This window comes from Citrobacter sp. LJND-P06, assembly GCF_058188415.1.
In genome coordinates this window covers 4,373,209-4,430,879 of sequence record NZ_CP187317.1, presented here as the reverse complement: position 1 = coordinate 4,430,879, position 57,671 = coordinate 4,373,209, and the positions used below count along the sequence as shown (strand labels likewise).

The following is a 57,671-nucleotide window of genomic DNA, read 5'->3' as shown; positions in this document are numbered from 1 at the left end:
CACGCACGATATGATTCGTTTGTTCAAAGTCGGCAAAAAGATTGTAGTAAAGCCCGTAAACCAACGCCGCCGCGCAAAAAGCACCGGCAAATTGAGAAACGATGAAAGGGACGACTTTGCGCTTGTCAAAACACGCGAACAGCCACAGTGCGATGGTCACCGCTGGATTCAGATGTGCGCCAGAAACACCTGCGGTCAGGTAGATAGCCATCGCTACACCCAGACCCCAGATAACGCTGATTTCCCACTGACCAAAAGTAGCCCCGGCCACTTTGAGTGCAGCGACACACCCCACACCGAAGAAAATCAACAACCCGGTACCGAGGAATTCAGCAATGCACTGGCCTTTTAAGGTTGATGTTTGACTCATAATCGGATCCTGAAGAGAGATTAATGTTTATTGTATGCGAGGAGGTCACTGACATCCGCGATGCCCTGTAGGCACGCTGTTAATTTAGCGTTAACGCGCAAAAGCGAGAAATATCGAAATTAAAATGTGTGTACTGCGTCAACAAAATGAGCGTTATCGCGCCATGAAGCGCATTTTGAGACAAAGCAAGAGTGTGAGCTGAATCATTTCATTAACCAATATGTTAACACTTTAACGATATTGAATTGATGTCACCAGGACAAAGATGAAAAGTGTTGCAAACCGCGATCTGCGCGGTATGCCGCTGGACAGCGGCGACGGGGCTTCATACAATCGGCACTATATGTTGTGCGCGTTTACATTAAAGCGTCGCCTTGCAATTCAGGAGAGGTATGACCATGTCATTAGAAGTGTTTGAGAAACTGGAAGCAAAAGTACAGCAGGCGATTGATACCATCACGCTGCTGCAGATGGAAATTGAAGAGCTGAAAGAAAAGAACAACAGCCTGGTACAGGATGTTCAGTCTGCACAGCACCAGCGTGAAGAACTGGAGCGCGAGAACCACAGTCTGAAAGACCAGCAGAGCGGCTGGCAGGATCGTCTGCAGGCGCTTCTCGGCCGTATGGAAGAAGTCTAATCCTCGTCATATTTCACGTTATGGCGGCGTTGGCTGCGCGTATTCACCCCAGTCACATAGTTATCTATGCTTCTGGGGATTCATTCGCTTGCCGCCTTGCCCTAACGCGAAATCTTTAGAGGATTGCGGTCAAGTTATGTAGGCCGGATAAGGCGCAAGCCGTCATCCGGCAATATCATAGCGTTACCGCGATACAACGTGAGTTTCAGGCATTCAAACCCCCATCCACGTCCAGACCCGTGCCGGAAATCTGCCCAGCCGCTGGGCTTGCCAGAAACGTCACCGCCGCTGCAACATCCTCCGGTGTACCGTAATGCCCTGTCGCAATAAGCTGTCGTTGGGAGTCCGCCTGTTCGCCATCTGCTGGGTTCATATCACTGTCCGTTGGGCCGGGATGGACAAGGTTGACGGTAATTCCCCGTGGGCCGAGATCACGAGCCAGGCCACGGGTTAGCGAGTTGAGCGCTGATTTAGTCATCGCGTAGACAGCAATCCCCGGCTGGGCGACACGGTTGGCAAGGCAACTGCCAATATTGATAATTCGCCCACCTTCAGGGAGATGTGGCAACGCGGCCTGTATGGCTACCACCACGCCACGGATATTCACGTTAATCAACGCGTCGATGTCTTCCAGTGACAGCGACTCCAGCGGGCCTCCGCGTGCGATCCCTGCGTTGTTGACCAGAATATCTAATCCTCCTAGTGACTGTATCGTGTGATTTACGGCGTTCTGAATAGCCTGAGCGTTTGCACTGTTTGCCTGAATAGCCTCGCCATGGCGGCCGAGTGCTGTAATTTCATTGGCAACGGCCTGGGCTTTCTCCGCAGATTTTTCATAGGTTATAACAACATCAGCACCGGCTTTCGCCAGCGACAGTGCAATCGCGCGCCCTAATCCACGACTGGCTCCGGTGACCAGCGCTTTTTTACCTGTCAGATCGATATGCATGATGACCCCGTGACGAGAGTGATGAGATTCATCATTAGGTATAGAGAGAGTTTTTTCTTCGTCAATGCGCTGAATGGGGGAATCGAAAGGGTGACGCGGCAAAAAAGAGGGGCTGGAGATTTCCAGAATCGAAGTAAATTGCCAGTCAGTTGTTTAACCGACTGGCATCACACCGAATTGCGGTATTTTCTTTACTCGATATCGAGGGGGTCTTCGGAGAGGATTATCCCGGTATTGTCGGCATACAGATGGTCGCCGGAAAAGAACGTCACGCCGCCAAAATTGACGCGCACATCGCTTTCCCCAATGCCTTCACCTGCGGCACCCACCGGAATGGCGGCAATCGCCTGAATACCGATGTCCAGCTCTTCCAGATCGTCTACCTGACGCACTGCGCCGTAGATGACCAGACCTTCCCATTCATTCTGTACGGCCAGACGCGCCAGTTCGGCGTCGACCAGCGCACGACGGACAGAACCACCGCCATCGACCAGCAGGATGCGTCCACGGCCGTTTTGTTCGAGCAGATCATACAGCAACCCGTTGTCCTCGAAACATTTTACCGTAATGATTTGTCCGCCAAACGACGACCGTCCTCCAAAGTTAGAGAACAGCGGTTCCACGACGTTGACATCTTCCTGGTAGATGTCACAAAGCTCGGAAGTATCGTATTTCATAGGATCAACGTTCAGTTGCTGCGAGAATTTTTAGTATATCGCGCTATGTGTACTGTTGGCAAAATCATCAATTGTTAATTGATATTTGTCAGTTAAACAGGCCACTGACTTAAGAAAATGCCAACCACAAACAGTAGGTTAGTTAATAGCGCGGCTTTGACCGTTCGTTCCAGCATTGGGCGCATCGCCGCCGGTTCCATTTCGCGCATCACATACCGTGCCTGTTTGATGAGAAGCGGCGCCGCCAGAATAAACAACCATCCCCACAGGCTGTGCAAAGAGAGCAGGTTAAACAACGCCAGGCAGACCAGAGTCCCCATCAGCAGGCAGGCGTGATAGCGACGGGCGTTGACCGCGCCTAAACGCACAACCAGCGTGTTTTTACCGTTTTCCTTGTCACTGTTGATGTCACGCAGGTTATTGATATTGAGCACCGCTGTTGCCAACAGACCACAGGCGGTTGCCGGTAGAATGAGTTCAGGAATCAGCGAGTGTGCCTGCAAATACCAGCTACCCATGACGCTCAGCCAGCCAAAGAACACCAGTACGGAAATATCACCCAGACCGATGTAACCATATGGGCGGTTACCCACGGTGTAGGTAATGGCCGCGATAATCGACAGGCCGCCCAGCACCAGGAAACCGACAAAATCGGTCAGTGTGTCACATGCTACGAAGACCAGCGCCAGGCCAGACAGGCAAATGAGCGCGACGGTGACGATCAGCGCCCGCTTCATCTCTTGCTGAGTGATAACCCCTTTTTGCATACCACGCAGTGGGCCAATGCGGTCAGGTTTGTCGCTGCCTTTGACGGCATCGCCATAGTCGTTAGCGAGGTTTGACAGGATCTGCAGCAGCCCTGCAGTAATCAATGCCAACACGGCAACCAGCGGATCGAAGAATCCTTTCCACCATGCCAGGGCCGTACCGACGATGATCGCCGCGAAGGCGAGCGGTAGGGTCTTGGGTCGTAAACTTTCCAGCCAGGCTTGTGAGCGGCTAATTTGTTGTTGTTCAGTCATATTTAGCGCCAATAAAAATGGGGCCTTTCAGCCCCATCAACAATGATGAAAATGCATTGAACGCGATTATAGGATAAAACGGCTCAGATCTTCATCTGCGACCAGCGCATCCAGATGTTTGCTCACATAATCCGCATCAATTGTTATGCTTTGACCGTTCAGATCGCTTGCATCATACGAAATATCTTCCATCAGACGCTCCAGCACGGTGTGCAAACGACGGGCACCGATGTTTTCGGTGGTTTCGTTCACCTGCCATGCGGCCTGAGCGATACGTTTGATGCCGTCTTCGGTGAACTCAATGTTCACACCTTCGGTCGCCATCAACGCTTTGTACTGGACGGTGATAGAGGCGTTAGGTTCAGTCAAAATACGCTCAAAGTCGCTGGTGGTCAGCGCCTGCAGTTCAACGCGGATCGGCAGACGACCCTGTAATTCAGGGATCAGGTCAGACGGTTTTGCCACCTGGAATGCGCCGGAAGCGATAAACAGAATGTGGTCAGTCTTGACCATACCGTGTTTGGTGGAGACGGTGCAGCCTTCAACCAGCGGCAGCAGGTCGCGCTGTACGCCTTCACGAGAGACATCCGGGCCGGAGGATTCGCCGCGCTTACAGATTTTGTCGATTTCGTCGATAAACACGATGCCGTGCTGCTCGACCGCGTCGATCGCGTCCTGTTTCAGCTCTTCCGGGTTGACCAGTTTCGCCGCTTCTTCTTCAATCAACAGCTTCATTGCATCTTTGATTTTCAGTTTGCGCGGTTTTTGTTTCTGGCCGCCCAGGTTCTGGAACATGGACTGCAACTGGCTGGTCATCTCTTCCATTCCCGGAGGCGCCATAATTTCAACGCCCATCGGTGCGGCGGCGAGATCGATCTCGATTTCTTTATCATCGAGCTGACCTTCACGCAGTTTTTTGCGGAATGCCTGGCGTGCAGCAGACGGTTCAGACGGTTGTTCAGCCTGGCCCCAGTTATTTTTCGCCGGTGGGATCAGCACATCCAGAATACGCTCTTCCGCCATCTCTTCCGCACGGAAACGGTTTTTCTCGATAGACTGGACGCGAACCATTTTGATGGCTGAATCTGTCAGATCGCGGATGATGGAGTCAACTTCTTTACCGACATAGCCCACTTCGGTGAACTTGGTCGCTTCAACTTTGATGAACGGCGCGTTGGCCAGTTTTGCCAGACGACGAGCGATTTCGGTTTTACCGACACCGGTCGGGCCGATCATCAGAATATTTTTCGGGGTCACTTCATGGCGCAGCTCTTCGTTGAGCTGCATGCGGCGCCAGCGGTTACGTAAGGCGATAGCAACGGAGCGTTTCGCAGCGTCCTGGCCAATAATGTGCTTGTTCAGTTCGCTGACGATTTCGCGTGGGGTCATTTCAGACATGGGAGATCCTTACGCTTTAGACGGTAATTCTTCGATGGTATGGAAGTGGTTGGTATAGATGCAGATATCACCTGCAATATCCAACGCCTTTTCAGCGATTTCACGCGCGCCGAGCTCGGTGTTTTCCAGCAGAGCGCGTGCTGCCGCCTGGGCGTACGGGCCGCCTGAGCCGATGGCAATCAGATCGTTTTCGGGCTGCACGACGTCACCGTTACCGGTGATGATGAGAGAGGCGGTTTCATCCGCGACCGCCAGCAGCGCTTCGAGTTTGCGCAACATGCGGTCGGTACGCCAGTCTTTCGCCAGCTCCACGGCGGCTTTGACCAGGTGACCCTGATGCATTTCTAATTTGCGCTCAAACAATTCAAACAGGGTAAAGGCATCCGCAGTGCCGCCGGCAAAGCCCGCAATGACTTTGTCGTTGTACAGGCGGCGAACTTTTTTCACGTTGCCTTTCATTACGGTATTACCCAGTGTGGCCTGACCATCACCGGCGATAACGACATGGCCGTTACGGCGTACGCTTACTATTGTTGTCACGAGCAGACCCCTTGGTTACAAATGCAGAATACAGGCCCCGCACAGTTTACGGGGCGTAATGCAAGTATAGATGGGGGGGATTTTGGGGGTTTCAACCCCCAGTTGCGAGTCGAATGCAGTTTGTGTGACCCGCCATCTTCAGGCGGTTGATGGTGCCGTCGGCATTTTCTTTGCCTTTCACCGGGCCGATCACCACGCGATTCCAGCCGTTATTGGTGGTAATGCGGGAATCAAAACCTTCAAAGGCCAGTTGCGCACGTACGGTTTCTGCCTGCTCTGCGCCTTTAAACGAGCCACACTGCACCATCCAGCGGCGCTCATCTTTCTTCTCTGTTGTTGGCTTCGGCGCGTCCGCTGCACGCGCAATTGGCGCGGCCTGTTGCGTTTTTGGCTGTGAAGCGGCGGTGTGCGCCGGTGTTTGCAACAGATCCTGATAAGGCTGCGCAGCCGCAGTCTGTTTGGGTTGCTGCGTCTGACGAGGCTGCTGTACAGGGGCGCTTTGCGCTGTGCGTGTTTGTTGCTGCGACGGCTGAGTAGGCTGCTCAGTCACGCGAGGTTGCGTACGCGGCTGTTGAACCGGCTGAGTATTGGCCCACTGCTGTTGTTGCACTTGTTGCTGGGCCAGACGCTGACGCTGTAATGTTTGCTGGCGCTGTTGAGGCGTCTGCTCGTTCCACGGCACTTCGTTTAACTGTGTCGGCTGCTGGCGCATATCCGCCTGCATTTGCGCCAGCAACTGGCGTTGTTCATTGGTGAGCTGGTCTGCGTTCATGACTTCGCCGCCCGCAGAGGGTTCAGTAGGCGCACGTACGCCAGGCTGGCGGCTTTCCAGCTCTTTGATGTAGCGCCAGCGCTCTTCCGGTTTTGGCGGCAATCCATTACCGGTGACCTTCTGGCCCTGCAGTGTTTCGGACTCTTCTTTTTTGTGATGAGTAATGAAGTACAGTCCACCGATAAAGGCCACAAGGACGGCGGCAGCAATTGCGACCATTGCTGGTGAGACCGCAGGTATGTTGCGTTGCTTGTTCCGTGAGGTGCTCTTTTTGCGCCGCGAAGGTGCCGGTTGGCCGCGACGTACATAATCTCGTTGTGCCACTATCGTTTCGCTGTATTTATTCGTTCGTCAGCCCGCCATGTTACTTAAGCGGCGGGCCTTTGACCAGACAGGGGAGTCTTAAAGCGTTTACTTTAAGTTAAAGCGCGCGTTGAACCCCGAATTATAAGCTCGCAGTCCAGTAAACGTGAACCACTGCTGACATTCTGTCCTTGCAGTTGATCGAGCAATAACAGCATAGCTTCTCGTCCAATTTCAAAGCGTGGTTGCGCAACGGTAGTCAGGGGTGGATCACAAAATTCCGCCAGCGCGATGTTATCGAAACCAATAATGGACAGATCGTCGGGAATTCTCAGACCGCGGCGTTTGGCCCAGGACAGCGCCCCGAGCGCCATAACATCGCTATGACAGAACACGGCCGTAGGCGGTTGTGGCAGTTCGAGCAGTTGTTGAAGCGCGTTCGCACCTGCTTCATAGGTGAAATCACCGCGAGCGATATAATGCGGATCAACCGTAATACCACTGCGACGCAGTGCCTGAACATAGCCTTGTAATCGGTAGTGGCAAAGCGGCATCTCTTCGGGGCCGGCGATACAGCCAATACGCTGATGCCCTTGTTCATGCAGGTAATTCACGGCATCAAAGGCGGCAGTCAGGTTATCGATGTGAACGGTTGGCAACTCCAGTTCGGGGGCAAATTCGTTCGCCATCACCATGGGCGGTAAATTGCGCTGTTCTTCAATACTGGCGTCAAAGGGGAGACGTGAACCGAGCAGCAGCATGCCGTCAATCTGTTTGGTGATGATCAGATTGATAAACGTTTTTTCTTGCTGATTCTGGTGGGCGCAATCGCCGATCAACACCAGATAGCCTTGCTTAGCCGCGGTCACTTCGATGCCACGGATAATTTCACTGAAAAACGGATCGCAAATATCCGGGACAATCACCAGGATTGTGCGTGATTCATTGCGTTTAACGTTTCGTCCCATTGATTGCGGTAAATAGCCCACCTCCATAGCTGCCTGTTCCACCCGGCTACGGGTCGACTGGGAGACTTTATCTGGGTTCATTAACGCGCGGGACACGGTTGCTGTTGAGACTTTCGCCTTTAGAGCAACATCTTTCATTGTAGCGGCAGCAACCTGATTCTTCGGTTTCACTCTCTCTCCTCGCCTGGGGCATGCAGGCGCAGAACTATCCCTGGAAAACTAATATCAGAATCATTTTTATCAGATAGTTAATGGAAGCGGTTACAGAATTTTCATAAAAAGTGTGATGAGTCCTGAATATTTCGATCCACCTCGCATCATGAGGGGGTTATCCCTCAATCGGATCGACATCCAGCACCCATTTGACCTTGCGTGAATCGGGCAGCGTATTGATCAGCGCCATCGTGCCGCTGACGATATGTTGCAGGCGAATCCGGGACGGATGCTGGAGTAAAATTTGCCAGCGATAGCGACCGCCGCGTTTGGGCGCCAGGGCGGGAACCGGCCCCAAAACCCAGAGTTTGTCATCCGCCAGCGGGCTGGCCTGAATCAGATTGCGCAGTTGCTGCAGAAATAGCGGCGCCTGCTGATTGTTATGATCTTCCGCCCGAACAATAACGTGACTGGTCCAGGGCGGGAGCTGGAGCGTTTGCCGTTCTGCCAGCGCCTGCTCTGCAAAGGCGTCATAACCTTTGTGCAGCAGAGTTTGCAGCAGCGGATGCTCCGGATGATGTGTCTGCAACACGACTTCACCCTGCTTCCCGGCGCGCCCGGCACGCCCGGAAACCTGGGTATAGAGCTGGGCAAAGCGTTCTGCTGAGCGAAAGTCTGCTGAGAATAGCGCGCCGTCAACGTCCAGCAGCGCCACCAGGGTGACATCCGGGAAATGGTGGCCTTTGGCCAGCATTTGCGTGCCGATCAAAATCCGTGCGCCGCCACGATGCACTTCCGCCAGATGCTGTTCCAGCGCGCCTTTGCGGCTGGTTGTGTCGCGATCGATGCGGGAAATCGGTACGCCCGGGAAGAAGGGGGCCAGCGCGTGTTCAAGTTGCTCCGTGCCTAATCCGACCGGCACCATGTGCGTAGAGCCGCAGGAAGGACACTGGCGCGGCACCGGGCGCTGGCTGTCGCAGTGGTGACAGCGTAAATGGTGTTGTGCCTGATGCAGCGTGTAATAGTGGTCGCAGCGCGGACATTCTGCTGTCCAGCCGCAGTCATGGCACAACAGTGCAGGGGCAAATCCCCGGCGGTTAAGGAACAGAATAACCTGATTATCAGCCTGCAAATGCTGACGCATACGCGTGATTAACGCGGGAGCCAGTCCGGCTTGCACCTTCTGGCCTTTCAGGTCGAGCACATGCTGCATGGCAGGACGGGCATTGCCAGCGCGACGCGTCAGGCGCAGCATGCGGTACTTTTTCTGCCGCACATTGCAGAGCGTTTCCAGCGCCGGTGTGGCGGAGCCGAGAATGATGGGGATCTGCTCGCTATGGGCGCGATAAACAGCAAGGTCGCGGGCATGATAGCGCCAGCCTTCTTGTTGCTTGTAAGAGCTGTCGTGTTCTTCGTCAATGACGATGACGCCGAGGTTTTTAAATGGCGTAAACAGCGATGAGCGGGTGCCGATAACAATCGCCGCTTCACCATTTTTGGCCTTCAGCCATGCCGAGAAACGTTCGCTGTCATTCAGGCCGGAGTGCAGTACTTCGACAGGCGCATTAAAGCGCTCGCGAAAACGGGCGATTGTTTGTGGGGTCAGGCCGATCTCCGGCACCATCACCAGCGCCTGTTTTCCCTGAGCAAGCACGTTTTCCAGCACGCTAAGATACACTTCCGTTTTGCCAGAACCCGTGACACCGGCCAGCAGCCAGGCCGAGAAACTGTCTGACGCGCTGTGAATCGCGCCAACCGCGGTGGCTTGCTCGGTGTTCAGCCGCAGGCGTTCACCGGAGACAGCATAGTGCGTGCGCCAGTCGGTAAAGGCGGGTGTTTCACTCGCCAGGTCGCTCAAACCTTTTTTACGCAGCGCCTGCAGGGCCGCATCATTAAAGTCGAGATCCGCCACCCGATCGCGCCAGATTTTACCCTGGCGTAGCGCGGCCAGCGCCTGCTGTTGTTTTGGCGAGCGTTTCAGGCTGTTGAGGTCGACAGCCTGTCCCTCTTCCGTGGCAAACCAGTACCACATTGGGGCGTTGCAGGCGGGTCTGCCCTGGCGCAACAAAACAGGCAGGGCATGAAACAGCACATCACCGACAGGATGATGGTAATAATCCGCCGCCCACAGCAGTAAACGCCAGACGGAGGACGAAAAAACCGGTTCCTCGTCCAGCACCTCGATCACCGCTTTGAGTTCATTTAGCGGTAATTCGCTTTGGTCGCTGACGGAGACAACAATCCCAACGCGTTCTTGCTGCTTACCAAACGGCACGCGCACGCGACACCCGGCTTGAGCGCTCATGCCCTGTGGCAAGAGATAGTCAAAGGTACGGGGAAGCGGAACGGGTAAGGCAACGTGCGCAACGGGCATGTCATCATCCTGACTTGAAATCTGGCGGGTTAGTATACACATTGTGGTAAGGGAGCGCGGATCAGTTTGCATACGCTGGCTAATTTCTGTATGATTCGCCGCCTTTGATGCAAATTGATTGTGTCAAAACTATACTATCAACATCGCGTGGTGTCTGGCGTTAGGGCTGGAAGAGCGACGCGGCCTTAACTGAGGTTTCCCATGAAAAAAGATATTCACCCGAAATACGAAATGATTACTGCAAACTGCTCTTGCGGTAACTCTATCCAGATCCGCTCCACCGTGGGTCACGATCTGAACCTGGACGTATGTGGCCAGTGCCACCCGTTCTACACTGGCAAGCAGCGTGATGTTGCAACCGGTGGCCGTGTTGACCGCTTCAACAAGCGTTTCAGCATCCCGGGCAGCAAATAAGTTTTGCTTCTCAGAAAAAAGCGCCTTACGGCGCTTTTTTTGTGCCTGAAAATTGAAATACCCATTCCTTGCTTGAATAAATAATCTTATTTATATAGAATAAAAACAGCGTTTCTATTTTTTAGATAAATTATTTCTATTAGTGACCTTCATCGTTTTCATCTTCTCGTTTTTGCCATTTATTTATTTTGGTGGCAAAATTGAAAAGGTTTTCTCTCTCTTGCTTAAATACAATCATTTAGAAATCTTAAAATATCCATAGATCCATATTGTCTTCTCTTTTAAAGAAAACAGGTGGGTTGATTTCTTAATTGCGCATGAAGAGGGATGTTCATGAAATTTAAGTCCGCGTTATTACTTATTCCATTATTCTCTGCGGCCGCTCAGGCGGGTTATGTTGATTATCGTCATGAATATTATGACGATGGCCGTAACTATGACCGTGTTTATATGTCTCACCGTTTTGCGACAGGTTTTGGTGTTGCTGTAGAAGCCATTTCACGTTCCGACGATGCGCAATCTAATGATGCGTGGAACAATATGGAAAGTAACGGTAACGAGTATACGGCAAGCTATCAATTCACCTGGAAGGATCTCATCTGGCAGCCCGGTATCGCGATCGAAACGGGTGATAACATCGCAATTTATAAACCTTATCTGCGCGTGCAGTATAATATCAATGACAACTGGTGGACTGCGTTCCGCTATCGTCAGGAATATTCGCGTAGAAACGCTGACGGCAAAGATGACCGGATGGTTTATCGCCCGGAAGCCTGGCTCGGTTATAACATCAATGACTGGATGTTTGAACTCAACGGTATTTATAAAATTGCCGACAGTGAAGATCTGTATAACAACAAAAAAGAAGATTATGAATATAACTTCCGTGTTGCTTATAAGATTGGTTCCTGGGTTCCTTTTGTTGAAATTGGCAACGTTTCTTCAGGTTATAACACGACAACGACGGACGATCGCCAGACGCGTTATCGTGTTGGCCTTGGTTATAACTTCTGATTGTTAATCTCAGCTATATATAAAACATTATTCGAATTGTATTTAAAGATGCCTCAGCGTCTTGAACCCCGCTTTCCCTGACCATGCAGGTAGCCTGGCGACAAGCCAGGTCACGCAAAAAGGGAGTGAGTGCAACTATTGAAAAAAGAGTGAGTGGAAGCACGCCTTATTATTGCCCTGAGTATCAGGACGTACGAGTACCTCGCGTGAATAATGTGTCTAAGGAGTTGACATAATGTCTAGTGATGAACATGTTATAGGAAGCACAAGCATTACCAACAGGCCTTTCGGATTCAGAGATAAAATAGGTTACTTATGTGGCGACCTGGGAAACTGTTTTATTCTTGGGTTGGTGAATAGTTTTTTAATGATTTATTACACTAACGTGCTCGGTGTTTCTGGCGTCATTGTTGGGTCACTCTATTTTGTGACAAAACTCTTTGATGCGTTTGTTGATGTCGCCGTAGGGCGCTTATGCGATACGTCTAAACTGACCGCTTACGGGCGCTTTAATCCCTGGGTTCGTCGCATGAGATACCCTTTTTGCATTATTTCAGTCGTTCTTTTTCTGCCGTTTGTTCATGAATTTTCTGAAACGGCGAAAATTATCTATATCTGCTGTTCTTATTTTATTTATGGCTCGTTGTTATCGACGGTTAACATTCCTTATGGTGCAATGTCGGCGGCGATTAGTTCGAATCCGGACGATCGTGTTTCGCTTTCGACTTACCGCAGTATTGGCTCGGCGATTGGTGGCGGGACAACCGGCTTTTTTATTCCCATTCTGATGTATACAACCCTGGTTGATGGAAGTCAGGTTATTTCGGGGCAACATTTCTTCTGGATTGCGATTGGCTGCTCAATACTGGCTTTTCTCTTTTTAACCCTGACCTGTCACTTAACGACAGAACGCGTGCGTGTGGAAAAGAAAGAGAGCATGCCGGTTTCTGTTTTGCTGAAGGGATTATTACGCAATAAAGCGCTGATCGTTTTAGTCATTGTGGATCTGCTTATTGTTATTAATCAGGGGCTCTCGGGCACCAATATGACCTATCTGTTTAATGACTATTTCCACAACAGAGCCGCAATGTCAGTTGCACTCCTGTTTACCTTTGGCTCCCTGATTCTGCTGGCACCTTCGGCGTCCTGGCTCACGAAGCGTTTTGGTAAAAAAGAAGCCAGCGTCGGCGCACTGCTCTTTTCGGTGGTGATGTATCTGATTATGTACTTCATCCACATCACGGATGCGAAAATCTATCTGGTCTTCCTTTTCCTGGCGACGCTGGGGGCCGGGTTATTCAACCTGATGATTTGGGCGTTTATGACTGATGTTTGTGACTATCATCAGTATGTCACCGGTGACCGTGAGGATGGCACCGTTTATGGTGTGAACTTCTTTGCCCGCAAAGTGGGTCAGGCATGTGCAGGGGCCATTGGCGGTTTTATGCTGGCTATCATCGGTTATCAATCCTCCTCAACGGGCGGTGCTGTTCAAACCAACGCCGTGCAGGAAAATATTTACACGATGGCGAATCTCTTACCGGCGTTATGCCTGTTTTTGGCCGCGATGATTTTGATTTATTGCTATCCACTCAACCGTAAAGAAACGCTCAAAATGGAAGAAACACTGAATAAATTCAATGGGATTAGCAAATAACCCGTGAATACCCTATGAAAATGCTGGGGTCATGAGTCTGAAAGGCAGGGGGAAACCTCTGCCTTTGTTGTTTCGCTACCACCGCCAGTTGAATGGCTTTAGGTTGTGTTGAGCGAGAAATCTGAAAGTGAATATCGCCGGTTTACGGCGGCCAGGCAAAAGCGGATACGGCACCCGGCAGGCTGAAGATCGGTAGTCCGTGTTTCATTGGTAAACGTCCTTGTTACACCCTTAAAAAAGCGGCTGGTTAATCCCGCGCCGCTCTTTTCTGCTTTAGTATTCCCACGTCTCCGGGTCGATCCCCAGTTCACGCATGATCTCTTTTGCCGCTTCGGGGATTTCATCACTGCGTTCTTTACGCAGATCGTCGTCATTCGGCAAGGGTTGCCCGGTGAACGCGTGCAGGAACGCTTCACACAGCAGTTCGCTGTTGGTGGCGTGACGCAGGTTATTCACCTGACGACGCGTGCGTTCATCGGTGAGGATTTTTAACACCTTCAGAGGAATGGAAACCGTAATTTTTTTGACTTGCTCACTCTTCTTACCGTGCTCAGCGTATGGGCTGATATATTCGCCGCTCCATTCAGCCATGAGATACTTAATCCTCTTCGTCATTAGTATGAGGCCGGAAATTGAGTCCAGGCCATAATTGCGCGTAGTTTACCGTAGTGGCGCGGCCCTTACACGAAGTTAGCCGTCGCGGATGTGCGCTAATGCGTATAATTTTAACGGCTATTTTCCGTTTGCTCAATCTATACGCAAAGAAGTTTAGATGTCCAGATGTATTGACGTCTATTCTAACAATGATTACTCTGAGGTCTGACTTTCACTGACTCAGCCCAGGAACTTCTCAACATGACGCGTAAACAGGCCACCATCGCAGTGCGTAGCGGGTTAAACGACGACGAGCAGTACGGTTGCGTTGTCCCACCGATTCACCTTTCCAGCACCTATAACTTTACCGGTTTTAATGAACCGCGTGCACACGATTACTCTCGACGTGGCAATCCTACGCGTGATGTCGTCCAGCGTGCGCTGGCGGAGCTTGAAGGCGGCGCAGGCGCGGTGCTCACCAATACCGGGATGTCGGCGATTCATCTGGTGACGACGGTGTTCCTGAAGCCAGGCGATCTGCTGGTGGCGCCGCATGACTGTTACGGCGGCAGCTACCGTTTATTCGACAGCCTGGCAAAACGTGGCTGCTATCGTGTGCTGTTTGTCGATCAAGGTGATGAGCAGGCTCTGCTGGCCGCGCTGGCAGAAAACCCCAAACTGGTGTTGGTGGAAAGTCCGAGTAATCCATTGTTACGCGTGGTGGATATTGCGAAAATCTGCACACTGGCGCGTGAGGCCGGTGCGGTCAGCGTTGTGGACAACACGTTTTTAAGCCCGGCGTTGCAAAATCCGCTGGCATTGGGCGCCGATCTGGTGTTGCATTCATGCACTAAATACCTGAATGGTCACTCGGATGTAGTGGCGGGTGTGGTGATTGCAAAAGATCCTGATACCGTGACGGAACTGGCGTGGTGGGCGAATAATATCGGTGTCACCGGCGGTGCGTTTGATAGCTACCTGTTGCTGCGTGGACTGCGTACATTGTCGCCGCGCATGGAGGTGGCTCAACGCAATGCCCAGGCCGTTGTTGATTATCTGCAAACTCAGCCGCTGGTGAAAAAACTGTATCATCCGTCTTTGCCAGAGAATCAGGGGCATGAGATTGCTGCGCGCCAGCAAAAAGGCTTTGGCGCGATGTTGAGTTTTGAACTGGATGGCGATGAGCAGACGTTGCGCCGCTTCCTGAGCGGGCTGTCCCTGTTTACGCTGGCGGAATCCTTAGGGGGCGTTGAGAGTTTGATCTCTCATGCTGCGACGATGACGCATGCGGGCATGGCGCCGGAAGCGCGTGCCGCCGCCGGGATCTCCGAGACGTTGCTGCGTATCTCCACGGGTATTGAAGATGGCGAAGATTTAATTGCCGACCTGGAAAATGGCTTCCGGGCTGCAAACAAGGGGTAAACATGAGTGTGATTGCGCAGGCAGGGACGACGGGTCGTCAACTGCATAAATTTGGTGGCAGTAGTCTGGCAGACGTGAAATGTTATCTGCGTGTCGCAGGCATCATGGCGGAGTACTCGCAGCCCGACGATATGATGGTCGTTTCCGCCGCAGGCAGTACCACCAACCAGTTGATTAGCTGGCTGAAATTAAGCCAGACCGACAGACTCTCTGCGCATCAGGTTCAGCAGACGTTGCGTCGCTATCAGAGCGATCTTATCAGTGGATTATTACCGACAGAGGTCGCAGATGACCTGCTCAGCGCCTTCGTCAATGACCTGGAACGGCTGGCGGGTTTGCTCGACAGCGGTGTGACCGATGCCGTTTATGCGGAAGTGGTCGGGCACGGTGAAGTGTGGTCGGCGCGCCTGATGTCGGCGGTGCTTAACCAACAGGGACTGGCGTCTGCATGGCTGGACGCGCGTGAGTTTTTACGTGCCGAGCGCGCCGCACAACCGCAGGTAGACGAGGGGCTCTCTTACCCATTATTGCAGCAACTGCTGGCGCAGCACCCGGGAAAACGCCTGGTGGTAACCGGATTTATCAGCCGCTGTAATGCGGGCGAAACGGTACTGCTGGGCCGTAACGGTTCTGACTACTCCGCTACGCAAATTGGCGCACTGGCCGGAGCCTCCCGCGTCACTATCTGGAGCGATGTGGCCGGGGTGTACAGCGCTGACCCGCGTAAAGTGAAAGATGCCTGCCTGCTGCCGCTGTTGCGTCTGGATGAAGCCAGTGAACTGGCACGTCTGGCGGCGCCGGTTCTGCATGCCCGTACCTTGCAGCCCGTTTCCGGTAGCGATATCGATCTGCAACTGCGCTGTAGCTACACGCCGGATCAGGGTTCCACCCGTATTGAACGCGTGCTGGCTTCCGGTACAGGCGCGCGTATCGTGACCAGCCATGATGATGTCTGCCTGATTGAGTTTCAGGTGCCTGCAAGCCAGGATTTTAAGCTGGCGCACAAAGACATCGATCAGATTCTGAAACGGGCGCAGGTGCGTCCGTTGGCGGTTGGCGTCCATAATGACCGCCAGTTGCTGCAGTTTTGCTACACCTCCGAAGTGGCCGACAGCGCGCTGAAAATCCTTGATGAAGCGGGTTTACCGGGCGAGCTGCGTTTGCGTCAGGGTCTGGCGCTGGTGGCTATGGTCGGGGCTGGCGTAACGCGTAACCCATTGCACTGCCACCGATTCTGGCAGCAGTTGAAAGGCCAACCGGTTGAGTTTACCTGGCAGTCGGAAGAAGGCATCAGTCTGGTGGCGGTTCTGCGCACCGGGCCAACCGAGAGCCTGATTCAGGGTCTGCACCAGTCCATTTTCCGCGCGGAAAAGCGGATCGGTCTGATGCTGTTTGGCAAAGGCAACATCGGTTCACGCTGGCTGGAGCTGTTTGCCCGCGAGCAAAGCACGCTCTCGGCGCGTACGGGATTTGAATTCGTGCTGGCAGGCGTGGTGGACAGCCGCCGTAGCCTGCTGAACTATGAAGGGCTGGATGCCAGCCGCGCGCTGGCGTTCTTTAACGACGAAGCCATTGAGCAGGACGAAGAGTCGCTGTTCCTGTGGATGCGTGCGCACCCGTATGACGATCTGGTGGTGCTGGATGTAACCGCCAGTGAGCAACTGGCCGATCAGTATCTTGATTTTGCCAGCCATGGTTTCCACGTCATCAGCGCCAATAAACTGGCCGGGGCGAGCACCAGCGATAAGTACCGCCAGATCCATGACGCGTTTGAAAAAACCGGGCGTCACTGGTTGTACAACGCCACGGTGGGGGCTGGTTTGCCGATCAACCACACGGTGCGCGATCTGATCGACAGCGGCGATACCATTCTGTCGATCAGCGGGATCTTCTCCGGCACGCTATCGTGGTTGTTCCTGCAATTTGACGGTACGGTTCCCTTTACCGATTTGGTGGACCAGGCGTGGCAGCAGGGGCTGACAGAGCCGGATCCGCGCGTTGACCTTTCCGGTAAGGATGTGATGCGCAAACTGGTGATTCTGGCGCGTGAAGCGGGCTACGACATCGAGCCGGATCAGGTGCGCGTAGAGTCACTGGTGCCAACGCATTGCGAAGAGGGGTCAATCGACCATTTCTTTGAGAATGGCGATGAGCTGAATGAGCAGATGGTGCAGCGTCTGGAAGCCGCCCGCGAAATGGGACTGGTGCTGCGCTATGTGGCGCGTTTCGATGCCAACGGCAAAGCGCGCGTCGGTGTGGAAGCGGTGCGTGCGGAACACCCGCTGGCGGCACTGCTGCCGTGCGATAACGTCTTCGCCATCGAAAGCCGCTGGTATCGCGATAACCCGCTGGTGATCCGTGGGCCGGGTGCTGGCCGTGACGTGACCGCCGGGGCCATTCAGTCAGACATCAACCGCCTGGCGCAACTGCTGTAGTCCTGCACCGCCTCCGGCCTACGTTAAGCATCACTCGTAGGCCGGATAAGCACAGCGCCATCCGGCGCGATATCTTGCAAATATTCGACGACGGTATCGGCGTCTTTGCCATCCTCCTGTTGCAACATCTCCTGACCCGTTATAAAACATTCTGAATGCATCACATCTTCCACCCCTTCTGCTATTCAGCGTCAGGGCGTGGCTTAACGCAGAGGTGCTGCAATTCCTTGTCTGTTCGGACTCACTTGAATTATTTTCATCTTCACTGAGGATTCCTCACCGTTAATGGTGATTTTTCGGTTGACGTCACGCCGCTTTTCCGTCATTTTTACATCTAGACGTCTAAATGGATAGATGTTCACAACACAACATATAATGACAAAAGATTGATGAGGTAAGGTATGAGCTTTTTTCACGCCAACCAGCGGGAAGCCCTGAATCAGAGCCTGGCAGAAGTCCAGGGTCAGATTAACGTTTCGTTCGAATTCTTCCCGCCGCGCACCAGTGAAATGGAGCAGACCTTGTGGAACTCCATCGATCGCCTGAGTAGTCTGAAGCCAAAATTTGTCTCTGTGACTTACGGCGCCAACTCGGGTGAGCGCGATCGTACGCACAGCATTATTAAAGGGATTAAGGATCGTACCGGTCTGGAAGCGGCACCGCACCTGACCTGTATCGATGCGACACGTGATGAATTGCGCACGATTGCGCAGGATTACTGGAATAACGGTATTCGCCATATCGTTGCGCTGCGTGGCGATCTGCCGCCGGGCAGCGGTAAGCCGGAAATGTATGCGGCTGATCTGGTGGGATTGCTGAAAGAGGTCGCGGACTTTGATATCTCTGTTGCCGCCTACCCGGAAGTGCATCCTGAAGCAAAAAGCGCCCAGGCCGATCTGCTCAACCTGAAGCGCAAAGTGGATGCCGGTGCCAGCCGTGCTATCACGCAGTTTTTCTTTGATGTGGAAAGTTATCTGCGTTTTCGCGATCGCTGTGTCTCTGCGGGCATCGATGTTGAAATCATTCCAGGCATCCTGCCGGTTTCTAACTTTAAACAAGCGAAGAAATTTGCTGACATGACCAACGTGCGAATTCCGGCCTGGATGTCACAAATGTTCGACGGTCTGGACGATGACGCAGAAACCCGCAAACTGGTCGGCGCGAACATCGCGATGGACATGGTGAAGATCCTAAGTCGGGAAGGGGTAAAAGATTTTCACTTCTATACGTTGAACCGGGCAGAGATGAGTTATGCCATTTGCCACACGCTGGGTGTAAGGCCTGGTGTATAAAATGCCTCGGCCCTCTTCGGAGGGCTTTTTTTCGATCACATTGATCTACATCTCTGTAACTAAAAATATAAAAGGTATCAGCTATCGAATCTGTGGATTATTTCGACTATATCTTATCTCTGGTGGTGTATATCGTAGTTAGAACACTGTAAAGGGAGCATATAGATGAGCATGTCCGACGATAGCCAGAATAACGTGTCCGCCGGGAAGTGTCCTTTCCATCAAGCAAACCCGGACCAGAGCGCAGGCGCTGGTATGAATAACCGCGATTGGTGGCCAAAGCAACTTCGCGTTGACCTCCTTAATCAACACTCCAACCGTTCGAACCCGCTGGGTGAAGACTTCGACTACCGTAAAGAATTTAGCAAACTCGACTACTCCGCCCTGAAAGGGGATCTCAAAGCGCTCCTGTCCGATTCTCAACCGTGGTGGCCTGCGGATTGGGGCACCTATGCCGGTCTCTTTATTCGTATGGCCTGGCACGGTGCCGGGACTTACCGCTCTGTGGATGGTCGCGGTGGCGCCGGGCGCGGGCAGCAACGTTTTGCGCCGTTAAACTCCTGGCCGGATAACGTCAGCCTGGATAAAGCACGCCGTCTGCTGTGGCCTATCAAACAGAAATATGGTCAGAAAATCTCATGGGCCGACCTGTTTATTTTGGCGGGTAACGTCGCGCTGGAAAACTCAGGCTTCCGTACCTTTGGTTTTGGCGCCGGTCGTGAAGATGTGTGGGAACCGGATCTCGACGTCAACTGGGGTGATGAGAAAGCGTGGCTGACCCATCGTGACCCGGAAGCGTTGGCAAAACGTCCGTTAGCCGCCACCGAAATGGGGCTGATCTACGTCAACCCGGAAGGGCCAAACGCCAGCGGGGAGCCTCTCTCTGCGGCATCCGCTATTCGCGCCACCTTTGGCAACATGGGGATGGACGACGAAGAAACCGTAGCGCTTATTGCGGGCGGGCATACGTTGGGTAAAACGCACGGCGCTGCCTCTGCATCGCATGTGGGCGCAGACCCGGAAGCGGCCCCGATTGAACAACAAGGTTTAGGCTGGAAGAGCAGCCATGGCACCGGTGTTGGGGCGGATTCCATTACCTCCGGCCTGGAAGTGGTCTGGTCACAGACGCCAACCCAGTGGAGCAATTATTTCTTTGAAAACCTGTTCAAATACGAATGGGTGCAGACGCGCAGCCCAGCGGGCGCGATCCAGTTTGAAGCGGTCGACGCGCCTGACATCATTCCGGATCCGTTTGATCCGTCGAAGAAACGCAAACCCACCATGCTGGTGACGGATCTGACGCTGCGTTTTGACCCGGAATTCGAGAAAATTTCCCGTCGTTTCCTGAACGATCCTCAGGCATTTAACGAAGCCTTCGCTCGCGCCTGGTACAAGCTGACGCACAGAGATATGGGGCCGAAAGCGCGTTACATTGGCCCGGAAGTGCCGAAAGAAGATCTGATCTGGCAAGATCCGCTGCCACAGCCGGTATTCAATCCGACTCAGGAAGACATTATTAACCTGAAGTCTGCTATTGCAGGTTCCGGGCTTTCCGTCAGCGAGTTGGTGTCGGTAGCATGGGCATCGGCATCGACCTTCCGTGGTGGTGATAAACGCGGTGGCGCTAACGGTGCGCGGCTGGCATTGGATCCGCAGAGATTCTGGGATGTTAACGTGACGGCAGCCCGCGTTCTGCCTGTACTGGAAGGCATTCAGAAATCTTCCGGTAAAGCATCACTGGCCGATATTATCGTTCTCGCGGGTGTGGTGGGTGTAGAGCAGGCGGCAAGCGCAGCAGGCGTGAGCATTAGCGTGCCGTTTACACCAGGGCGTGTCGATGCGCGTCAGGATCAGACCGACGTTGAAATGTTTGAACTGCTTAAGCCTGTCGCAGACGGTTTCCGCAACTATCGCGGCGAACCCGGCGAGGCGACAACGGAATCTCTGCTGATTGATAAAGCGCAGCAGTTGACGCTCACCGCGCCGGAATTGACGGTGTTAGTGGGTGGGATGCGCGTTCTGGGCGCCAACTTTGATGGTAGCCAGCATGGCGTTTTCACCGAGCGTCCAGGCGTACTCAGCAATGATTTCTTTGTTAATTTGCTGGATATGCGCAACGAATGGAAAGCGACCGATGAGTCTGCGGAGCTGTTTGAAGGCCGCGATCGTCAAAACGGCGACGTGAAATACACGGCGACTCGCGCTGACCTGGTATTTGGTTCAAATGCCGTGTTGCGTGCATTGGCCGAGGTTTACGCGTGCAGCGATGCCCACGAGAAGTTTGTGAAAGACTTTGTCGCGGCATGGGTGAAAGTGATGAACCTGGACCGTTTCGATCTGCTGTAATCACTGATAGTGAAGTCACCGGATAGCACTTCGCGGCGGCGTGATTGTCGTCGCTGAAGTGTATTTGTCAGCGTATAGTACCTGCCGGGAACACCAATTTACTGGATTTATCATGTCAGCCTCAGGAAAGAGTCACTCACTGGCAATCAGTGGTCTTATCATCCTCACCCTTATCTGGAGCTATAGCTGGATCTTTATGAAGCAAGTCACGAGCTATATTGGCGCGTTCGACTTCACTTCACTGCGCTGTATCTTCGGGGCCTTAATCTTATTTCTCGTACTGCTCTTACGTGGCCGTGGGATGCGTCCGACACCATTCAAATACACGCTGGCAATTGCGTTACTACAGACCTGCGGCATGATCGGGCTGGCGCAGTGGGCGCTGATGAGCGGCGGTGCGGGCAAGGTGGCTATTCTGACCTATACCATGCCGTTTTGGGTGGTGATTCTGGCGGCGCTGTTTCTGGGCGAACGACTACGGCGTTTGCAATACGCGGCGATTATGATTGCGGCAATCGGTTTACTGCTGGTGATGCAGCCGTGGCAACTGGATTATTCTTCGCTGAAGAGCGCCTTGCTGGCGATCCTTTCCGGGATCAGTTGGGGAGCGAGCGCCATTGTCGCCAAGCGGATGTATGCCCGCCACCCTCGTATCGATTTACTCGCGTTGACCGCATGGCAGATGCTGTATGCGGCGCTGATCATGAGTCTGGTGGCCTGGTGGGTTCCGCAGCCTAAAGTTGACTGGCAGCCCATCGTATTCTGGGCGCTGGCGTATAGCGCTATTCTGGCGACGGCGCTGGCCTGGAGTTTATGGCTGTTTGTTCTGAGGAATCTGCCCGCCAGTATTGCCAGCTTAAGTACCCTGGCGGTGCCGGTTTGCGGCGTTCTGTTTTCCTGGTGGCTGCTGGGTGAGAATCCCGGCGTCGTTGAAGGCGGCGGCATTGTGCTGATCGTTCTGGCGCTGGCAATCGTCAGCTATAAAAAGCGTGAGGCGCAGGTACAAAAGGTCACGTCATCGTCGTGAAGGCCATCTCGCCCTGCCTATTTGCAGTAAAAAGAGCATAAAAAAACGCCCGGACAATGCCTGACACCGTTCACGTAAACCAATAAATGAGGGGAAACACCGGGATTTGGTTCCCGGAGGGATGCCAAACCCGGTGGTCGCCCCGGATATCTCGGTCTTAAACTAACGGTGTCAGAACAATACCGGGAGTCTCAGCCGGCTTTTATTCCCACTCTTGCAGGAAACGCTGACCATACTGGTCGGCAACCAACAGGGCGGCATAGACCTCATCCGGTGTCGCGCCGCCAGGCATGTTGTGAATCGTTTCGCCTTCTGCGCAAGACGCTTCTGCAACCGTGCGCATTTTTGCCGGAATATCTTGTTTAATATCCAGTTGCGCCAGGGTGATGGGCAAACCGACGGAATGGCACAGCGCGGCAACGGTTTCGATCTCTTCGACCGGCGCATTTTCCAGAACCAGTTGCGTCAGCGTCCCGAAAGCGACTTTCTCACCGTGATAGTAGTGATGCGCGTCCGGAATCGCCGTCAGGCCGTTGTGTATGGCATGGGCTGCCGCCAGCCCCCCACTTTCAAAACCCACACCGCTCAGGTAAGTGTTGGCTTCAATAACGCGTTCCAGAGCCGGCGTCACCACATGCTGCTCAGCGGCCAGCATGGCTTTTTCACCTTCTTCGATAAGCGTGTTGTAGCACAACTCGGCCAGCGCCAGCGCCGCCTGTGTGCATTTCCCGCCGGCCATCGTGGTCGCGCCGCTGCGTGAACAGGCGCGGGCTTCAAACCAGGTTGCCAGCGCATCGCCAATACCTGCGGCTAACAGACGTGCAGGCGCGCCGGCAACGATTTTGGTATCCACAATGACCATATGCGGGTTTTGCGGCAACAACAGGTAACGGTCGAACTCACCTGCGTCAGTGTAGATAACGGAGAGCGCGCTGCACGGTGCGTCGGTCGACGCAATGGTAGGCGCAATGGCAACCGGAATTCCCATAAAGTGGGCCAGCGCTTTTGCGGTGTCCAGCGTTTTACCGCCGCCGATACCCAGCACCGCGCCGCACTGTGCTTTTTCCGCCACGCCACGCAGGCGATCAATTTCATTTTGTGAACATTCACCGCCAAACGGCGCAACTTCCAGTACCAGTCCTGCATCTTTAAAGCTTTTTTCCAGGGCCGTCTGGGCAAAACCTAAGACAAATTTGTCGCCGACCACCAGCCAGCGTTCTGCCATAGGTTTGAGGTAGTCGCCAAGGCGGGTGATGACATCTGCACCCTGGATGTATTTACCAGGTGATTGAATGATGCGATCCATACTCTATTTCCTCTTTTATCCGTCATAATTCAGGCTGCAGATGCGTTGGCTTTTGAGTTACTCGTCTCATCCATGAGACTCGCCCTTATGGGCCGTCGCTCACCCCAGTCACTTACTGATGTAAGCTCCTGGGGATTCGCTGCGTCGCCGCCTTCCTGCCGCGTGAATTATTTAGCCTAAAAATGAATGCTTCCAAACGTGTTTTTCCAGTCCTGCTCAAACTTCTCTATTGCTGACTCTACCGCAGGGGTATTCAGCATTTGTTGCGCTACATCTAATGGCAGGGTGATTGCTTCGCATCCGACCAGCATGCAATCCAGCGCCTGGCGCGGGGTTTTAAAGCTGGCGGCGAGCACCATGCTTTCTGGCGCGTGAAGTTCCAGCAAGGTTTGCAGTTCCTGTACCGTACGAATACCATCGCCACCCTGAGCATCGATGCGGTTCACATAGGGGGCGATATATTTCGCGCCAGCCAGCGCGGCAAGCAGCCCTTGCGCGGCGCTGTACACAGCGGTACCCAGCGTAGTGATGCCTTCTTTTTTTAGCTGTTTTATGGCGGCTAGCCCTTCGGACGTGACCGGGATTTTGACTACGATCCCCGGAACCGCATCGCTCAGACGTTTGGCTTCTTCCACCATGCCTTGCGCGTCGCGGCTCATGGTCTGGGCAAACAGAGTCCCTTCTTCGCCAATCGCTTTTTGCAGCCGGGGCAGCACATCCCAGATGGACTCTTTGCTGGCTGCCACGATGCTGGGGTTCGTCGTCACCCCGGCGAGAGGAAAGAGACGCGCCAGACGTTTAACTTCCGCCACGTTGGCGGTATCCAGATACAGTTCCATAATGTGTCCTTTTTACAGTTCCAGTTCGTGTTGCAGCAGGCTGGCAATCGCCTCGGCAGAGGCGGCGTTAACCAGCGCGTGGCGGAATTCTTCGTGCATGATGCGGCGCGCCAGGCGCGAGAAGATGCGCATATGCTGGTCGCCAGCGGCGTGTTTGTTGAGTGTCAGCATGATGATGAATTGCGCGTCCTCATCGCCCCAGCGAACGGGCTCCTTCAGACGGGCAACGCTTATCGTCGACTGTTCGATATGTTCCGATTTGCTGTGTGGAATGGCGAAGCTGAAGCCCAGTCCGGTAGAGAACACGGCTTCACGCGCCCACAGGTCGGCTTCGAGTTTACGCGGATAACGACAGCGGCTTGCCAGCAGCAGATTGTCGGTCATCCCTTTGAGCACCTCTTCTTTGCTGCGCCAGTCGCTGTCGAGTGTGATGCATTGCGCACTGACCAGCGGCGCATCCTGCTGCGTCATTCGGAACTGCGCCAGCAGGTGTTCGACTTCCAGTGAGGTTCGACAAGCCATCGCCTGATTCAGTAACTGGCGGCAGGCACGGCTGTCGAGTTGCGACATACGCGCTTTGGCGGCGGGAATAGAGGGCGCGCTCATGCTGATTTCGTCCAGACCCAGGCCAACCAGCAGCGGCAGTATCGAGCCTTTTGCCCCCAACTCTCCGCACAGACCAATCCATTTACCCTGGCGATGTACGGCTTGCACCGCATAGTCCAGTGCGCGCAGGAACGCTGGGTTAAGGCTGTTGTAGTGGCGGGTGACTTTGGCGTTGTCGCGGTCGACGGCCAGCAGGTATTGCGTCAGGTCATTACTGCCAATACTAAAGAAATCAATCTCTTCACAGCATTGATCGATAATGAACATCACGGAAGGCACCTCCAGCATAATGCCAAACTGGATCTTCTCGTCAAAAGGCGTGTGCTCATTGCGTAACTGCTGTTTGGCTTCTGCCAGCTTCTCTTTGACCCACAGGATCTCTTCCATTGAGGAGATCATCGGGATCATAATTTTCAGGCTGCCGTGCGCCGACGCGCGCAGGATCGCCCGTAATTGCGTGGTGAATAGCGCTACATATTCTTCATAAATGCGTACTGCGCGGTAGCCGAGGAAGGGGTTGGCTTCGGCCGGAATATTCAGATAATCAACGGGTTTATCACCACCGATATCCATCGTGCGCACAATGATGCTGCGGCCATTTGCGGACTCCAGCGCCTGGCAAAAAATGTTGTACAGCTCGTTCTCGCCGGGGGCGCTGGTTCTGTCCATATACAGCATTTCGGTACGAAACAGGCCGACCGCTTCCGCGCCGTTGCTAAAGGCGGCGTGTGCTTCGACAGAATGGGCGATGTTGGCCGCCACTTCCATACGGATGCCGTCGGCAGTGCGGGCTTGCTGGGTGAGCCAGACGCGTTGCTGTTCGTACAGGGCTTCTTGCACGCGGGTTTCTTGCTGGTAATAACGGGCCACGGCTTCATCTGGCGCGACCACCACCGCGCCAGCATTGCCATCAATATAAACGGGTTGCTGGAGCCAGGGCGTTAAGGTTTCAATGCCCACGCCAACCAGCGTGGGGATATTGAATGAACGGGCCAGAATGACCGTGTGCGATGTGGTGCCGCCGCTTTTTAACAGCAGACCCTTAAGGAATGTTTTGTCCAGCTCAAGGAACTGGCTTGGCGTGAGTTCGTCGGCCATGCAGATTGTCGGCTGCGTGAGCTTACCGGGCGCAGGAAAACGCTGTTCGCCATAAATCTGTTGCAGCAACTGGAAGCAGACGTCGCGTACGTCCAGCGCACGTTCCTGTAAATAGCTGCTGCTGGAGCGGGAAAATTCGTCGCAAAAATGGCGGGCGCTTTCAACAATCGCTTGGGCACAGCTTAATCCACGAGAAACGCCTGCCAGTAAATGCTGGCGCAAAGCGGTATCGCCTGCCAGCGAGCGGTGGGCTTCAAGAATCGCGCGGGTGGCGCCGTCGCTGTCGAGTAAGCGGAACTCAATATTCTTCATCAGCAGCGTCAAACCGTTGTCCAGTGCGGACTGTTCGGTTTCCGCATCCTGAGCGGCAGGAAGATCGCCAGGTACGTTGAGATCCTGCGAGGAGAGCAGCGTCAGGATGCCCCCCGCACTGCCGTTGCAGACGGCGCGTGCGAGAAAAAGCCGTGGATTGAGTCTGGTGAGCGAGGCCGGAAGCGGCTCCATCTCGTGGTTTTTCACCTCTGTCAGCGGCGCGTCGCAGTGCACGAAGTCATCACGCAGCCACTGGCTCAGCGTTTGATGCGCAGTGTGTTCATCGGTACCGGAGATCAGAATCTGGCAACGATCGCCCGCCAGTGTGTCAGTGCCGATCAGCGCCAGCGCACTTTTGGCATTGCCTTTACGATCGGTGCGTAAATTATGCCACTCAATCTGCGAGGTAAAGGTATTGCACAGCGTTTCAACATGACTGGCCGGGCGTGCATGTACGCCATTGGGCAGCTCACAGGTAAATTCCACAATCAGGGCCATTGCCTCTCTCCCATAACGGTTTTCTGGTGACAGGATAAAAGGGCAGCACTGCGCCCCGCCATGTGACAAATCTGCCAAAAGCTGGACAAATGTAATGTAAGCCGCAAAGTGCGATGCGCTTCACAACTCACCATGGGGTGGCTATTTTTTTAGATTATGCAAGTTATGAAGCGGATCTCATTTTTGTACTGACATTACAAAAATCCAGTAAATGGCCTTTTTATCCACTGTCTGCTCCCCGTTGGATTGCCTATTGTTTGCCACAACAACATTATGGATATGGGCTTTTAGCCCGGGAGCGACTTATGAAAGAGTTGGTGCAGATCCTGAAAAATACCCGCCAGCATTTGATGACTGGCGTTTCGCACATGATCCCCTTCGTGGTGGCGGGCGGTATTTTACTGGCCGTTTCCGTCATGCTGTATGGCAAGGGGGCCGTACCCGATGTCGCCACCGATCCCAATCTGAAAAAACTGTTTGATATCGGTGTGGCGGGGTTGACCCTGATGGTGCCTTTTCTGGCGGCTTACATCGGTTATTCCATCTCTGAACGTGCCGCGCTGGCGCCGTGCGCCATCGGCGCCTGGGTCGGCAACAGCTTCGGCGCGGGATTCTTCGGGGCGCTGATTGCCGGGATTATTGGCGGTATCGTCGTCCACTATCTGAAGAAAATCCCCGTACACAAAGTGCTGCGCTCGGTGATGCCCATCTTTGTTATTCCTATCGTCGGTACGTTTATTACCGCGGGCATCATGATGTGGGGGCTGGGCGAACCGGTCGGCGCGCTGACCGGCGGTCTGACGCAGTGGCTGCAAGGCATGCAACAGGGAAGCATCATTTTACTCGCGGTCATCATGGGATTAATGCTGGCCTTCGACATGGGCGGGCCAATTAACAAAGTCGCTTATGCCTTTATGCTGATCTGCGTTGCGCAAGGGGTGTACACCGTGGTGGCGATTGCTGCGGTCGGTATCTGCGTTCCGCCGCTGGGTTTAGGCCTGGCGACGCTGATTGGTCGTAAAAACTTCTCGTCTGAAGAGCGCGAAGCGGGTAAAGCCGCGCTGGTGATGGGCTGTGTTGGGGTCACGGAAGGCGCCATTCCTTTTGCCGCGGCAGACCCGCTGCGCGTGATCCCGTCCATTATGCTGGGCTCGGCGTGTGGGGCGGTCACCGCAGCCCTGTTTGGCGCTCAGTGTTATGCCGGTTGGGGTGGGCTGATTGTGCTGCCCGTCGTTGAAGGCAAGCTCGGTTACATCGCGGCAGTGGCTGTGGGTGCCGTGGTGACGGCGGTTTGCGTGAATGTGCTGAAAAGTCTGGCACGTAAGAATGTGTCTCAGGTTGACGTGAAAGAAGACGACCTGGATTTAGAATTCGAAATGAATTAAGCGAGGAATAAGCCATGACAAAAATTATCGCAGTAACTGCATGTCCTTCTGGTGTGGCACACACCTATATGGCGGCGGAAGCCCTGGAGAGCGCCGCGAAAGCGAAGGGCTGGGATGTGAAGGTTGAGACACAAGGCTCAATTGGACTGGAAAACGAACTGACTGCCGCAGATGTGGCTGACGCCGACATGGTGATCCTGACCAAAGATATCGGCATCAAGTTTGAAGAGCGCTTTGCGGGTAAAACCATTGTGCGCGTCAACATCAGCGATGCGGTTAAACGCGCGGATGCCATCATGAACAAGATTGATGCTCATCTGTCGCAGACTGCGTAGCCGTTTTTTGCCGGATGGCGGCGTCGCCCTATCCGGCCTACGGGTTTGCAGACTCTGTAGGCCTGATAAGCGTAGCGCCATCCGGCACACGTTTTTCCACAGGAGTTCCTCATGACGAATCGTATCCAGCGCCTGAAAGCGGCTTTGTTTCAGCATAATCGCGAAATTTCGCTCGAGCGCGCACAGCTATATACCCTCAGCCATCAGCAAACCGAGGGGCAGCATGTCATTCTGCGTCGGGCTAAAGCCACCGCGTATATCCTTGAACATGTTGAAATTTCGATTCGTGATGAAGAGCTGATTGCCGGAAACCGTACCGTGAAGCCGCGGGCGGGCATTATGTCGCCGGAAATGGACCCTTACTGGCTGCTTAACGAGCTGGAGCAGTTCCCGACGCGCCCGCAGGATCGGTTCGATATCAGCGAAGAGGATAAGCGCCTCTACCGCGACGTGCTGTTTCCGTACTGGGAAAAAAGGTCAATGAAGGACTTCATCAACGCGCAGATGACTGATGAGGTGAAGGCTGCCGTCAGCACGCAGATTTTTAGCGTCAATCAAACGGATAAAGGGCAAGGGCATATCATTATTGATTATCCGCGCCTGCTGGAAAACGGTCTGGGGACGCTGGTGGCGCAGATGCAGCAACATTGCCAGCAACAGCCGGAAAACCCTTTCTACCAGGCGGCGCTGCTGCTGCTTGAGGCTTCTCAACAGCATATTCTGCGTTATGCGGTACTGGCGGAGGAGATGGCGAAACAGTGCCCGGATGCGCACCGTCGCGAGGAGTTGTTGAGGATAGCCGACAACTCTCGCCATAACGCCTGGCATAAGCCGCAAACCTTCTGGCAGGCGTGTCAGCTATTCTGGTATATGAACATCATTTTGCAGTATGAGTCGAACGCCAGCTCACTTTCCCTCGGGCGTTTTGACCAGTATATGCTGCCCTTTTACCAGGCGTCGCTAACCCAGGGCGAGTCTCCGGCGTTCTTAAAAGAGCTGCTCGAGTCGCTGTGGGTCAAGTGCAATGACATCGTGCTGTTGCGATCTACCAGTAGCGCACGCTATTTCGCCGGCTTCCCGACGGGATACACCGCGCTGCTCGGCGGGCTAACAGAGAACGGGCGCAGTGCCGTCAATATGCTCTCATTCCTCTGTCTTGATGCTTATCAGAGCGTTCAGCTCCCGCAACCCAACCTTGGTGTACGGACTAACGCGCTGATCGATACGCCCTTTTTAATGAAAACCGCGGAAACCATTCGCCTGGGTACCGGCATTCCGCAGATCTTTAATGACGAGGTGGTGGTTCCTGCTTTCCTGAATCGCGGTGTCTCTCTGGAAGATGCACGTGATTATGCCGTGGTGGGGTGTGTGGAACTGTCGATCCCGGGCAGAACCTACGGTCTGCACGACATCGCGATGTTCAACCTGCTGAAGGTCATGGAAATCAGTCTGTATGAGAACGAAGGTAATAACGCGCTGACGTATGAAGGCCTGCTGGCGCATATTCGCGCCAAAATCAGCCACTACATCACATTGATGGTTGAAGGCAGCAATATTTGCGATATCGGCCATCGTGACTGGGCGCCGGTACCGCTGCTCTCTTCGTTTATCAGCGACTGTCTTGAGAAGGGGCGTGATATTACCGATGGGGGGGCGCGCTATAATTTCTCCGGCGTACAGGGGATCGGAATCGCCAACCTGAGCGACTCCCTGTATGCGCTAAAGGGACTGGTCTTTGAGCAACAACGCTTAAGTTTCGATGCGCTGTTGTCGGTGTTGAAAGGCAATTTCGCGACGCCGGAAGGTGAGAAGGTTCGCGCCAGACTGATTAACCGATTCGAAAAATACGGTAATGATATTGATGATGTGGATAACATCAGCGCTGAACTGCTGCGTCATTACTGTAAAGAGGTCGAAAAATACCAGAACCCGCGCGGGGGGCAATTTACGCCAGGGTCGTACACCGTTTCGGCTCATGTACCGCTGGGATCGGTGGTAGGCGCAACGCCAGACGGACGCTTCGCCGGAGAACAACTGGCGGATGGCGGGCTGTCACCGATGCTGGGTCAGGATATGCAGGGGCCAACGGCGGTACTGAAATCAGTCAGTAAGCTGGATAACACGCTGTTGTCGAACGGGACGCTGTTGAACGTGAAATTTACCCCAGCAACGCTTGAGGGTGAGGCTGGATTGCGCAAACTGTCCGACTTCCTGCGGGCGTTTACCCAGCTAAAACTGCAACATATTCAGTTTAACGTCGTGAATGCGGAAACCTTGCGGGAAGCGCAGCAGCGTCCGCAGGACTTCGCCGGGCTGGTGGTGCGAGTGGCGGGTTACAGCGCCTTCTTTGTCGAGCTGTCGAAGGAGATTCAGGATGACATCATTCGGCGCACCGCGCATCAGTTGTGAGGTTGTTGAGCCGTACGGCGAGGATGTCGCGCGTATTTTCAACATTCAGCGCTATTCGCTAAATGACGGTCAGGGAATTCGCACGGTGGTCTTTTTTAAAGGCTGCCCGCATACCTGTCCGTGGTGTGCGAACCCGGAGTCCCTTTCTCCCCGAATCGAAACGGTGAGAAGAGAAAGTAAATGTCTGCACTGCGCGCCTTGCTTACGTGATGCCGATGAGTGTCCTTCCGGGGCCTTTGAGCGAATTGGCCGCGATATCACGCTGGATGCGCTGGAGCATGAGGTGATGAAAGATGATGTTTTCTTTCGTACCTCGGGCGGCGGCGTCACCTTATCGGGCGGCGAAGTGTTAATGCAGGCGCCTTTTGCAACACGGTTTTTGCAGCGTCTACGTCGTTGGGGCGTCTCCTGTGCGATTGAAACCGCAGGGGACGCTCCGGCCAGTCGATTGCTGCCACTGGCAAAAGCGTGTGACGAAGTCTTGTTTGATTTAAAAATCATGGATCCCGTACTGGCGCGCGACGTTGTAAAAATGAATGTGCCCCGGGTACTGGATAACCTTCGCCTGCTGGTGGAAGAGGGCATTTCTGTTATCCCCCGTTTACCGCTGATCCCCGGATATACGCTGAATGCAGACAATGTGCAGCGTGTGCTGACGCTATTATTATCATTAGGTATAACCCAGGTTCACCTGCTACCGTTTCATCAGTATGGCGAGCCAAAATACCGTCTGCTTGAACTGCCGTGGGCGATGAAAGATGTTGCCGTTCCGTCGGAGTATGAAGTGGCGGCATGTCGTGAAATGGCAGAGCGCGCCGGATTTCAGGTCACTGTGGGAGGTTAATATGGCAGTCTCAGCTGCTCGATATCTGGTTGCTGTGACCGCGTGCGTGAGCGGCGTGGCGCATACCTATATGGCCGCCGAGCGTCTTGAGAAGCTCTGTCAGCAGGAAAAGTGGCATATCAAGATTGAAACCCAGGGCGCGCTCGGGACAGAGAATCGTTTAACGGAAGCGGATATTAATCGGGCTGACGTCGTGCTGCTGATTACTGATATCGAGCTGGCGGGGATCGAACGTTTTAGCCACTGCCGTTATGTTCAGTCAGGCATTAATGCCTTTCTTCGCGAGCCGCAGCGTGTGATGAGTGCGGCGCGTAAACTTGTCACTGCGCCGCAACATACCCACATTATTCTGGATTAACGTCCTTCTCCGTGAGCTGGCTGTGGTATTGCCGACGATACTCTGACGGTGAACGCGCCGTATTTTTACGAAACAGGCGACAAAAATAGTTACTGTCGACAAACCCGCAGGTGCGGGCCACTTCTTTGACTTTGAGATCGTAACCTTTGAGCAATGTCTTCGCATGCTCCAGCCGTGTGTGGTTCAGGTATTCGTTAAAGCCGATGGCGCCGGTTTTTTGAAACAGGTGCGAGAGGTAGTTTGGCGAGATATAGAAGGCCTGAGCGACCGATTCCCGGGTGAGCGGCGTGGCGTAATGTTCATCAATATAGTCGCGAATAGCTTCGAACAGCGCGTGGCTTCGTGATGCGGTTTGGATCTGACTGCCAAGCAGGTCGCGACAATGGCTCAGCAGGCTGGCCACGATCAGCCTGACGGTCTGCTGTTCCTGCGGCTGCATTTGCATTTCATTCAGCGTTTGCAGCAAAAAAGAGCCAATGCGGGGGCCACGACGCGCCACATTCTGTTTAGCCAGATTTTGGTATTGTTTTCCGTCCCAGTGAACGACGCTGAAACCTAACTGCTGTTTGCCAAACAGAATACTGAGCGTGGTGACGGGGGTATTCCATTGCGGAAAGTTCCAGCCGCCAGCCGGGACGTACAAAACGTCGCAGGGGGTCAGTGCAGCCGCAGGCATCCCGGCGATCCCTGCATCGACAAATTCACCTTCCAGCACAATCTCCAGACGCGGAAAATCAACCCGATAAGCAAGCGCTGGGATCGGACCGTTGGCCGTGGCGAAATAAATCTGACGTAGCGCCGTGGGGCCATTAATGAGACGAGAAAGAAGGTGACTGACGTCGTGATACATGATGTTCCCTTATGGCGCTGACAGGGCAACATTAACTGGCATCATAAAAAAAGGCCACTCTAAAAAGAGTGACCTTCAATCGACTCATGGCGTCTGTTACTGATTTCCGACGCGATCCCCGTATGGGAGGGTGTCGTAATCTACCAGCGCGTTTTTCTTGTAGGGGTTACCAATCCAGCGCGTCACTTCTTTAAATTGCGGGCTGGTGATGGAACGCGTTGGGTCATACCCGTCGTAGGTTAATCCTGCTAAGTCAGACCAGGTGTGGATAAACTCGGAGCTGCTGTATTTACGGTCGACATCCTGTGAGAGATCTCGCGGATGCGCAGCCTGCCATTTTTCTGACGTCCACAACAGGAAGGGGACGGTATACATATGGCGCGTTGGATTTTCTTCGTTGCGCCCCTGTGTTTTATGCGGCGGCGTGTCGTACACCTCTTCGCCGTGATCGGAGAAGTAGAGCAGGAAGCCGTTCGGATCGGTGGCTTTGTAGTCATTAATCAGACTGGCAATCACGTGATCGTTGTACAGATTGGCATTGTCGTAATCGTTATACGACTCCAGCTCATCGTCGCTCAGCCCGGCAGGGACGTGGTCGGTCTTACCATCAAACGTGCCCTGGTTTTCCGGGTAACGAAATTTGTACCTAATGTGCGTACCCAGCAGGTGAACGATAATGAATTTCTTCGGTGCCGGGTCGGCTAACACTTCTTTAAACGGTGTCAGCACGTTGGAGTCATATTCGCGCGCACTTTGGGTGCGTTGTTGGTTCATATAGAACTGCTTGTCGGTCTGTTTTGAGAACACGGTCAGCATGGTGTTACGGGCGGTCATTGTCTGTTGGTTGGTGATCCAGAAGGTCTTATAGCCCGCCTGTTTCATCATGTTCATCAGTGACGGCTTCGACAGATACAGATCGGGTTCCTGTTCATTGGCGAAAGTCAGCGCCTGCTGCAGGATCTCAATCGTGTATGGCCGTGAGGTTACGACGTTAGTGAAGACGCTCAACTTAGGGTCTGAATTGCGCAGGGCGTCCAGTTGTGGCGTGGTTTCACGCGGGTAGCCGTACAAACTCATGCGACCACGTTGGGTGGACTCGCCAATCACCAGGACAAGTGTGCGCGGAGCATCACCGGAATTGTCTTTAAAATTCGCCAGCGGCGGCAGCGCGTGGTTCTGGTTCAACAGATTGTTTAGCGAGGTCAACTGGCGTTGATACTGGTAATAGCCAATCACAAATTGCCAGGGGGCCGCAGGCTCCAGGCGTGAGGACAGTACGCTTAGCGTTTTTTCATACGGTGCGCCGTTAACGGCTGACTTGGTCACGAACGGATGCAGGAGAAGGCCGTACAGCAGGGCAAAGGAGACGGTCCAACGCCAGCGTCCTGGAATATAAATGGGGCGAAGACGTGTCCACAGCAGTACTGCTACAGCGGTATAGGCTATCGCGATGACAATGATTTTCAGACTGAAATACTGACTCAGAAACTCGCTGGCTTCGTTGGCATTGGTTTCAAACATCACGAACAGGACGCTTTGTGAAAACTCCTGACCGTAAATGACGTAATAACAGAGCGTTGCCAGTGATGCTGCCCACAGTACGATACCTACTATGGCGGCAATAACACGCGTCCGGCTGGGAAACAGCAACACCGGGATCAACCAGAGCGAGCTGTACAGCAACGAGTCACGTAGCCCGTTTGTGCCGCTGAACCCCGTGATGCAGATAATTGCTTGCAGTAGCGTTGAGAAAAAACAGAAATAGAGAAGTGCCCAGCCCAGAGCTTTCCAGCTAAATGCTGGCTTAGGCTGGAGATTTAAGGATTGCATAGAGTAAGCCTGTCTTTAATAGTGGCGCCAAACGTAGCACCCAAACCTTAAGAAAATCTGAATCATCAAGATGAATACTAAATATCCACTCAGTGAATGAAATGCAGACAGAATAGAATGAATCGCGGGGACTATAACATCACTTTGAAATGCCCGCCCTGGACAATGTCACAGGGCGGTGTAAGGGGGGAAAATTAACCGGTATTGCGCATGCCAGCAGCCACGCCAGCGATAGTGACCATTAGCGCTTGTTCAACTCGCGGATCGGGTTCTTTACCCTGTTCTTCCGCCAGACGCGAGCGGTGTAACAACTCTGCCTGCAGGACGTTTAGCGGGTCGGTGTAGACGTTTCTTAGCTGGATAGACTCGGCGATCCACGGCAGATCCGCCATCAGGTGGGCGTCGTTGGCGATAGCCAGCACTACCTTGATGTCTTCCTCCTGCAGATGGCGCAACTCTGCACCCAGCGGCCACAGCTCTTTTTTGACCAGACGCTGGTCGTAGTATTCTGCCAGCCACAGGTCTGCTTTTGAGAACACCATTTCCAGCATCGCAAGACGCGTGGAGAAGAACGGCCAGTCGCGACACATGGTTTCCAGTTCGCTCTGCTTGCCATCTTCGACCACTTTTTGCAGCGCGGTACCCGCACCTAACCAGGCCGGCAGCATCAGGCGGTTTTGCGTCCAGGCAAAAATCCACGGAATGGCGCGCAGCGATTCAACACCCCCGGTGGGGCGACGTTTTGCCGGACGCGAGCCAAGCGGCAACTTAGCCAGTTCTTGTTCCGGCGTTGCTGAGCGGAAATACGGCACAAAGTCTTTGTTTTCACGCACGTAGCCGCGATACATATCGCAAGAGATGACGGACAGCTCATCCATAATATGACGCCAGTCTTCTTTCGGCTCTGGCGGCGGCAACAGGTTGGCCTCCAGAATCGCGCTGGTGTACAACGACAGGCTGCTGATGGTCACTTCCGGCAGACCGTATTTGAAGCGGATCATCTCGCCTTGTTCGGTGACGCGCAGTCCGCCTTTCAGACTGCCTGGCGGTTGGGAAAGGAGTGCCGCATGAGCCGGGGCGCCGCCGCGACCAATGGAGCCGCCGCGCCCGTGGAACAGCGTCAGTTCAATGCCTGCTTTTTCACAGGTTTTGATCAGCGCGTCCTGCGCCTGATACTGCGCCCAGGAGGCGGCCATCACACCGGCATCTTTCGCGGAGTCAGAGTAGCCGATCATGACCATCTGCTTGCCCTGAATAAATCCGCGATACCAGTCAATATTCAACAACTGTGTCATCACGCTATCGGCATTGTTCAGGTCATCCAGCGTTTCGAACAGTGGCGCGACAGGCATGGCAAAGCCAATACCGGCTTCTTTCAACAGCAGATGAACGGCCAGTACGTCAGACGGTGTTTTTGCCATCGAGATGACGTAAGCGGCAATGGACCCGAGCGGCGCTTCGGCGATGACCTGGCAGGTATCAAGCACTTCGCGGGTTTCATTGCTGGGCTCCCAGTTACGCGGCAGCAGCGGACGTTTGGAGTTCAGTTCGCGGATCAGGAAAGCCTGCTTGTCGGCTTCTGACCAGTTCTCATAATCGCCAAGACCGAGGTAACGGGTCAGTTCGCCCAGCGCTTCAGTATGACGCGTGCTCTCCTGACGGATATCAATGCGAACCAGCGGTACGCCAAAGCATTTCACGCGGCGAAGGGTATCGAGCAGTTCGCCGTTGGCGATGATGCCCATGCCACATGCCTGAAGTGACTGATAACAGGCGTACAGAGGTTCCCATAGCTGTTCGTTTTGGGTCAGCAAACCAGCCGGTTTCGGCAGCTTCTCGCCTTTCAGACGCGCTTCCAGCCAGGCCTGAGTTGCCATCAGGCGCGCGCGCAGGTTTTTCATCAGGTAGCGGTAAGGCTCCGACTCGCCTTCTTCGCCGACCATTGCTAACAGTTCCGGCGTGGCATCGACCATGGACAGTTCGGAAATTAAAAATTGAATGTCTTTCAGGAAGAGGTCGGTGGCTTTCCAGCGGCTTAGCAACATCACATGGCGGGTAATATCTGCCGTTACGTTTGGGTTGCCGTCACGGTCACCGCCCATCCAGGAGGTAAAACGAACAGGGACGAAATCAACGGGCAGTGTGTAACCCAGATTCTCTTCGAGCTGTTCGTTCAGCTCACGCAGGTAGTTAGGCACGCCCTGCCACAGACTGTTTTCGACAACGGCAAAGCCCCATTTGGCTTCATCCACCGGACTTGGGCGTAGTTTGCGGATCTCATCGGTATGCCAGGACTGGGCGATCAACTGACGCAAACGGCGCATCAGTTGATGACGTTCGTAATCGACGATGTCTTTGTTATCAAGCTGCTTCAGGCAGGTGTTAACTTCACCCATTTTATGGATAAGCGTACGGCGAGTAATCTCTGTCGGGTGCGCGGTGAGCACCAGTTCCAGGGACAAGGACTCCACGGCCTTTCTGATGGTGGCGTCGTCGAGATCGGGTTGGTTTTTCAGTTTACGCAGGGTGCGGGCAATCACTTCCGGGTTGCTGGCAGCTTCGCCATGCGGCGAAATACTGTGGTATTGCTCAGCGGTATTGGCCAGATTCAGAAACTGACTGAACGCACGGGCAACCGGTAAAAGCTCGTCGTTGGACAGATTCTGTAGCGTAGTGAGCAACTCCTGGCGGTCGGCTTCATTGCCAGCACGAGAAGATTTAGACAGCTTACGGATTGTTTCTACGCGATCAAGAATGCTCTCTCCCAACGCATCTTTGATGGTTTCTCCCAGCACTTTGCCGAGCATACTGACATTACTACGCAACGCGGAATATTGTTCGTTCATATGACCCCAGACACCCCATCTTTAATTTGATTGCCCTGTATTTTTCATGCCACAGCGGTGTTGGCTGCGCTCGCCCATCGGGGTCACTGGCTGATGTCAGTTCCCTGAGATGTGCTGGTGCGCGGCCTTGCTGCAATATGGAATCTTTCGGACATTGTTCTTCGTCGTCTTTTATAAAGCCACGTAAAAGACGTGACGTCAATTGCGGCGAAATCGGTTCAGCAAACGAAAAAATGGCAGCAATTTACGTTATTTAATTCAGCAGGAATCAGATAAGTATTGCTAATGAAAATGTAACAATCTCGCCTCGCCTATTCCTTTCGGATGGGCGAGGCGAGGGATCGTTAATGCCAGCAGAAGTGATGTACCACTTGCGTGATCAATTCACGTGTTGGCTTAATGAAGCGAGTTTCCAGATACTCATCCGGCTGATGGGCCTGGTTAATGGAACCCGGCCCGAGCACCAGCGTTGGGCATAGCGTCTGGATAAACGGCGCTTCGGTGCAGTAGTTCACCACATCCGTTTTCGTCCCCAGCAGCTTTTCGACCACCTCAACCAGTTGATGATTGGGCGGGCACTCGTAGCCTGGGATCGGTGGGTGCAATTCTGACACCGTCAGGCGACCCGGCCAGCGTTCGCTCACTGGCGCCAGAGCGTCATTGAGCAGGCCGTTAAGATCATTTAGCGTCATGCCCGGCAGCGGACGGATATCCATATGCAGTTCACAACAGGCGCAGATACGGTTCGCCGCATCGCCGCCATGAATATGACCCAGATTTAACGTCGGGTACGGGACGGTAAACGCTTCGTAGTGATAGCGCTCTTTCAGGTCGTCACGCAGTTGCATGATGCGGCCAATCGCGTCATGCATCAGTTCAATCGCATTCACGCCACGCGCCGGATCGCTGGAGTGCCCAGACTGACCCAGAATACGTATCGCGTTTGAAATATGGCCTTTGTGGGCGCGCACCGGTTGCAGCGATGTCGGTTCGCCAATAATCGCGCAGTCCGGGCGCAGAGAAGAGGTTTCTGCAAAATAGCGCGCGCCCGCCATGCTGGTTTCTTCATCGGCGGTCGCCAGAATGTAGAGCGGTTTTTTCAGCTTTGTGACATCCACGTCGCGCAGGGCATCGAGAATAAACGCGAAGAAACCTTTCATGTCAGCCGTGCCCAGACCGTAGAGCTTATTGTCGTGTTCGGTCAGCGTGAAAGGGTCGCGCGTCCAGCGTCCATCATCAAACGGTACGGTGTCGGTATGCCCGGCTAGCAACAGACCACCCGCACCGTGTCCGACACTGGCGAGCATATTGAATTTATGACGGGTTCCGGGGACGGGCTGAACGTCAACCTGAAAGCCCAAATCCGTAAACCATTCAGCCAGTAGAGTGATTAAAGACGCATTGCTTTGATCCAGCGCTTCTTCGGTTGCGCTAATCGATGGTGTGGCAATCAGAGCGCGGTAAATCTCGATAAATGGCGGTAAATCGTTTTTCATTGTTGACACACCTTAGGTCATGATAGTATCAATATTCATGCAGTATTTGTGAATAAAAATACAATAACGTTAAGCGTAATAAAACCCACCAAGTGTAAGGTGAGGTGAAAAACCTTAACCCGGTGAGGAAGATTCCCGTCTTCCCGATCACATAGACGTAAGAAGGTGAACAGCCCCGATGTTGAATACGCTGATTGTGGGTGCCAGTGGTTATGCTGGCGCAGAGCTTGTGACCTATGTAAATCGCCATCCTGATATGACCATAACCGCTTTGACCGTCTCAGCGCAAAGCAATGATGCGGGAAAGTTAATCTCCGATTTACATCCGCAGTTAAAGGGCATTGTCGATCTACCGTTGCAACCGATGTCTGATATTAGCGAGTTTAGCGCAGGGGTGGATGTGGTGTTCCTCGCCACTGCCCATGAGGTGAGTCACGACCTGGCGCCGCAATTTCTGGCGGCAGGCTGTGTGGTGTTCGACCTATCCGGTGCGTTCCGCGTTAATGATGCCGCCTTCTACGAAACATATTATGGTTTTACGCATCAGCACCCTGAACTGCTGGAGCAGGCGGTGTACGGTCTGGCCGAGTGGAACGCCGATAAACTGAAAGAGGCGAACCTGATTGCCGTTCCGGGGTGCTACCCCACGGCAGCGCAGCTTTCGCTAAAACCGCTGATTGATGCCGATCTGCTGGAGCTTTCCCAGTGGCCGGTGATTAACGCCACCAGCGGCGTGAGCGGCGCCGGGCGCAAGGCCGCAATTTCAAATAGCTTCTGCGAAGTGAGCCTGCAACCGTACGGCGTGTTTACGCACCGCCATCAGCCGGAAATCGCAACGCATCTGGGAGCCGACGTTATCTTCACGCCGCATCTGGGGAACTTCCCACGCGGCATTCTGGAAACCATTACCTGCCGCCTGAAACCGGGTGTCACGCAGGCTCAGGTCGGACAGGTATTGCAACAGGCGTATGGTGATAAACCGCTGGTGCGTCTGTATGACAAAGGCGTTCCGGCACTGAAGAACGTTGTTGGGTTACCGTTCTGCGATATCGGATTCGCAGTACAGGGCGAGCACCTGATTGTTGTGGCAACCGAAGACAACTTATTGAAAGGCGCAGCGGCGCAGGCCATGCAGTGCGCTAACATCCGTTTTGGCTTTGCCGAAACGCAGTCTCTTATTTAAGGGTGCAATGATGAATCCATTGATTATCAAGCTGGGCGGCGTATTACTGGATAGCGAAGAGGCGCTGGAGCGTCTGTTTACTGCACTGGTGGACTATCGTGAATCGCATCAGCGTCCGCTGGTCATTGTGCATGGCGGCGGCTGTGTGGTGGATGAGCTGATGAAAGGGCTCAACCTGCCGGTGAAAAAGAAAAACGGCCTGCGTGTGACGCCTGCTGACCAGATTGACATCATTACCGGCGCGCTGGCGGGGACGGCAAACAAAACCCTGCTGGCGTGGGCGAAGAAACATCATATTGCCTCTGTGGGTCTTTATCTTGGCGACGGTGACAGCGTAAAAGTGACTCAGCTCGACGAAGCGTTAGGCCATGTTGGACTGGCGCAGCCGGGTTCGCCTAAGCTGATTAACACCCTGCTGGAAAGCGGTTTTCTGCCGGTGGTTAGCTCAATCGGCGTGACCGAAGAAGGCGAGTTGATGAACGTCAATGCCGACCAGGCAGCAACCGCGCTGGCGGCAACGCTCGGTGCGGATCTCATTCTGCTCTCCGATGTGAGCGGCATTCTCGACGGGAAAGGCCAGCGTATTGCCGAGATGACCGCCGACAAAGCGGAACAACTGATTGAACAGGGCATCATTACTGATGGCATGATTGTGAAGGTGAATGCGGCTCTGGATGCGGCGCGTACGCTGGGTCGTCCGGTGGATATCGCCTCCTGGCGTCATGCGGAACAACTTCCGGCGTTATTTAATGGTACGCCGATCGGTACGCGTATTCTGGCGTAAGATTCTGTGCCGGATGGCGCTTTGCGTATCCGGCCAATGTGGGCTTGTAGGCCCGGTAAGCGCAGCGCCACCGGGCAAAAATTTGATTATTAAGGAAATTTGCTATGGCACTTTGGGGTGGGCGTTTTACACAGGCGGCGGATCAACGGTTCAAACAGTTCAATGACTCTTTGCGCTTCGACTATCGTCTGGCGGAGCAGGATATCGTCGGCTCTGTGGCCTGGTCCAAAGCGCTGGTGACCGTTGGCGTGTTGACCACCGACGAGCAGTTACAGCTTGAAGAAGCACTGAACAATCTGCTGGAAGAGGTACGTCTGGATCCGCAGCAGATCCTCAAAAGCGATGCCGAAGATATTCATAGCTGGGTCGAAGGTAAGCTTATCGACAAGGTCGGTCAGTTAGGTAAAAAGCTGCATACCGGACGTAGCCGTAACGATCAGGTCGCGACCGATCTGAAACTGTGGTGCAAAGAGACCGTCGCGGAGCTGCTGAACGCAACCCGTCAACTGCAAAGTGCGCTGGTGGACACCGCGCAAAATAACCAGGACGCGGTGATGCCGGGCTATACCCATCTTCAACGTGCGCAGCCTGTCACGTTTGCTCACTGGTGTCTGGCTTATGTTGAAATGCTGGCCCGCGATGAGAGCCGCCTGCAGGATGCGCTTAAGCGTCTGGACGTCAGCCCATTAGGTTGCGGCGCGCTGGCGGGGACTGCTTACGAGATTGACCGTGAACAACTGGCCGGTTGGCTGGGCTTTGCCTCGGCAACCCGCAATAGCCTGGACAGCGTTTCCGATCGTGACCATGTCCTTGAACTGTTGTCCGACGCGTCTATCGGGATGGTTCACCTGTCACGCTTTGCAGAAGATCTGATTTTCTTTAATACCGGCGAAGCGGGTTTTGTTGAGCTTTCCGATCGCGTGACGTCCGGCTCTTCTCTGATGCCGCAGAAGAAAAACCCGGATGCGCTGGAGCTTATCCGTGGGAAGTGCGGCCGTGTGCAGGGCGCGCTGACCGGCATGATGATGACGCTGAAAGGCCTGCCGCTGGCGTACAACAAAGATATGCAGGAAGACAAAGAGGGGCTGTTCGACGCGCTCGACACCTGGCTGGATTGTCTGCATATGGCGGCGCTGGTGCTGGACGGTATTCAGGTGAAGCGTCCTCGTTGCCAGGAAGCGGCGCAGCAGGGCTATGCCAACGCGACGGAACTGGCGGATTATCTGGTCGCCAAAGGCGTACCGTTCCGCGAAGCGCATCATATTGTGGGCGAAGCGGTGGTCGAAGCAATTCGCCAGGGTCAGCCGCTGGAAGCGTTGTCGCTGAATGATTTGCAGAAGTTCAGTGCGGTGATTGGCGATGATGTTTATCCGATCCTGTCGCTGCAATCCTGTCTGGATAAACGGGCGGCCAAAGGCGGCGTTTCGCCGCAGCAGGTTGCTCAGGCGATCGACTACGCGAAAGCGCGCCTGGGTTAACGATTTCTGCTCACACTCTCTGGAAAACCGGAGAGTGTGAGTGGCCTGTCAAATCTGAAATCTCTGCCATTCACGATACACTTCAATCTTCACCCTCCACCATCAGACCAGATAATTAACGCATTATCCGGCATGTCATCCCCTTGTCTTTAATCTTGCACTGGTGATTGCGGGCTGCGTTACGTTTACCGGGGGCTTTCCTGCTTACAACCGGTCGGGATTGACGGCGGTGGTCATATTTATGCAAAAAAAAAGCGGACCACGGGGTCCGCAAAAGTTCACGTTGGCTTTCGTTATGTCGAGTATGAGAGAAACTCTCTGAACGGGCAGTGGCTTCAAGGGGTTAAAGAGGTACCGCTCCGTTTCTGTGATGTATTATTAGTCAGAAAGCTTGATAGGGATAATCGTTCGTTGCTATGCTACCTATCGCCATGAACTATCGTGGCGACGGAGGATGAATAATGAATATTCGTGATCTTGAATACCTGGTGGCATTAGCCGAACATCGTCACTTCCGGCGGGCGGCGGACTCCTGTCACGTTAGCCAACCGACGCTGAGCGGGCAGATCCGCAAGCTGGAAGACGAGCTGGGCGTGATGCTGCTGGAGCGTACGAGTCGTAAAGTTCTGTTCACTCAGGCAGGTTTGTTGCTGGTGGATCAGGCGCGTACCGTACTGCGTGAGGTCAAAGTGCTCAAGGAAATGGCAAGCCAGCAAGGCGAGACAATGTCTGGGCCGTTACACATTGGTTTGATCCCAACGGTTGGCCCGTATTTGTTGCCGCATATTATTCCCATGCTGCATCAGACCTTCCCGAAGTTAGAAATGTACTTGCATGAAGCACAGACGCATCAATTGTTAGCGCAACTGGATAGCGGCAAACTCGACTGCGTTATTCTGGCGCTGGTGAAGGAGAGCGAGGCGTTTATCGAAGTCCCGCTGTTTGATGAACCGATGATGCTGGCGATCTATGAAGATCACCCGTGGGCGAACCGCGATCGCGTGCCGATGTCCGATCTGGCGGGCGAAAAGTTGCTGATGCTGGAAGATGGCCACTGTCTGCGCGACCAGGCGATGGGCTTCTGTTTTGAAGCTGGTGCGGATGAAGATACCCATTTCCGGGCGACCAGTCTGGAAACATTACGCAATATGGTAGCGGCAGGAAGCGGGATTACCCTGTTGCCTGCGCTGGCGGTTCCGCGGGAACGTAAGCGTGATGGCGTGGTTTATCTGCCGTGTATTAAGCCTGAACCGCGTCGTACGGTGGGGTTGGTTTATCGTCCAGGATCACCGCTGCGCAGCCGTTATGAGCAGTTGGCGGAGGCCATCCGTGGTTCGATGGATGGCCATTTTGACAACGCGTTAAAACAGGCGGTTTAAACCATTTAACGCCGCTACCCGATAGGCTTCCGCCATGGTCGGGTAGTTAAAGGTGGTGTTAACGAAGTACTCAATCGTGTTACCGCCACCTTTTTGTTCCATGATAGCCTGGCCTATGTGAATAATTTCTGCCGCACGCTCACCAAAGCAGTGGATACCCAGAATTTCTTTGGTTTCGCGATGGAACAGGATTTTCAGCGTCCCGACATTCATCCCAACGATTTGCGCCCGCGCCAGATGTTTAAACTGGGCACGTCCTACTTCATACGGCACTTTCATCGCTGTCAGTTGCTGTTCGGTTTTCCCGACAGAACTGATTTCCGGAATGGTATAAATCCCGGTGGGGATATCTTCGATAAGATGGGCGGTGGCTTCACCTTTGACCAGCGCGTGTGCGGCGATACGTCCCTGATCGTAAGCCGCAGAGGCCAGGCTCGGGTAACCAATTACATCGCCCACAGCATAGACGTGCGGTAATGCCGTTTGGTACATGCTGTTGACTTTCAACTGACCGCGACTGTCTGTTTCCAGACCAATATTTTCCAGCGCCAGCGAATCCGTGTTGCCGGTGCGCCCGTTTGCGTACAGCAGGCAATCCGCTTTCAGTTTTTTGCCGGATTTCAGGTGCATGATCACGCCATCGTCACACCCTTCGATTTTCTCGTACTCTTCATTGTGGCGAATGACGACGCCGCTGTTCCAGAAGTGGTAAGAGAGGGAGTCGGACATTTCCTGATCGAGGAATGCCAGTAGGCGATCGCGGGTATTGATCAGGTCGACTTTGACATCCATTCCCCGGAATATCGAGGCGTATTCACAGCCAATAACCCCCGCGCCATAAATAAGCACGTGGCGCGGTTCATGTTGCAGACTGAGAATGGAATCGCTGTCATACACTCGGGGGTGCGAAAAGTCGACATCGCCAGGATGATACGGGCGAGAACCGCAGGCGATGACAAATTTCTCGGCCGTCAACGTTTCTACCGTACCGTCATGGCATTCCAGTGCAAGCGTGTGTTCGTCAACAAAACGGGCGTTACCTTGCAGGATTTCGCAGTGATTACGCTCATAAAAACCCTGCCGCATGCGCGTTTGCTGATTTATTACGTTATCGGCATGGTTGAGAATATCGGCAAAGGAAGAACGAAGCAGTCGGGAGTGGTCGCTGTAAAGAGGGTTCTGATTGAATTCGATGATACGGCTAACGGCGTGACGGAGCGCTTTTGACGGAATGGTGCCCCAGTGGGTACACCCGCCGCCAACGTTATGATAGCGCTCAATGACGGCGACGCGCGCTCCAAGCTTAACCAGACCCATTGCAGCGCCTTCGCCGCCGGGGCCTGAACCTATTACTATTGCATCGTAATCGTAGGAATGTGGCATGGTAAGGCTTACCTGTTCTTATACATAAAAGCAACAGGATAGTAACATTATTGCCGGGATAACCCAATTATCGTTGTGCTTTTTTGCGAAGTCGAAGCACAAACTGCGCGTAAACAATCATTCACAATCCGGCGTAAACCCGTTACTTTTAATCTCTGGTATAGTGCCAGACAAGGCATACGGAAGGATTCAGACATCGTGATGGGCGTTAGAGCGCAACAAAAAGAAAAAACCCGGCGTTCGCTGGTAGAAGCCGCATTCAGTCAACTGAGTGCTGAGCGTAGTTTCGCCAGTCTGAGCCTGCGTGAAGTTGCGCGGGAAGCGGGCATTGCGCCAACCTCGTTTTACCGCCATTTCCGCGATGTGGATGAGCTTGGTCTGACGATGGTCGATGAAAGCGGTTTAATGCTACGCCAACTGATGCGTCAGGCGCGTCAGCGTATTGCCAAAGGCGGGAGTGTGATCCGCACCTCGGTCTCCACATTTATGGAGTTTATCGGCAACAATCCAAACGCCTTCCGTTTATTATTGCGTGAACGTTCGGGTACCTCTGCCGCGTTTCGTGCGGCCGTTGCGCGTGAAATTCAACATTTCATCGCGGAACTTGCGGACTATCTTGAACTCGAAAACCATATGCCGCGTGCGTTCACTGAAGCTCAGGCCGAAGCCATGGTGACGATTGTCTTCAGTGCGGGCGCGGAGGCATTGGATGTTGGCGCAGAACAGCGTCGGCAATTAGAAGAGCGACTGGTATTGCAACTGCGCATGATTGCGAAAGGGGCATATTACTGGTATCGCCGTGAACAAGAGAAAATGTCACATCACTCCGAGTAACGTGAAGGATGAGCAATGAAACAGTCAGGTCAAGATAAAGGTACGTTATTGCTGGCGCTGGTCGCTGGCTTGTCAATCAATGGTACATTTGCGGCGCTGTTTAGCTCCATTGTGCCATTTTCTGTCTTCCCGTTAATTGCGCTGATACTGGCGGTGTATTGCCTGCATCAACGCTACCAAAATCGCACTATGCCTGTGGGGCTACCGGGCCTCGCTGCCGCCTGCTTTATTCTGGGTGTGCTGCTTTACAGTACCGTGGTTCGTGCGGAATATCCGGATATCGGCTCCAACTTCTTCCCGGCGGTACTGTCGGTGGCGCTGGTGTTCTGGATTGGCTTTAAGGTTCGCAATCGTAAGCAGGAATTGGCAGAGTAATGCAGTAGGCCTGATGGCGCTATGCTTATCAGGCCTGCAACGGCAACACGTTTTACTTCGCTGTCAGCAATACCCCGCACTCCATATGGTGCGTATACGGGAACTGATCAAACAACGCCAGGCGTGACACATTGTGCGTCTGGCTTAATGTTTCCAGGTTCTTGCAGAGCGTCTCTGGGTTGCAGGAGATGTAGAGGATACGCGGATACGCCTGCACCATTTTTTCGGTTTCACTGTCCAGGCCGCTGCGCGGCGGATCAACAAAAATGGTTTCGCACTGATAACTCTTCAGGTCGATGCCCTGTAGACGGTTGAATTCGCGCACACCGTTCATCGCCTGAGTAAACTCTTCCGCAGCCATACGAATAATTTGCACGTTATCAATGTGATTCGCGGCAATATTGTACTGTGCTGCCGCCACTGACGGTTTGGCGATTTCCGTCGCCAGTACGCGGTCAAAATTGCGCGCCAGCGCTAACGAAAAGTTACCGTTACCGCAGTACAGCTCAAGCAGGTCGCCGGTCGATCCTTTGGTTGCATCCAGCGCCCATTCCAGCATGTGAACGTTCATTGCTGCGTTGGGTTGGGTAAAGCTGTTCTCCACCTGGCGGTAGATCATCTCTTTCCCGGCAACCAGCAGACGTTCGTCAATGAAATCCTGGTCCAGCTCAATTTTGGTTTTCGTCGCCCGGCCAATCAGATGCACATTCAGATTTTTTGCGCGTAACGCATCCCGTAGGGCTTCGGCTTCTTTACGCCAGGCATCATCCAGTTTTTTATGGTACAGCAGCGTCACCACTGCCTGATTGCTCATTGTCGTGAGGTAATCAATCTGGAACAGCTTGTGGCGTAGAGTGTGATTGTCACGAACGCCTTCAATCATGGCGGTCATCAGTTGGTTGATAAGCTCGCTAGCGGCCGGGAAGCTGTCGACGCGAATGCGGTTTTTGGTCTGCTGATCAAACATGATGTGGTACAGGTCATCACCGTCGTGCCATAAACGAAATTCGGCGCGCATACGGTAGTGACTGACCGGCGAGCGAAACACTTCCGGCATTAGATCAGAAAACGGCGCCATCATACTCTGCAAACGGACGACTTTCTCGGCAAGCTGCGCGTCATACTGTTCTGTCGGAAGGTGTTCGGGGGTCATGATGCATCCTGAATAATAAAAGTACGCGGGGATTGTAGGGATTGCTCATCAGATGTCCAGTCATTGATGATTACGGATTTGTGATATCCAGCCTGGACAATAGGTTATAGCAGAATGTAGCATCCGTGCTCCGGTCCTGTGAGTTAAAAGGGAACCCAGTGTAAATCTGGGGCTGACGCGCAGCGGTAAGGAATGATGAGATGGATGCGCAAGCAGACACTGCCGTCAGGTGGGAAGTCTTCATCTCTTTTTATCTGGTACATAGATAATCTTCCAAGCCCGAAGACCTGCCGGCTAACGTCGCATCTGGTTTTCATCATCGCGTACTATCGATGGGGCCTGCGGCATCCTTCTTAGATTGTGGATGCTTTACAATGATAAAAAAAACCTCGCTGTTGACGGCGCTCTCCGTCACAGCATTTTCCGGGTGGGCACAGGATGTTAACCCGGACACCATGGTCGTTACTGCAAACCGTTTTCAACAACCTCTCAGCGCTGTGCTTGCCCCTGTGACTGTGGTCACGCGTCAGGATATTGATCGCTGGCAATCGACTTCCGTGAACGATGTGCTGCGCCGTCTGCCTGGGGTAGATATTTCGCAAAGCGGCGGCTCCGGACAGCTCTCTTCCATTTTTGTTCGTGGGACGAATTCCAGCCATGTGCTGGTGTTGGTTGATGGCGTCCGCTTGAATTTGGCGGGGGTCAGTGGATCTGCGGATCTCAGCCAGTTCCCGGTGGCACTTGTTCAGCGTATTGAATACATCCGAGGCCCGCGTTCCGCTATTTATGGTTCGGATGCGATTGGCGGCGTGGTAAACATCATTACAACACGCGAGAAATCTGGCACAGAGTTGTCTGCCGGATGGGGAACGAACAGTTATCAGAACTATAATATTTCAACGCAGCAACAGGTTAGTGAAAACACACGCGTCACGCTGATGAGTGATTATGCCTATACCCGTGGTTTTGATGTTGTCGCTTACGGTGGTACAGGCGTCCAGCCGCAATCCGATCGGGATGGCTTCCAGAGCAAGACGCTTTATGGCGCGCTGGAGCATAATTTTTCCGAAACCTGGAGCGGGTTTGTGCGTGGCTATGGCTATGATAACCGTACTAATTATGACTCCTACTACTGGCCGGGCACACCGCTGATCGACACGCGTCAACTCTATAGCCAGAGCTGGGACGCCGGATTACGCTTCAACGGCGAGAGCATTCAATCTCAACTGGTTTCCAGTTATAGCCACAGTAAGGACTATAACTACGACCCTGAATATGGTCGTTATGATGACTCCGCGACGCTGGATGACATGAAGCAATATAATGTCCAGTGGTCAAACAGTGTCGCCGTTGGTCGTGGTAATGTCGGGGCAGGTATCGACTGGCAGAAACAAACCACGACGCCCGGAACGGGTTATGTGGCTGAAGGTAATGAACAGCGCAACACAGGTCTTTACCTGACAGGGCTGCAGCAACTGGGTGACTTCACCTTTGAAGGTGCAGTGCGCAGTGATGATAATTCCCAGTTTGGCCGTCACAGTACCTGGCAAACCAGCGCCGGATGGGAATTTATTGAAGGCTATCGTTTTATTGCTTCCTACGGCACCTCTTACAAAGCCCCGAATCTGGGACAACTGTATGGCTTCTACGGCAATCCAGATCTGAATCCTGAAGAAAGTAAACAGTGGGAAGGTGCGTTTGAAGGGTTAACGGCAGGCGTTAGCTGGCGTATTTCAGGTTATCGTAACGATATCGATGACATGATCGATTATGACGATCACGCCCAGAAATATTACAACGAGGGGGAAGTCCGTATTAAAGGGGTTGAGGCAACCGCGAACTTTGATACGGGGCCGTTGGCGCATACACTCAGTTACGATTATGTTGATGCCCGTAATGCCATTACCGACAAACCGCTGCCTCGTCGCTCAAAACAACTGGTCAAATATCAACTCGACTGGCAGGTGTATGATTTTGACTGGGGCCTGACGTACCAGTATTTAGGCACCCGTTACGATACTGACTTTGTCACGTATGAGAATGTCAAAATGGGCGGCGTGAGTTTGTGGGATCTGGCTGTTTCATATCCACTCACCTCACAACTGACAGTTCGTGGTAAAATAGCCAACCTGTTCGACAAAGATTACGAGACAGTTTATGGCTACCCAACTGCAGGACGGGAATACACCTTGTCTGGCAGCTACACCTTCTGATCCACGTCCCACCGTGCTGGTGTTTGATTCCGGCGTTGGTGGGCTGTCAGTTTATGATGAGATTCGGCATCTCCTGCCGGATCTCCACTATATATACGCATTCGATAACGTCGCTTTTCCCTATGGGGAAAAAAGCGAAGAGTTTATCGTTGAGCGCGTTGTTGAAATTGTCACTGCAGTTCAGCAGCGTTACCCTCTCGCGCTGGCCGTCATTGCCTGTAACACGGCCAGTACGGTTTCACTGCCTGCATTACGTGAAAAGTTTGCTTTCCCGGTAGTAGGGGTCGTCCCTGCGATTAAACCGGCAGCGAGACTGACGGCGAACGGCGTGGTGGGGCTACTGGCGACGCGAGGGACGGTCAAACGCCCTTATACCCATGAGCTGATTGCGCGCTTTGCTAATGAATGTCAGATCTCCATGTTGGGATCTGCTGAGTTGGTAGAACTGGCTGAAGCCAAGTTGCACGGCGCTCCTGTTCCCCTGGAAGAGTTGCGACGCATTCTGCGTCCCTGGCTTCGCATGCAAGAGCCGCCGGATACGGTGGTATTAGGCTGCACGCATTTCCCTCTATTACAGGAAGAGTTATTGCAGGTACTTCCTGAAGGGACGCGGCTGGTCGATTCCGGTGCTGCAATTGCGCGCCGTACTGCCTGGCTGTTAGAACATGAAGCACCAGATGCAAAATCAACGGATGCGAATGTTGCGTTTTGCATGGCGGCAACGCCGGAGACTGAACAGTTATTACCCGTTTTACAGCGTTATGGCTTCAAAACGCTCGAAAAACTGGCTGTTTAAATGTGTTTTGCTTAAAAAGAAAACACTTGGAAGATTATTTTAAATTTCCACTTGTCAGCCTGAAATAACTCCCTATAATGCGCCTCCACTGACACGGAACAACGGCACGCAAGCCGCCGGGTCAGCGGGGTTCCACTGAGAACTCCGGCAGAGAAAGCAAAAATAAATGCTTGACTCTGCAGCGGGATGGCGTAATATGCACACCCCGCGCCGCTGAGAAAAAGCGAAGCGGCACTGCTCTTTAACAATTTATCAGACAATCTGTGTGGGCACTCGAAGATACGGATTCTTAACGTCGCAAGACGAAAAATGAATACCAAGTCTCAAGAGTGAACATACGTAATTCATTACGAAGTTTAATTCACGAGCATCAAACTTAAATTGAAGAGTTTGATCATGGCTCAGATTGAACGCTGGCGGCAGGCCTAACACATGCAAGTCGAACGGTAGCACAGAGGAGCTTGCTCCTTGGGTGACGAGTGGCGGACGGGTGAGTAATGTCTGGGAAACTGCCCGATGGAGGGGGATAACTACTGGAAACGGTAGCTAATACCGCATAACGTCGCAAGACCAAAGAGGGGGACCTTCGGGCCTCTTGCCATCGGATGTGCCCAGATGGGATTAGCTAGTAGGTGGGGTAACGGCTCACCTAGGCGACGATCCCTAGCTGGTCTGAGAGGATGACCAGCCACACTGGAACTGAGACACGGTCCAGACTCCTACGGGAGGCAGCAGTGGGGAATATTGCACAATGGGCGCAAGCCTGATGCAGCCATGCCGCGTGTATGAAGAAGGCCTTCGGGTTGTAAAGTACTTTCAGCGAGGAGGAAGGCAATACGGTTAATAACCGTGTTGATTGACGTTACTCGCAGAAGAAGCACCGGCTAACTCCGTGCCAGCAGCCGCGGTAATACGGAGGGTGCAAGCGTTAATCGGAATTACTGGGCGTAAAGCGCACGCAGGCGGTCTGTCAAGTCGGATGTGAAATCCCCGGGCTCAACCTGGGAACTGCATCCGAAACTGGCAGGCTAGAGTCTTGTAGAGGGGGGTAGAATTCCAGGTGTAGCGGTGAAATGCGTAGAGATCTGGAGGAATACCGGTGGCGAAGGCGGCCCCCTGGACAAAGACTGACGCTCAGGTGCGAAAGCGTGGGGAGCAAACAGGATTAGATACCCTGGTAGTCCACGCCGTAAACGATGTCGACTTGGAGGTTGTTCCCTTGAGGAGTGGCTTCCGGAGCTAACGCGTTAAGTCGACCGCCTGGGGAGTACGGCCGCAAGGTTAAAACTCAAATGAATTGACGGGGGCCCGCACAAGCGGTGGAGCATGTGGTTTAATTCGATGCAACGCGAAGAACCTTACCTACTCTTGACATCCACGGAATTTAGCAGAGATGCTTTAGTGCCTTCGGGAACCGTGAGACAGGTGCTGCATGGCTGTCGTCAGCTCGTGTTGTGAAATGTTGGGTTAAGTCCCGCAACGAGCGCAACCCTTATCCTTTGTTGCCAGCGGTTCGGCCGGGAACTCAAAGGAGACTGCCAGTGATAAACTGGAGGAAGGTGGGGATGACGTCAAGTCATCATGGCCCTTACGAGTAGGGCTACACACGTGCTACAATGGCATATACAAAGAGAAGCGACCTCGCGAGAGCAAGCGGACCTCATAAAGTATGTCGTAGTCCGGATCGGAGTCTGCAACTCGACTCCGTGAAGTCGGAATCGCTAGTAATCGTGGATCAGAATGCCACGGTGAATACGTTCCCGGGCCTTGTACACACCGCCCGTCACACCATGGGAGTGGGTTGCAAAAGAAGTAGGTAGCTTAACCTTCGGGAGGGCGCTTACCACTTTGTGATTCATGACTGGGGTGAAGTCGTAACAAGGTAACCGTAGGGGAACCTGCGGTTGGATCACCTCCTTACCTTAAAGAACCTGCCTTTGTAGTGCTCACACAGATTGTCTGATGAAAATTAGCAGTAAGAAATCTCTGCAGGCTTGTAGCTCAGGTGGTTAGAGCGCACCCCTGATAAGGGTGAGGTCGGTGGTTCAAGTCCACTCAGGCCTACCAAATTTATCCTGATACTGCGTTGTGAAACGACTCGCATACTTCAGTATGCTTCGCCCTTCCACGCCTTGTCTCAGTATAAATTACCGGTAATGAGATTTAGCATTTGTGATGGGGCTATAGCTCAGCTGGGAGAGCGCCTGCTTTGCACGCAGGAGGTCTGCGGTTCGATCCCGCATAGCTCCACCATTACTTACTGCCAAAACACAAGAAAACTTCAGAGTGTACCTGAAAAGGTTCACTGCGAAGTTTTGCTCTTTAAAAATCTGGATCAAGCTGAAAATTGAAACGACACACTGTGTCTGTTCTCCGTAATAAGAACAGATAAGCGGTGTGTTCGAGTCTCTCAAATTTTCACAACACGATGTGTTTTACGAAACACCTTCGGGTTGTGAGGTTAAGCGACTAAGCGTACACGGTGGATGCCCTGGCAGTCAGAGGCGATGAAGGACGTGCTAATCTGCGATAAGCGTCGGTAAGGTGATATGAACCGTTATAACCGGCGATTTCCGAATGGGGAAACCCAGTGTGATTCGTCACACTATCATTACGTGAATACATAGCGTAATGAAGCGAACCGGGGGAACTGAAACATCTAAGTACCCCGAGGAAAAGAAATCAACCGAGATTCCCCCAGTAGCGGCGAGCGAACGGGGAGCAGCCCAGAGTCTGAATCAGCATGTGTGGTAGTGGAACGGTCTGGAAAGTCCGGCGATACAGGGTGATAGCCCCGTACACAAAATCGCATGTGTTGTGAACTCGAAGAGTAGGGCGGGACACGTGGTATCCTGTCTGAATATGGGGGGACCATCCTCCAAGGCTAAATACTCCTGACTGACCGATAGTGAACCAGTACCGTGAGGGAAAGGCGAAAAGAACCCCGGCGAGGGGAGTGAAAAAGAACCTGAAACCGTGTACGTACAAGCAGTGGGAGCCTCTTTATGGGGTGACTGCGTACCTTTTGTATAATGGGTCAGCGACTTATATTCTGTAGCAAGGTTAACCGAATAGGGGAGCCGAAGGGAAACCGAGTCTTAACTGGGCGTTAAGTTGCAGGGTATAGACCCGAAACCCGGTGATCTAGCCATGGGCAGGTTGAAGGTTGGGTAACACTAACTGGAGGACCGAACCGACTAATGTTGAAAAATTAGCGGATGACTTGTGGCTGGGGGTGAAAGGCCAATCAAACCGGGAGATAGCTGGTTCTCCCCGAAAGCTATTTAGGTAGCGCCTCGTGAACTCATCTTCGGGGGTAGAGCACTGTTTCGGCTAGGGGGTCATCCCGACTTACCAACCCGATGCAAACTGCGAATACCGAAGAATGTTATCACGGGAGACACACGGCGGGTGCTAACGTCCGTCGTGAAGAGGGAAACAACCCAGACCGCCAGCTAAGGTCCCAAAGTCACAGTTAAGTGGGAAACGATGTGGGAAGGCACAGACAGCCAGGATGTTGGCTTAGAAGCAGCCATCATTTAAAGAAAGCGTAATAGCTCACTGGTCGAGTCGGCCTGCGCGGAAGATGTAACGGGGCTAAACTGTGCACCGAAGCTGCGGCAGCGACACTATGTGTTGTTGGGTAGGGGAGCGTTCTGTAAGCCGTTGAAGGTGGCCTGTGAGGGTTGCTGGAGGTATCAGAAGTGCGAATGCTGACATAAGTAACGATAATGCGGGTGAAAAGCCCGCACGCCGGAAGACCAAGGGTTCCTGTCCAACGTTAATCGGGGCAGGGTGAGTCGACCCCTAAGGCGAGGCCGAAAGGCGTAGTCGATGGGAAACAGGTTAATATTCCTGTACTTGGTGTTACTGCGAAGGGGGGACGGAGAAGGCTATGTTGGCCGGGCGACGGTTGTCCCGGTTTAAGCATGTAGGCGGAGCGTTTAGGTAAATCCGGACGCTTACTAACGCTGAGGTGTGATGACGAGGCACTACGGTGCTGAAGTAACAAATGCCCTGCTTCCAGGAAAAGCCTCTAAGCATCAGGTAACACAAAATCGTACCCCAAACCGACACAGGTGGTCAGGTAGAGAATACCAAGGCGCTTGAGAGAACTCGGGTGAAGGAACTAGGCAAAATGGTGCCGTAACTTCGGGAGAAGGCACGCTGATATGTAGGTGAAGCGACTTGCTCGTGGAGCTGAAATCAGTCGAAGATACCAGCTGGCTGCAACTGTTTATTAAAAACACAGCACTGTGCAAACACGAAAGTGGACGTATACGGTGTGACGCCTGCCCGGTGCCGGAAGGTTAATTGATGGGGTTATCCTTAGGGAGAAGCTCTTGATCGAAGCCCCGGTAAACGGCGGCCGTAACTATAACGGTCCTAAGGTAGCGAAATTCCTTGTCGGGTAAGTTCCGACCTGCACGAATGGCGTAATGATGGCCAGGCTGTCTCCACCCGAGACTCAGTGAAATTGAACTCGCTGTGAAGATGCAGTGTACCCGCGGCAAGACGGAAAGACCCCGTGAACCTTTACTATAGCTTGACACTGAACACTGGTCCTTGATGTGTAGGATAGGTGGGAGGCTTTGAAGTGTGGACGCCAGTCTGCATGGAGCCAACCTTGAAATACCACCCTTTAATGGCTGGTGTTCTAACGTAGACCCGTAATCCGGGTTGCGGACAGTGTCTGGTGGGTAGTTTGACTGGGGCGGTCTCCTCCTAAAGAGTAACGGAGGAGCACGAAGGTTAGCTAATCCTGGTCGGACATCAGGAGGTTAGTGCAAAGGCATAAGCTAGCTTGACTGCGAGAGTGACGGCTCGAGCAGGTGCGAAAGCAGGTCTTAGTGATCCGGTGGTTCTGAATGGAAGGGCCATCGCTCAACGGATAAAAGGTACTCCGGGGATAACAGGCTGATACCGCCCAAGAGTTCATATCGACGGCGGTGTTTGGCACCTCGATGTCGGCTCATCACATCCTGGGGCTGAAGTAGGTCCCAAGGGTATGGCTGTTCGCCATTTAAAGTGGTACGCGAGCTGGGTTTAGAACGTCGTGAGACAGTTCGGTCCCTATCTGCCGTGGGCGCTGGAGAATTGAGGGGGGCTGCTCCTAGTACGAGAGGACCGGAGTGGACGCATCACTGGTGTTCGGGTTGTCATGCCAATGGCATTGCCCGGTAGCTAAATGCGGAAGAGATAAGTGCTGAAAGCATCTAAGCACGAAACTTGCCCCGAGATGAGTTCTCCCTGAGACTATAAGTCTCCTGAAGGAACGTTGAAGACTACGACGTTGATAGGTCGGGTGTGTAAGTGTAGCGATACATTGAGCTAACCGATACTAATGAACCGTGAGGCTTAACCTTACAACGCCAAAGGTGTTTTGGTGGAAGAAAGACATCAATATCAGCTTGATACAGATTAAATTAACGCGCAGAGAAGCGAGTTAATAAACAGAATTTGCCTGGCGGCTGTAGCGCGGTGGTCCCACCTGACCCCATGCCGAACTCAGAAGTGAAACGCCGTAGCGCCGATGGTAGTGTGGGGTCTCCCCATGCGAGAGTAGGGAACTGCCAGGCATCAAATTAAGCAAGAGGCCATCCGAAAGGATGGCCTTTTTGCTTTACCTGTAGCCAGACAGTTCACTACGGTGAGAGCAGGACAAAATCGTCGGGAACGATTTTGAACGCCGTTGACGGCGGCCCCGCAGGGGCGAGTATCAGGATGATACGAGTACTATGGAGTCGGGAACGATTTTGAACGTTGCGCAGCAACGGCCCGGAGGGTGACGGGCAGGAAAGCCCGTCATACAACTGCCAGGCATCAAATTAAGCAAGAGGCCATCCGAAAGGATGGCCTTTTTGCGTTTCGTATATATCCTCTTATCCCCCCCTCGCCATAACCACAAGCCATACTGCTGCTTATGCTGTAAACTAAGCGCGATTTTGCATCAGGAAAGCGTCTATGAATCACTCCCTTAAACCCTGGAATACCTTCGGTATTGAACAATCTGCCAACGCAATTGTTTGTGCTGAAAATGAACAACAAGTACTGAACGCCTGGCAATTAGCAAACTCACTTGGTCATCCGGTACTGATACTGGGTGAGGGGAGTAATGTGCTCTTCCTTGAACCTTTCCGGGGGACGGTGATCATTAACCGTATCAAGGGAATTGCAGTGACGGAAAAAACGGATGCGTGGCACTTGCATGTCGGTGCGGGTGAAAACTGGCATCATCTGGTGCAGTACTCTCTTGAGCAGGGAATGCCGGGTCTGGAAAATCTGGCGCTAATTCCTGGCTGTGTTGGTTCATCCCCTATCCAGAATATCGGCGCTTATGGCGTAGAGCTACAACGTGTCTGCGAATACGTTGACTGCGTTGAATTGTCGACAGGCAAACATCTGCGCATAAGTGCTGAAGAATGCCGTTTTGGTTACCGTGACAGTATTTTCAAACATGAATATCAGGATCGCTTTGTGATTGTCGCTGTTGGCCTGCGCTTGCCTAAACATTGGCAGCCCGTACTGACTTACGGAGATCTCGCGCGTCTGGATCCTGCAACGGTCACACCTCTGCACGTTTTTGATTCTGTCTGCCATATGCGTACAACAAAGCTACCCGATCCGAAAGTGAACGGTAATGCAGGTAGCTTCTTTAAAAACCCGGTTGTCGCCGCTGATATTGCACAGACGCTGCTGTCAACATTCCCCGGCGC

General features: G+C 53.3%; 42 protein-coding genes, 2 tRNA genes, 3 rRNA genes, 1 pseudogene and 1 riboswitch (2 of these 49 only partly in view). Of the genes and pseudogenes, 28 read left to right on the top strand and 20 right to left on the bottom strand.

The window, feature by feature from the left end; all coding sequences use genetic code 11:
* Positions 1-370: the start of an MIP/aquaporin family protein gene (locus tag ACO7SM_RS20850; RefSeq protein ID WP_490469063.1), read on the bottom strand. 476 nt of this gene lie to the left of the window's left edge; only the first 370 of its 846 coding nucleotides appear in the window; it begins with the start codon at positions 368-370; its stop codon lies beyond the left edge, outside the window.
* A 392-nt stretch (positions 371-762) separates the two neighbouring features.
* Here ACO7SM_RS20850 and zapB point away from each other — a divergent pair, with 392 nt between their 5' ends.
* Entirely contained in the window at positions 763-1,008 is a 246-nt protein-coding gene (gene zapB / locus ACO7SM_RS20845; protein WP_490469062.1) for a septal ring assembly protein ZapB, read from the top strand.
* A gap of 205 nt (positions 1,009-1,213) precedes the next feature.
* Here the strand turns inward: zapB and ACO7SM_RS20840 are convergent, their stop codons facing one another.
* The 8 genes from ACO7SM_RS20840 to priA all read right to left on the bottom strand — a co-directional run bounded on the left by ACO7SM_RS20840 (position 1,214) and on the right by priA (position 10,164).
* A complete protein-coding gene (locus ACO7SM_RS20840) occupies positions 1,214-1,957 on the bottom strand; it encodes an SDR family NAD(P)-dependent oxidoreductase (protein WP_046493430.1) in 744 nt (247 codons plus the stop codon).
* A gap of 191 nt (positions 1,958-2,148) precedes the next feature.
* Positions 2,149-2,634 carry a ribonuclease E activity regulator RraA gene (gene rraA / locus ACO7SM_RS20835; RefSeq protein WP_103779966.1) on the bottom strand — a complete coding sequence of 162 codons (486 nt, stop codon included), beginning with the start codon at positions 2,632-2,634 and terminating at the stop codon, positions 2,149-2,151.
* A 92-nt stretch (positions 2,635-2,726) separates the two neighbouring features.
* Positions 2,727-3,656 carry a 1,4-dihydroxy-2-naphthoate polyprenyltransferase gene (menA, locus tag ACO7SM_RS20830; RefSeq protein ID WP_490469061.1) on the bottom strand — a complete coding sequence of 310 codons (930 nt, stop codon included), beginning with the start codon at positions 3,654-3,656 and terminating at the stop codon, positions 2,727-2,729.
* 66 nt (positions 3,657-3,722) lie between these two features.
* Positions 3,723-5,054 carry an ATP-dependent protease ATPase subunit HslU gene (gene hslU, locus ACO7SM_RS20825; RefSeq protein WP_192613867.1) on the bottom strand — a complete coding sequence of 444 codons (1,332 nt, stop codon included), beginning with the start codon at positions 5,052-5,054 and terminating at the stop codon, positions 3,723-3,725.
* Positions 5,055-5,063: 9 nt separating this feature from the next.
* Positions 5,064-5,594 (bottom strand): ATP-dependent protease subunit HslV, encoded by a 531-nt coding sequence (gene hslV, locus ACO7SM_RS20820; RefSeq protein ID WP_103779960.1) that lies wholly within the window; start codon positions 5,592-5,594, stop codon positions 5,064-5,066.
* Between the two features lie 91 nt (positions 5,595-5,685).
* Positions 5,686-6,690, bottom strand: coding sequence for a cell division protein FtsN (gene ftsN, locus ACO7SM_RS20815; RefSeq protein WP_490469060.1), 1,005 nt, complete (start codon positions 6,688-6,690; stop codon positions 5,686-5,688).
* A gap of 92 nt (positions 6,691-6,782) precedes the next feature.
* Positions 6,783-7,808, bottom strand: a complete 1,026-nt coding sequence (cytR, locus tag ACO7SM_RS20810) for a DNA-binding transcriptional regulator CytR (RefSeq protein WP_203359374.1) — start codon at positions 7,806-7,808, stop codon at positions 6,783-6,785.
* Positions 7,809-7,965: 157 nt separating this feature from the next.
* On the bottom strand, positions 7,966-10,164 hold the full coding sequence (priA, locus tag ACO7SM_RS20805; protein ID WP_490469059.1) for a primosomal protein N': 2,199 nt from the start codon (positions 10,162-10,164) through the stop codon (positions 7,966-7,968).
* 201 nt (positions 10,165-10,365) lie between these two features.
* Here priA and rpmE point away from each other — a divergent pair, with 201 nt between their 5' ends.
* The 3 genes from rpmE (at position 10,366) to ACO7SM_RS20790 (ending at position 13,249) form a co-directional block, all read left to right on the top strand.
* Positions 10,366-10,578: a 50S ribosomal protein L31 gene (rpmE, locus tag ACO7SM_RS20800; RefSeq protein ID WP_103177500.1), complete on the top strand. Its 213-nt coding sequence runs from the start codon at positions 10,366-10,368 to the stop codon at positions 10,576-10,578.
* A 333-nt stretch (positions 10,579-10,911) separates the two neighbouring features.
* Positions 10,912-11,592 (top strand): oligogalacturonate-specific porin KdgM family protein, encoded by a 681-nt coding sequence (locus tag ACO7SM_RS20795; protein WP_490469058.1) that lies wholly within the window; start codon positions 10,912-10,914, stop codon positions 11,590-11,592.
* 235 nt (positions 11,593-11,827) lie between these two features.
* Positions 11,828-13,249: an MFS transporter gene (locus ACO7SM_RS20790; protein ID WP_490469057.1), complete on the top strand. Its 1,422-nt coding sequence runs from the start codon at positions 11,828-11,830 to the stop codon at positions 13,247-13,249.
* A 273-nt stretch (positions 13,250-13,522) separates the two neighbouring features.
* On the opposite strand, the gene metJ is transcribed toward ACO7SM_RS20790, so the two are convergent.
* Positions 13,523-13,840, bottom strand: coding sequence for a met regulon transcriptional regulator MetJ (metJ, locus tag ACO7SM_RS20785; RefSeq protein WP_162380293.1), 318 nt, complete (start codon positions 13,838-13,840; stop codon positions 13,523-13,525).
* Positions 13,841-14,104: 264 nt separating this feature from the next.
* Here metJ and metB point away from each other — a divergent pair, with 264 nt between their 5' ends.
* Together metB and metL are read left to right on the top strand one after the other, a co-directional pair.
* Entirely contained in the window at positions 14,105-15,265 is a 1,161-nt protein-coding gene (gene metB / locus ACO7SM_RS20780) for a cystathionine gamma-synthase (RefSeq protein WP_490469056.1), read from the top strand.
* 2 nt (positions 15,266-15,267) lie between these two features.
* A complete protein-coding gene (gene metL / locus ACO7SM_RS20775; protein ID WP_490469055.1) occupies positions 15,268-17,700 on the top strand; it encodes a bifunctional aspartate kinase/homoserine dehydrogenase II in 2,433 nt (810 codons plus the stop codon).
* Between the two features lie 53 nt (positions 17,701-17,753).
* Here the strand turns inward: metL and ACO7SM_RS20770 are convergent.
* Positions 17,754-17,861, bottom strand: a pseudogene (locus ACO7SM_RS20770) (carboxymuconolactone decarboxylase family protein); the annotation flags it as partial.
* A 240-nt stretch (positions 17,862-18,101) separates the two neighbouring features.
* Here ACO7SM_RS20770 and metF point away from each other — a divergent pair.
* The 3 genes from metF (at position 18,102) to ACO7SM_RS20755 (ending at position 22,365) form a co-directional block, all read left to right on the top strand.
* The gene (gene metF, locus ACO7SM_RS20765; protein ID WP_490469054.1) at positions 18,102-18,992 is read left to right on the top strand and encodes a methylenetetrahydrofolate reductase; all 891 of its coding nucleotides are present in this window, start codon (positions 18,102-18,104) and stop codon (positions 18,990-18,992) included.
* A gap of 165 nt (positions 18,993-19,157) precedes the next feature.
* On the top strand, positions 19,158-21,338 hold the full coding sequence (gene katG / locus ACO7SM_RS20760) for a catalase/peroxidase HPI (RefSeq protein ID WP_490469053.1): 2,181 nt from the start codon (positions 19,158-19,160) through the stop codon (positions 21,336-21,338).
* A 112-nt stretch (positions 21,339-21,450) separates the two neighbouring features.
* Complete coding sequence (locus ACO7SM_RS20755) at positions 21,451-22,365, top strand: DMT family transporter (RefSeq protein WP_490469052.1); 915 nt, start codon at positions 21,451-21,453, stop codon at positions 22,363-22,365.
* Between the two features lie 202 nt (positions 22,366-22,567).
* Here the strand turns inward: ACO7SM_RS20755 and gldA are convergent, their stop codons facing one another.
* The 3 genes from gldA to ptsP all read right to left on the bottom strand — a co-directional run bounded on the left by gldA (position 22,568) and on the right by ptsP (position 27,024).
* A complete protein-coding gene (gene gldA / locus ACO7SM_RS20750) occupies positions 22,568-23,671 on the bottom strand; it encodes a bifunctional L-1,2-propanediol dehydrogenase/glycerol dehydrogenase (RefSeq protein WP_490469051.1) in 1,104 nt (367 codons plus the stop codon).
* Between the two features lie 176 nt (positions 23,672-23,847).
* Complete coding sequence (gene fsa / locus ACO7SM_RS20745; protein WP_490469050.1) at positions 23,848-24,510, bottom strand: fructose-6-phosphate aldolase; 663 nt, start codon at positions 24,508-24,510, stop codon at positions 23,848-23,850.
* A gap of 12 nt (positions 24,511-24,522) precedes the next feature.
* Positions 24,523-27,024 carry a phosphoenolpyruvate--protein phosphotransferase gene (gene ptsP / locus ACO7SM_RS20740; protein WP_490469049.1) on the bottom strand — a complete coding sequence of 834 codons (2,502 nt, stop codon included), beginning with the start codon at positions 27,022-27,024 and terminating at the stop codon, positions 24,523-24,525.
* A gap of 305 nt (positions 27,025-27,329) precedes the next feature.
* Here ptsP and ACO7SM_RS20735 point away from each other — a divergent pair, with 305 nt between their 5' ends.
* From ACO7SM_RS20735 to ACO7SM_RS20715, 5 genes are all read left to right on the top strand, one after another.
* Positions 27,330-28,409 (top strand): PTS fructose transporter subunit EIIC, encoded by a 1,080-nt coding sequence (locus ACO7SM_RS20735; protein ID WP_490469048.1) that lies wholly within the window; start codon positions 27,330-27,332, stop codon positions 28,407-28,409.
* A 14-nt stretch (positions 28,410-28,423) separates the two neighbouring features.
* A complete protein-coding gene (locus ACO7SM_RS20730; RefSeq protein ID WP_103779929.1) occupies positions 28,424-28,744 on the top strand; it encodes a PTS fructose-like transporter subunit IIB in 321 nt (106 codons plus the stop codon).
* 111 nt (positions 28,745-28,855) lie between these two features.
* Positions 28,856-31,153, top strand: a complete 2,298-nt coding sequence (locus ACO7SM_RS20725) for a formate C-acetyltransferase (RefSeq protein WP_490469047.1) — start codon at positions 28,856-28,858, stop codon at positions 31,151-31,153.
* A complete protein-coding gene (locus tag ACO7SM_RS20720) occupies positions 31,119-31,997 on the top strand; it encodes a [formate-C-acetyltransferase]-activating enzyme (RefSeq protein ID WP_490469046.1) in 879 nt (292 codons plus the stop codon). The genes ACO7SM_RS20725 and ACO7SM_RS20720 overlap by 35 nt, the downstream gene beginning before the upstream one ends.
* A gap of 1 nt (position 31,998) precedes the next feature.
* Positions 31,999-32,355: a PTS fructose-like transporter subunit IIB gene (locus tag ACO7SM_RS20715; RefSeq protein ID WP_490469045.1), complete on the top strand. Its 357-nt coding sequence runs from the start codon at positions 31,999-32,001 to the stop codon at positions 32,353-32,355.
* On the opposite strand, the gene ACO7SM_RS20710 is transcribed toward ACO7SM_RS20715, so the two are convergent.
* From ACO7SM_RS20710 to argE, 4 genes are all read right to left on the bottom strand, one after another.
* Positions 32,342-33,205, bottom strand: a complete 864-nt coding sequence (locus tag ACO7SM_RS20710) for an AraC family transcriptional regulator (protein ID WP_490469044.1) — start codon at positions 33,203-33,205, stop codon at positions 32,342-32,344. The two genes, ACO7SM_RS20715 and ACO7SM_RS20710, sit on opposite strands and share 14 nt — an antisense overlap.
* A gap of 96 nt (positions 33,206-33,301) precedes the next feature.
* Positions 33,302-35,035 (bottom strand): phosphoethanolamine transferase CptA, encoded by a 1,734-nt coding sequence (locus tag ACO7SM_RS20705; protein ID WP_490469043.1) that lies wholly within the window; start codon positions 35,033-35,035, stop codon positions 33,302-33,304.
* Positions 35,036-35,229: 194 nt separating this feature from the next.
* Complete coding sequence (gene ppc, locus ACO7SM_RS20700) at positions 35,230-37,881, bottom strand: phosphoenolpyruvate carboxylase (RefSeq protein WP_490469042.1); 2,652 nt, start codon at positions 37,879-37,881, stop codon at positions 35,230-35,232.
* Between the two features lie 344 nt (positions 37,882-38,225).
* The gene (gene argE, locus ACO7SM_RS20695) at positions 38,226-39,377 is read right to left on the bottom strand and encodes an acetylornithine deacetylase (protein WP_490469041.1); all 1,152 of its coding nucleotides are present in this window, start codon (positions 39,375-39,377) and stop codon (positions 38,226-38,228) included.
* A gap of 178 nt (positions 39,378-39,555) precedes the next feature.
* Here argE and argC point away from each other — a divergent pair, with 178 nt between their 5' ends.
* The 4 genes from argC (at position 39,556) to oxyR (ending at position 44,201) form a co-directional block, all read left to right on the top strand.
* Entirely contained in the window at positions 39,556-40,560 is a 1,005-nt protein-coding gene (gene argC / locus ACO7SM_RS20690) for an N-acetyl-gamma-glutamyl-phosphate reductase (protein WP_490469040.1), read from the top strand.
* A gap of 7 nt (positions 40,561-40,567) precedes the next feature.
* Positions 40,568-41,344, top strand: coding sequence for an acetylglutamate kinase (gene argB, locus ACO7SM_RS20685; RefSeq protein WP_490469039.1), 777 nt, complete (start codon positions 40,568-40,570; stop codon positions 41,342-41,344).
* Between the two features lie 104 nt (positions 41,345-41,448).
* Positions 41,449-42,822 (top strand): argininosuccinate lyase, encoded by a 1,374-nt coding sequence (argH, locus tag ACO7SM_RS20680; protein WP_490469038.1) that lies wholly within the window; start codon positions 41,449-41,451, stop codon positions 42,820-42,822.
* 461 nt (positions 42,823-43,283) lie between these two features.
* Entirely contained in the window at positions 43,284-44,201 is a 918-nt protein-coding gene (gene oxyR, locus ACO7SM_RS20675) for a DNA-binding transcriptional regulator OxyR (RefSeq protein WP_192613843.1), read from the top strand.
* Here the strand turns inward: oxyR and sthA are convergent.
* Positions 44,184-45,584: a Si-specific NAD(P)(+) transhydrogenase gene (gene sthA, locus ACO7SM_RS20670; protein WP_162380272.1), complete on the bottom strand. Its 1,401-nt coding sequence runs from the start codon at positions 45,582-45,584 to the stop codon at positions 44,184-44,186. The genes oxyR and sthA overlap by 18 nt on opposite strands.
* Before the next feature lie 198 nt (positions 45,585-45,782).
* Here sthA and fabR point away from each other — a divergent pair, with 198 nt between their 5' ends.
* Positions 45,783-46,418: an HTH-type transcriptional repressor FabR gene (gene fabR / locus ACO7SM_RS20665; RefSeq protein ID WP_162380271.1), complete on the top strand. Its 636-nt coding sequence runs from the start codon at positions 45,783-45,785 to the stop codon at positions 46,416-46,418.
* A gap of 15 nt (positions 46,419-46,433) precedes the next feature.
* Entirely contained in the window at positions 46,434-46,793 is a 360-nt protein-coding gene (locus tag ACO7SM_RS20660; RefSeq protein WP_203359353.1) for a YijD family membrane protein, read from the top strand.
* Positions 46,794-46,845: 52 nt separating this feature from the next.
* Here the strand turns inward: ACO7SM_RS20660 and trmA are convergent, their stop codons facing one another.
* A complete protein-coding gene (trmA, locus tag ACO7SM_RS20655; protein ID WP_490469037.1) occupies positions 46,846-47,946 on the bottom strand; it encodes a tRNA (uridine(54)-C5)-methyltransferase TrmA in 1,101 nt (366 codons plus the stop codon).
* A 114-nt stretch (positions 47,947-48,060) separates the two neighbouring features.
* A riboswitch (cobalamin riboswitch) is annotated at positions 48,061-48,255 on the top strand.
* A 65-nt stretch (positions 48,256-48,320) separates the two neighbouring features.
* Here trmA and btuB point away from each other — a divergent pair.
* The 8 genes from btuB to murB form a co-directional block, all read left to right on the top strand.
* Positions 48,321-50,159 (top strand): TonB-dependent vitamin B12 receptor BtuB, encoded by a 1,839-nt coding sequence (btuB, locus tag ACO7SM_RS20650; protein ID WP_490469036.1) that lies wholly within the window; start codon positions 48,321-48,323, stop codon positions 50,157-50,159.
* The gene (gene murI / locus ACO7SM_RS20645; protein WP_490469035.1) at positions 50,104-50,955 is read left to right on the top strand and encodes a glutamate racemase; all 852 of its coding nucleotides are present in this window, start codon (positions 50,104-50,106) and stop codon (positions 50,953-50,955) included. The genes btuB and murI overlap by 56 nt, the downstream gene beginning before the upstream one ends.
* A gap of 378 nt (positions 50,956-51,333) precedes the next feature.
* Positions 51,334-52,875, top strand: a 16S ribosomal RNA gene (locus ACO7SM_RS20640).
* Between the two features lie 70 nt (positions 52,876-52,945).
* Positions 52,946-53,022 (top strand) — tRNA-Ile (locus ACO7SM_RS20635).
* Between the two features lie 110 nt (positions 53,023-53,132).
* Positions 53,133-53,208, top strand: a tRNA-Ala gene (locus tag ACO7SM_RS20630).
* Positions 53,209-53,414: 206 nt separating this feature from the next.
* Positions 53,415-56,321 (top strand): 23S ribosomal RNA (locus ACO7SM_RS20625).
* Positions 56,322-56,418: 97 nt separating this feature from the next.
* Positions 56,419-56,534 (top strand): 5S ribosomal RNA (gene rrf / locus ACO7SM_RS20620).
* The 16S, 23S and 5S rRNA genes sit together here with 2 tRNA genes alongside, the layout of an rRNA operon.
* 385 nt (positions 56,535-56,919) lie before the next feature.
* On the top strand, positions 56,920-57,671 hold the 5' portion of the coding sequence (murB, locus tag ACO7SM_RS20615; protein ID WP_490469034.1) for a UDP-N-acetylmuramate dehydrogenase. The gene runs 277 nt beyond the window's last position; the window shows 752 of its 1,029 coding nt (coding positions 1-752); its start codon is at positions 56,920-56,922; its stop codon lies off the right edge, out of view.

Bases quoted from the DNA above. Each gene is read 5' to 3' on its own strand.
- zapB (WP_490469062.1), top strand. From the start codon at position 763: ATGACCATGTCATTAGAAGTGTTTGAGAAACTGGAAGCAAAAGTACAG.
- ACO7SM_RS20840 (WP_046493430.1), bottom strand. From the start codon at position 1,957: ATGCATATCGATCTGACAGGTAAAAAAGCGCTGGTCACCGGAGCCAGT.
- rraA (WP_103779966.1), bottom strand. From the start codon at position 2,634: ATGAAATACGATACTTCCGAGCTTTGTGACATCTACCAGGAAGATGTC.
- menA (WP_490469061.1), bottom strand. From the start codon at position 3,656: ATGACTGAACAACAACAAATTAGCCGCTCACAAGCCTGGCTGGAAAGT.
- hslU (WP_192613867.1), bottom strand. From the start codon at position 5,054: ATGTCTGAAATGACCCCACGCGAAATCGTCAGCGAACTGAACAAGCAC.
- priA (WP_490469059.1), bottom strand. From the start codon at position 10,164: ATGCCCGTTGCGCACGTTGCCTTACCCGTTCCGCTTCCCCGTACCTTT.
- rpmE (WP_103177500.1), top strand. From the start codon at position 10,366: ATGAAAAAAGATATTCACCCGAAATACGAAATGATTACTGCAAACTGC.
- ACO7SM_RS20795 (WP_490469058.1), top strand. From the start codon at position 10,912: ATGAAATTTAAGTCCGCGTTATTACTTATTCCATTATTCTCTGCGGCC.
- ACO7SM_RS20790 (WP_490469057.1), top strand. From the start codon at position 11,828: ATGTCTAGTGATGAACATGTTATAGGAAGCACAAGCATTACCAACAGG.
- metJ (WP_162380293.1), bottom strand. From the start codon at position 13,840: ATGGCTGAATGGAGCGGCGAATATATCAGCCCATACGCTGAGCACGGT.
- metB (WP_490469056.1), top strand. From the start codon at position 14,105: ATGACGCGTAAACAGGCCACCATCGCAGTGCGTAGCGGGTTAAACGAC.
- metL (WP_490469055.1), top strand. From the start codon at position 15,268: ATGAGTGTGATTGCGCAGGCAGGGACGACGGGTCGTCAACTGCATAAA.
- metF (WP_490469054.1), top strand. From the start codon at position 18,102: ATGAGCTTTTTTCACGCCAACCAGCGGGAAGCCCTGAATCAGAGCCTG.
- katG (WP_490469053.1), top strand. From the start codon at position 19,158: ATGAGCATGTCCGACGATAGCCAGAATAACGTGTCCGCCGGGAAGTGT.
- ACO7SM_RS20755 (WP_490469052.1), top strand. From the start codon at position 21,451: ATGTCAGCCTCAGGAAAGAGTCACTCACTGGCAATCAGTGGTCTTATC.
- gldA (WP_490469051.1), bottom strand. From the start codon at position 23,671: ATGGATCGCATCATTCAATCACCTGGTAAATACATCCAGGGTGCAGAT.
- fsa (WP_490469050.1), bottom strand. From the start codon at position 24,510: ATGGAACTGTATCTGGATACCGCCAACGTGGCGGAAGTTAAACGTCTG.
- ptsP (WP_490469049.1), bottom strand. From the start codon at position 27,024: ATGGCCCTGATTGTGGAATTTACCTGTGAGCTGCCCAATGGCGTACAT.
- ACO7SM_RS20735 (WP_490469048.1), top strand. From the start codon at position 27,330: ATGAAAGAGTTGGTGCAGATCCTGAAAAATACCCGCCAGCATTTGATG.
- ACO7SM_RS20730 (WP_103779929.1), top strand. From the start codon at position 28,424: ATGACAAAAATTATCGCAGTAACTGCATGTCCTTCTGGTGTGGCACAC.
- ACO7SM_RS20725 (WP_490469047.1), top strand. From the start codon at position 28,856: ATGACGAATCGTATCCAGCGCCTGAAAGCGGCTTTGTTTCAGCATAAT.
- ACO7SM_RS20720 (WP_490469046.1), top strand. From the start codon at position 31,119: ATGACATCATTCGGCGCACCGCGCATCAGTTGTGAGGTTGTTGAGCCG.
- ACO7SM_RS20715 (WP_490469045.1), top strand. From the start codon at position 31,999: ATGGCAGTCTCAGCTGCTCGATATCTGGTTGCTGTGACCGCGTGCGTG.
- ACO7SM_RS20710 (WP_490469044.1), bottom strand. From the start codon at position 33,205: ATGTATCACGACGTCAGTCACCTTCTTTCTCGTCTCATTAATGGCCCC.
- ACO7SM_RS20705 (WP_490469043.1), bottom strand. From the start codon at position 35,035: ATGCAATCCTTAAATCTCCAGCCTAAGCCAGCATTTAGCTGGAAAGCT.
- ppc (WP_490469042.1), bottom strand. From the start codon at position 37,881: ATGAACGAACAATATTCCGCGTTGCGTAGTAATGTCAGTATGCTCGGC.
- argE (WP_490469041.1), bottom strand. From the start codon at position 39,377: ATGAAAAACGATTTACCGCCATTTATCGAGATTTACCGCGCTCTGATT.
- argC (WP_490469040.1), top strand. From the start codon at position 39,556: ATGTTGAATACGCTGATTGTGGGTGCCAGTGGTTATGCTGGCGCAGAG.
- argB (WP_490469039.1), top strand. From the start codon at position 40,568: ATGATGAATCCATTGATTATCAAGCTGGGCGGCGTATTACTGGATAGC.
- argH (WP_490469038.1), top strand. From the start codon at position 41,449: ATGGCACTTTGGGGTGGGCGTTTTACACAGGCGGCGGATCAACGGTTC.
- oxyR (WP_192613843.1), top strand. From the start codon at position 43,284: ATGAATATTCGTGATCTTGAATACCTGGTGGCATTAGCCGAACATCGT.
- sthA (WP_162380272.1), bottom strand. From the start codon at position 45,584: ATGCCACATTCCTACGATTACGATGCAATAGTAATAGGTTCAGGCCCC.
- ACO7SM_RS20660 (WP_203359353.1), top strand. From the start codon at position 46,434: ATGAAACAGTCAGGTCAAGATAAAGGTACGTTATTGCTGGCGCTGGTC.
- trmA (WP_490469037.1), bottom strand. From the start codon at position 47,946: ATGACCCCCGAACACCTTCCGACAGAACAGTATGACGCGCAGCTTGCC.
- btuB (WP_490469036.1), top strand. From the start codon at position 48,321: ATGATAAAAAAAACCTCGCTGTTGACGGCGCTCTCCGTCACAGCATTT.
- murI (WP_490469035.1), top strand. From the start codon at position 50,104: ATGGCTACCCAACTGCAGGACGGGAATACACCTTGTCTGGCAGCTACA.